Source organism: Paenibacillus sp. P5_B5 (assembly GCF_056400365.1).
This window is the reverse complement of sequence record NZ_JBFULK010000001.1, coordinates 57,168-114,838: the sequence shown is the minus strand read 5'-3', so window position 1 is coordinate 114,838 and position 57,671 is coordinate 57,168. Positions and strand designations below refer to the sequence as shown.

General features: G+C 39.8%; 51 protein-coding genes and 1 riboswitch (2 of these 52 cut by a window edge). Of the genes, 17 read left to right on the top strand and 34 right to left on the bottom strand.

Annotation, left to right across the window (positions count from 1 at the left end; translation table 11 throughout):
* Both AC1DOK_RS00570 and AC1DOK_RS00565 read left to right on the top strand, forming a co-directional pair.
* Positions 1 to 1,266: the 3' portion of an LTA synthase family protein gene (locus AC1DOK_RS00570; RefSeq protein ID WP_477552273.1), read on the top strand. 843 nt of this gene lie to the left of the window's left edge; 1,266 of the gene's 2,109 nt are visible here — the last part of the coding sequence; the start codon falls outside the window, past its left edge; the stop codon is at positions 1,264 to 1,266.
* Between the two features lie 157 nt (positions 1,267 to 1,423).
* On the top strand, positions 1,424 to 1,840 hold the full coding sequence (locus AC1DOK_RS00565) for a MarR family winged helix-turn-helix transcriptional regulator (RefSeq protein ID WP_477552272.1): 417 nt from the start codon (positions 1,424 to 1,426) through the stop codon (positions 1,838 to 1,840).
* Positions 1,841 to 1,904: 64 nt separating this feature from the next.
* Here the strand turns inward: AC1DOK_RS00565 and AC1DOK_RS00560 are convergent, their stop codons facing one another.
* Complete coding sequence (locus AC1DOK_RS00560) at positions 1,905 to 2,873, bottom strand: DMT family transporter (protein WP_477552271.1); 969 nt, start codon at positions 2,871 to 2,873, stop codon at positions 1,905 to 1,907.
* A gap of 161 nt (positions 2,874 to 3,034) precedes the next feature.
* On the opposite strand from AC1DOK_RS00560, the gene AC1DOK_RS00555 reads away from it, so the two are divergent.
* The 3 genes from AC1DOK_RS00555 to AC1DOK_RS00545 are packed head-to-tail and all read left to right on the top strand — an operon-like array spanning position 3,035 to position 5,541.
* Positions 3,035 to 3,301, top strand: coding sequence for a FeoA family protein (locus AC1DOK_RS00555; protein ID WP_477552270.1), 267 nt, complete (start codon positions 3,035 to 3,037; stop codon positions 3,299 to 3,301).
* Positions 3,295 to 5,301, top strand: a complete 2,007-nt coding sequence (feoB, locus tag AC1DOK_RS00550) for a ferrous iron transport protein B (protein WP_477552269.1) — start codon at positions 3,295 to 3,297, stop codon at positions 5,299 to 5,301. The genes AC1DOK_RS00555 and feoB overlap by 7 nt, the downstream gene beginning before the upstream one ends.
* 57 nt (positions 5,302 to 5,358) lie before the next feature.
* On the top strand, positions 5,359 to 5,541 hold the full coding sequence (locus AC1DOK_RS00545; protein ID WP_477552663.1) for a FeoB-associated Cys-rich membrane protein: 183 nt from the start codon (positions 5,359 to 5,361) through the stop codon (positions 5,539 to 5,541).
* A 52-nt stretch (positions 5,542 to 5,593) separates the two neighbouring features.
* Here AC1DOK_RS00545 and AC1DOK_RS00540 read toward each other — a convergent pair whose 3' ends face one another.
* Positions 5,594 to 6,397, bottom strand: a complete 804-nt coding sequence (locus AC1DOK_RS00540) for an AAA family ATPase (RefSeq protein WP_477552268.1) — start codon at positions 6,395 to 6,397, stop codon at positions 5,594 to 5,596.
* A gap of 168 nt (positions 6,398 to 6,565) precedes the next feature.
* Between AC1DOK_RS00540 and AC1DOK_RS00535 the strand changes: the two genes are divergently transcribed.
* Entirely contained in the window at positions 6,566 to 7,291 is a 726-nt protein-coding gene (locus AC1DOK_RS00535) for an ABC transporter ATP-binding protein (protein WP_477552267.1), read from the top strand.
* A complete protein-coding gene (locus AC1DOK_RS00530) occupies positions 7,284 to 8,954 on the top strand; it encodes a putative ABC transporter permease subunit (protein WP_477552266.1) in 1,671 nt (556 codons plus the stop codon). The genes AC1DOK_RS00535 and AC1DOK_RS00530 overlap by 8 nt, the downstream gene beginning before the upstream one ends.
* A 319-nt stretch (positions 8,955 to 9,273) precedes the next feature.
* On the opposite strand, the gene AC1DOK_RS00525 is transcribed toward AC1DOK_RS00530, so the two are convergent.
* From AC1DOK_RS00525 to AC1DOK_RS00500, 6 genes are all read right to left on the bottom strand, one after another.
* Entirely contained in the window at positions 9,274 to 10,155 is an 882-nt protein-coding gene (locus AC1DOK_RS00525; RefSeq protein ID WP_477552265.1) for a hypothetical protein, read from the bottom strand.
* Between the two features lie 58 nt (positions 10,156 to 10,213).
* Positions 10,214 to 12,952, bottom strand: a complete 2,739-nt coding sequence (locus tag AC1DOK_RS00520; RefSeq protein WP_477552264.1) for a GH36-type glycosyl hydrolase domain-containing protein — start codon at positions 12,950 to 12,952, stop codon at positions 10,214 to 10,216.
* A gap of 23 nt (positions 12,953 to 12,975) precedes the next feature.
* Positions 12,976 to 16,194 (bottom strand): cellobiose phosphorylase, encoded by a 3,219-nt coding sequence (locus AC1DOK_RS00515; RefSeq protein ID WP_477552263.1) that lies wholly within the window; start codon positions 16,192 to 16,194, stop codon positions 12,976 to 12,978.
* A gap of 20 nt (positions 16,195 to 16,214) precedes the next feature.
* Positions 16,215 to 17,051: a carbohydrate ABC transporter permease gene (locus tag AC1DOK_RS00510; RefSeq protein ID WP_477552262.1), complete on the bottom strand. Its 837-nt coding sequence runs from the start codon at positions 17,049 to 17,051 to the stop codon at positions 16,215 to 16,217.
* Positions 17,051 to 17,941 (bottom strand): carbohydrate ABC transporter permease, encoded by an 891-nt coding sequence (locus AC1DOK_RS00505; protein WP_477552261.1) that lies wholly within the window; start codon positions 17,939 to 17,941, stop codon positions 17,051 to 17,053. The genes AC1DOK_RS00510 and AC1DOK_RS00505 overlap by 1 nt, the downstream gene beginning before the upstream one ends.
* Before the next feature lie 119 nt (positions 17,942 to 18,060).
* Positions 18,061 to 19,401 (bottom strand): ABC transporter substrate-binding protein, encoded by a 1,341-nt coding sequence (locus tag AC1DOK_RS00500; protein WP_477552260.1) that lies wholly within the window; start codon positions 19,399 to 19,401, stop codon positions 18,061 to 18,063.
* A gap of 386 nt (positions 19,402 to 19,787) precedes the next feature.
* On the opposite strand from AC1DOK_RS00500, the gene AC1DOK_RS00495 reads away from it, so the two are divergent.
* Complete coding sequence (locus AC1DOK_RS00495; protein ID WP_477552259.1) at positions 19,788 to 20,810, top strand: LacI family DNA-binding transcriptional regulator; 1,023 nt, start codon at positions 19,788 to 19,790, stop codon at positions 20,808 to 20,810.
* A 201-nt stretch (positions 20,811 to 21,011) separates the two neighbouring features.
* On the opposite strand, the gene AC1DOK_RS00490 is transcribed toward AC1DOK_RS00495, so the two are convergent.
* The gene (locus AC1DOK_RS00490) at positions 21,012 to 22,619 is read right to left on the bottom strand and encodes a response regulator (protein WP_477552258.1); all 1,608 of its coding nucleotides are present in this window, start codon (positions 22,617 to 22,619) and stop codon (positions 21,012 to 21,014) included.
* Between the two features lie 23 nt (positions 22,620 to 22,642).
* Positions 22,643 to 24,403, bottom strand: coding sequence for a sensor histidine kinase (locus AC1DOK_RS00485; RefSeq protein ID WP_477552257.1), 1,761 nt, complete (start codon positions 24,401 to 24,403; stop codon positions 22,643 to 22,645).
* Positions 24,404 to 24,620: 217 nt separating this feature from the next.
* Between AC1DOK_RS00485 and AC1DOK_RS00480 the strand changes: the two genes are divergently transcribed.
* From AC1DOK_RS00480 to AC1DOK_RS00470, 3 genes are all read left to right on the top strand, one after another.
* Positions 24,621 to 25,496 (top strand): carbohydrate ABC transporter permease, encoded by an 876-nt coding sequence (locus AC1DOK_RS00480; protein WP_477552256.1) that lies wholly within the window; start codon positions 24,621 to 24,623, stop codon positions 25,494 to 25,496.
* 47 nt (positions 25,497 to 25,543) lie between these two features.
* A complete protein-coding gene (locus tag AC1DOK_RS00475) occupies positions 25,544 to 26,332 on the top strand; it encodes a carbohydrate ABC transporter permease (RefSeq protein ID WP_477552662.1) in 789 nt (262 codons plus the stop codon).
* Between the two features lie 98 nt (positions 26,333 to 26,430).
* Positions 26,431 to 27,756, top strand: a complete 1,326-nt coding sequence (locus tag AC1DOK_RS00470; protein WP_477552255.1) for an ABC transporter substrate-binding protein — start codon at positions 26,431 to 26,433, stop codon at positions 27,754 to 27,756.
* A gap of 6 nt (positions 27,757 to 27,762) precedes the next feature.
* Here the strand turns inward: AC1DOK_RS00470 and AC1DOK_RS00465 are convergent, their stop codons facing one another.
* The 12 genes from AC1DOK_RS00465 to AC1DOK_RS00410 form a co-directional block, all read right to left on the bottom strand.
* A complete protein-coding gene (locus AC1DOK_RS00465) occupies positions 27,763 to 28,425 on the bottom strand; it encodes a L,D-transpeptidase family protein (RefSeq protein WP_477552254.1) in 663 nt (220 codons plus the stop codon).
* 143 nt (positions 28,426 to 28,568) lie between these two features.
* Positions 28,569 to 30,923: a M13-type metalloendopeptidase gene (locus AC1DOK_RS00460; protein WP_477552253.1), complete on the bottom strand. Its 2,355-nt coding sequence runs from the start codon at positions 30,921 to 30,923 to the stop codon at positions 28,569 to 28,571.
* 161 nt (positions 30,924 to 31,084) lie between these two features.
* Entirely contained in the window at positions 31,085 to 32,020 is a 936-nt protein-coding gene (locus AC1DOK_RS00455) for an SPFH domain-containing protein (RefSeq protein WP_477552252.1), read from the bottom strand.
* A 4-nt stretch (positions 32,021 to 32,024) separates the two neighbouring features.
* A complete protein-coding gene (locus AC1DOK_RS00450) occupies positions 32,025 to 32,456 on the bottom strand; it encodes an NfeD family protein (protein ID WP_477552251.1) in 432 nt (143 codons plus the stop codon).
* 86 nt (positions 32,457 to 32,542) lie between these two features.
* Positions 32,543 to 33,322 carry an energy-coupling factor transporter transmembrane component T family protein gene (locus tag AC1DOK_RS00445; protein ID WP_477552250.1) on the bottom strand — a complete coding sequence of 260 codons (780 nt, stop codon included), beginning with the start codon at positions 33,320 to 33,322 and terminating at the stop codon, positions 32,543 to 32,545.
* A complete protein-coding gene (locus AC1DOK_RS00440) occupies positions 33,276 to 34,817 on the bottom strand; it encodes an ABC transporter ATP-binding protein (RefSeq protein ID WP_477552249.1) in 1,542 nt (513 codons plus the stop codon). The genes AC1DOK_RS00445 and AC1DOK_RS00440 overlap by 47 nt, the downstream gene beginning before the upstream one ends.
* Positions 34,818 to 34,822: 5 nt before the next feature.
* A complete protein-coding gene (locus tag AC1DOK_RS00435; RefSeq protein ID WP_477552248.1) occupies positions 34,823 to 35,419 on the bottom strand; it encodes an ECF transporter S component in 597 nt (198 codons plus the stop codon).
* Between the two features lie 256 nt (positions 35,420 to 35,675).
* Entirely contained in the window at positions 35,676 to 36,404 is a 729-nt protein-coding gene (locus tag AC1DOK_RS00430) for a sugar isomerase domain-containing protein (protein ID WP_477552247.1), read from the bottom strand.
* 15 nt (positions 36,405 to 36,419) lie between these two features.
* A complete protein-coding gene (locus tag AC1DOK_RS00425; RefSeq protein ID WP_477552246.1) occupies positions 36,420 to 37,157 on the bottom strand; it encodes a sugar isomerase domain-containing protein in 738 nt (245 codons plus the stop codon).
* A 3-nt stretch (positions 37,158 to 37,160) separates the two neighbouring features.
* Positions 37,161 to 38,129, bottom strand: a complete 969-nt coding sequence (locus AC1DOK_RS00420; RefSeq protein WP_477552245.1) for a BadF/BadG/BcrA/BcrD ATPase family protein — start codon at positions 38,127 to 38,129, stop codon at positions 37,161 to 37,163.
* A gap of 165 nt (positions 38,130 to 38,294) precedes the next feature.
* Complete coding sequence (locus tag AC1DOK_RS00415; RefSeq protein WP_477552244.1) at positions 38,295 to 39,011, bottom strand: PIG-L family deacetylase; 717 nt, start codon at positions 39,009 to 39,011, stop codon at positions 38,295 to 38,297.
* A gap of 3 nt (positions 39,012 to 39,014) precedes the next feature.
* Positions 39,015 to 39,338, bottom strand: a complete 324-nt coding sequence (locus AC1DOK_RS00410) for a DUF1806 family protein (protein WP_477552243.1) — start codon at positions 39,336 to 39,338, stop codon at positions 39,015 to 39,017.
* A 133-nt stretch (positions 39,339 to 39,471) separates the two neighbouring features.
* Here AC1DOK_RS00410 and AC1DOK_RS00405 point away from each other — a divergent pair, with 133 nt between their 5' ends.
* Positions 39,472 to 39,930, top strand: coding sequence for a DUF441 domain-containing protein (locus AC1DOK_RS00405; protein ID WP_477552242.1), 459 nt, complete (start codon positions 39,472 to 39,474; stop codon positions 39,928 to 39,930).
* A 554-nt stretch (positions 39,931 to 40,484) separates the two neighbouring features.
* On the opposite strand, the gene AC1DOK_RS00400 is transcribed toward AC1DOK_RS00405, so the two are convergent.
* The 3 genes from AC1DOK_RS00400 to AC1DOK_RS00390 all read right to left on the bottom strand — a co-directional run bounded on the left by AC1DOK_RS00400 (position 40,485) and on the right by AC1DOK_RS00390 (position 43,513).
* A complete protein-coding gene (locus AC1DOK_RS00400; RefSeq protein ID WP_477552241.1) occupies positions 40,485 to 41,288 on the bottom strand; it encodes a hypothetical protein in 804 nt (267 codons plus the stop codon).
* A gap of 210 nt (positions 41,289 to 41,498) precedes the next feature.
* On the bottom strand, positions 41,499 to 42,431 hold the full coding sequence (locus AC1DOK_RS00395; RefSeq protein ID WP_477552240.1) for a manganese-dependent inorganic pyrophosphatase: 933 nt from the start codon (positions 42,429 to 42,431) through the stop codon (positions 41,499 to 41,501).
* A gap of 143 nt (positions 42,432 to 42,574) precedes the next feature.
* A complete protein-coding gene (locus AC1DOK_RS00390) occupies positions 42,575 to 43,513 on the bottom strand; it encodes a DMT family transporter (RefSeq protein WP_477552239.1) in 939 nt (312 codons plus the stop codon).
* 135 nt (positions 43,514 to 43,648) lie between these two features.
* Positions 43,649 to 43,813: riboswitch (FMN riboswitch) on the bottom strand.
* A gap of 138 nt (positions 43,814 to 43,951) precedes the next feature.
* Between AC1DOK_RS00390 and AC1DOK_RS00385 the strand changes: the two genes are divergently transcribed.
* From AC1DOK_RS00385 to AC1DOK_RS00370, 4 genes are all read left to right on the top strand, one after another.
* Complete coding sequence (locus tag AC1DOK_RS00385; protein ID WP_477552238.1) at positions 43,952 to 44,107, top strand: hypothetical protein; 156 nt, start codon at positions 43,952 to 43,954, stop codon at positions 44,105 to 44,107.
* A gap of 156 nt (positions 44,108 to 44,263) precedes the next feature.
* Positions 44,264 to 45,247, top strand: a complete 984-nt coding sequence (locus AC1DOK_RS00380; RefSeq protein ID WP_477552237.1) for an ABC transporter ATP-binding protein — start codon at positions 44,264 to 44,266, stop codon at positions 45,245 to 45,247.
* Positions 45,244 to 46,047: an ABC transporter permease gene (locus AC1DOK_RS00375; RefSeq protein ID WP_477552236.1), complete on the top strand. Its 804-nt coding sequence runs from the start codon at positions 45,244 to 45,246 to the stop codon at positions 46,045 to 46,047. Before AC1DOK_RS00380 ends, AC1DOK_RS00375 begins: the two co-directional genes overlap by 4 nt.
* A gap of 5 nt (positions 46,048 to 46,052) precedes the next feature.
* The gene (locus AC1DOK_RS00370; protein ID WP_477552235.1) at positions 46,053 to 46,835 is read left to right on the top strand and encodes an ABC transporter permease; all 783 of its coding nucleotides are present in this window, start codon (positions 46,053 to 46,055) and stop codon (positions 46,833 to 46,835) included.
* 171 nt (positions 46,836 to 47,006) lie between these two features.
* Here AC1DOK_RS00370 and AC1DOK_RS00365 read toward each other — a convergent pair whose 3' ends face one another.
* The 5 genes from AC1DOK_RS00365 to AC1DOK_RS00345 form a co-directional block, all read right to left on the bottom strand.
* Positions 47,007 to 48,356 carry an MATE family efflux transporter gene (locus AC1DOK_RS00365; RefSeq protein WP_477552234.1) on the bottom strand — a complete coding sequence of 450 codons (1,350 nt, stop codon included), beginning with the start codon at positions 48,354 to 48,356 and terminating at the stop codon, positions 47,007 to 47,009.
* Between the two features lie 89 nt (positions 48,357 to 48,445).
* Complete coding sequence (locus AC1DOK_RS00360; RefSeq protein WP_477552233.1) at positions 48,446 to 49,288, bottom strand: MerR family transcriptional regulator; 843 nt, start codon at positions 49,286 to 49,288, stop codon at positions 48,446 to 48,448.
* Positions 49,289 to 49,320: 32 nt separating this feature from the next.
* Complete coding sequence (locus AC1DOK_RS00355; protein WP_477552232.1) at positions 49,321 to 50,679, bottom strand: glycoside-pentoside-hexuronide (GPH):cation symporter; 1,359 nt, start codon at positions 50,677 to 50,679, stop codon at positions 49,321 to 49,323.
* Positions 50,680 to 50,709: 30 nt separating this feature from the next.
* The gene (locus tag AC1DOK_RS00350; RefSeq protein ID WP_477552231.1) at positions 50,710 to 53,139 is read right to left on the bottom strand and encodes a glycoside hydrolase family 2 protein; all 2,430 of its coding nucleotides are present in this window, start codon (positions 53,137 to 53,139) and stop codon (positions 50,710 to 50,712) included.
* Between the two features lie 23 nt (positions 53,140 to 53,162).
* Complete coding sequence (locus tag AC1DOK_RS00345; RefSeq protein WP_477552230.1) at positions 53,163 to 53,732, bottom strand: TetR/AcrR family transcriptional regulator; 570 nt, start codon at positions 53,730 to 53,732, stop codon at positions 53,163 to 53,165.
* Between the two features lie 366 nt (positions 53,733 to 54,098).
* Here AC1DOK_RS00345 and tnpB point away from each other — a divergent pair, with 366 nt between their 5' ends.
* Complete coding sequence (tnpB, locus tag AC1DOK_RS00340) at positions 54,099 to 55,205, top strand: IS200/IS605 family element RNA-guided endonuclease TnpB (protein WP_477552229.1); 1,107 nt, start codon at positions 54,099 to 54,101, stop codon at positions 55,203 to 55,205.
* Between the two features lie 115 nt (positions 55,206 to 55,320).
* Here the strand turns inward: tnpB and AC1DOK_RS00335 are convergent, their stop codons facing one another.
* The 4 genes from AC1DOK_RS00335 to AC1DOK_RS00320 form a co-directional block, all read right to left on the bottom strand.
* Positions 55,321 to 55,428 carry a DUF6254 family protein gene (locus tag AC1DOK_RS00335; RefSeq protein ID WP_477552228.1) on the bottom strand — a complete coding sequence of 36 codons (108 nt, stop codon included), beginning with the start codon at positions 55,426 to 55,428 and terminating at the stop codon, positions 55,321 to 55,323.
* A gap of 89 nt (positions 55,429 to 55,517) precedes the next feature.
* On the bottom strand, positions 55,518 to 56,873 hold the full coding sequence (locus AC1DOK_RS00330; RefSeq protein ID WP_477552661.1) for a DUF711 family protein: 1,356 nt from the start codon (positions 56,871 to 56,873) through the stop codon (positions 55,518 to 55,520).
* Between the two features lie 96 nt (positions 56,874 to 56,969).
* Complete coding sequence (locus tag AC1DOK_RS00325) at positions 56,970 to 57,239, bottom strand: ACT domain-containing protein (protein WP_477552227.1); 270 nt, start codon at positions 57,237 to 57,239, stop codon at positions 56,970 to 56,972.
* A gap of 211 nt (positions 57,240 to 57,450) precedes the next feature.
* A protein-coding gene (locus AC1DOK_RS00320; protein WP_477552226.1) for an ABC transporter substrate-binding protein crosses the window boundary here: on the bottom strand, positions 57,451 to 57,671 show its 3' end. Its footprint extends 853 nt past the window's final position; 221 of the gene's 1,074 nt are visible here — the last part of the coding sequence; its start codon lies beyond the right edge, outside the window — the gene reads right to left on this strand; it ends in the stop codon at positions 57,451 to 57,453.

Below are 57,671 nucleotides of genomic sequence, written 5' to 3'. Positions count from 1 at the left end.
AAATATACACATGGCGAGATGTTTTCACCACAGTTTGGCGGCGGAACTGCTAACGTAGAGTTTGAAGTTTTATCAGGCAACTCGACACGGTTTCTTCCACAAGGATCACTAGCCTATATTCAGTATGTGAACCATCCTGTGGATTCATTAGCTAGTATTCTATCGAGACAAGGCTATGCAACAACAGCTATTAATCCATTCCATAACTGGTTTTTCAATTCACGGAATGTATACCGTAACTTCGGCTTCGAGAAGTTTATTTCGCAGGAGTTCTTCGAACCCGAGAACACAGGTAATTACTACTCTGATCGTGCGGTTGCAGAGACGATCATTTCAGAGACTGATTTAAGTCCTGGGCCTGACATGGTATTTGCCAATACAATGGAGAATCATTCACCTTATCCCAAAAATAAATTTGGTACACCTACCATTACGGTTAAGGGCAGCGGATTATCTCAGGAATCCATAGATATGCTTGAATCCTATGCTGGCGGTATGCGTAAAGCTGATAATATGCTCAAGTCACTCACTGAGCACTATGAACGTAAAGGTGAACCTACTATTATTCTATTCTTCGGAGATCATTTGCCATCCATGGGCAATAATATGAAAATGTACCGCGAAGCAAAATTCTTGAATGATGGTGACCCTGATTTTACGAAAAAAATGTATTCTACACCATTTGTGATATGGGATAATTATTTACCAGAGCAACGTGAGCAACTGTTCGTATCACCTTCTTTCTTAGGACCTTATGTCCTTAATATGGCACAAAAAGAAGGAACACCATTTACGGATTACTTATATAATTTCATGCAGAAGCATCCTGTAATTCCACCGCAAAGCATGTATGCTCAAATGAATCTCAAAGCGGAGGATTTACTCGACTATCAACTATTACAGTATGACTCTATGTTTGGCGAACAATATAGCTATAATGATTTCAAGAATCAATTTGGGAAAAACAAATTTGTACTTGGTCATGGAGAAATGGTCATTGATTCTGCTAAGCTTGAAAAGCAAAATGGAGAAACGCGAATTGTTGTGCGTGGGCAAAATCTAGCGCCTACTGCTACAATTGAGCTAAATGGCAAGGCGTTAGCAACAAGATGGGATAAAGGGATACTCTCAGCTTCGCTTCCTGATAGTGGGATAGATCAAGATACATTTGATATTCAGCTCAAAGTGATTGATTCCCAAAAAACAGCTATTGTAAAATCCAATATAATGCAAGTAGATGGATCAGTAGCAGTTAGTACACAATAATTATAGTATGATCAACCTACAACGCTTCAAAGCCACCCGAATGATTTGGCTTTGAAGCGTTTATTATTTGACTCATACTTATAGAAACCGTATACTTTAAGATGGACTAATAGCGCATATTTTATATTATGATGTTATGTAAAAGGGAGTTTTGACAGTGCCTATCCGCGAAGATATGCTACAACTAGAAAGTGTATTCAATCGTGTACTGAAATCATTATCAAACGAATGGACAAAGAATTTTGTTGAATACAAAATTTCTAGAACGCAGTATCATGTTCTAGAATTACTCAGCAAAGGTTCTCAAACCGTTTCAGGTATAGCCGATGAAGTTGGGTTAACTTCCGGAGCGATTACAGGTATTTCAGATAAGCTCATACATGCGGGCTATGCTCAAAGACGAAGAGATCTAACAGATCGTAGAATAGTCTATTTAGATATTACAGAGCAAGGGATATCCATACTTAACGAGCTTAGAAATCAGCGCAAAAATATTATCGAGACATTCTTTGGTAAACTATCAGAAGAAGAAATTAAAAGTATGATCAATATGTTTGATAAATTAATCCAATAATAAAGCGTATCTTATCTAATAAATAATGCCTCATGCTTCTGATATCGAAGCATGAGGCATTTGTTTATTTTACAATAGCATTATCTATACTTGTAGTTGCTTGCAGCTTGCTGGCTTTACTCGCCCCTTCTCGGTTCACAATGACAATGCCTGTAGCGACAAGTACAAGTGCCAGAATGACAAGCATACTAATTTGTTCTCCAAGCAGGAGAGAAGATAACAAAACGCCAGAGACAGGAATTAGGAATAAATACATCGATACTTTGCCGACCTTGTTGTACTTCATTACATTATTCCAAAGTACGAATGTAGTAGCTGAAATAAACATTAGGAATAAAAGCATACCTAGCGCTTTTAAATTAATGACGAAAGGCATGAGCCCTTCTTGCGATGCACCAATTGCAAAAAGCCCTATTCCACCGATCAACATCTGATAGGATGTCATATACATAAGCTCCATACGCTGAGATTCATTCTTAGATAACACATTCCCAAAAGCACCGAAGAATGCTGCAGCAAGTAGTAGCCAAACACCAAGATCTAGATTGAAGTCAAATTCGCCTTTACCTAGATTCACAACAATCACAGCTGTAAATCCAAGAACCAAGCCGATAATTTTACGTATACTGAAATGATCATTCTTGTACATAAAATGAGCAACAGCAATCTGGAAGAAAGAAGTCGTTCCAGAGATAATAGCTCCTTGAATACCAGTTGAGTAACTCAAAGCGATATAGAAAACGACATATTGCAAAAAGGTTTGGAACAAAGCAATTTTCGCAATCCCTCGCCATGATCCTTTTTGGTAGCTTATTTTCTTGCGAAAGATTTTCATAAGTACCATGATTAGCAATCCTGCACCCACAAACCGATATCCAGCGAATAGCAGTTGCTTATAGACTTCATCTGATCCAATAGATAACTCTGCATATGAGATTTTAATTAGAGGAATTGCGCTTCCCCATAGGAAGGTCGCAACTACCGCAGAGATTAGAATACCTAGTGGATGGGTAAAAAATTTTTTAGTTGTCATGTGTCTAGATCTCCTGTTCGTTCAATAAAAAATGCATCCTTCTATTGTACCATGTTTAATAAATATAGGCATCCTCTTTTGATATTTTGCAATTTTTGTATAACTTTAAATGTGAGATTTATCACTTTAAAATTGAGAGTAATTATCATATAATGTAGTTAATGATAACCATTATCACTACACAAAGGGTGAGCTTATTGAAACTAACTGATATAATAATTGGAAAATCATTTCGAATTATCGATACGACAGCTGTTACGGAAATTGTACGCAGACGTTTAATTGATATGGGAATTATGGAAGGCTCGATCGTATCACTTAAGAAAGCCTTACCTTTCGGTGGACCTTGTACGATTGAGGTTGATGGACAGTGGATTGCTATTCGTCGTAAAGAAGCTAACGGGATCAGAGTCGAAGCTTTATGCTAAATTTTGCGATCATCGGTAATCCGAATACTGGCAAAACCTCGCTTTTTAATATGCTAACGGATTCATATGCTTATGTAGGCAATTGGACTGGTGTGACAGTTGAGAAGAAGGTTGGACTTCTTACAAATAAAAAAGGGCAATTAACTGACCTACCCGGCGTATACTCATTAAATCCCTTATCCAAGGATGAAGCTGTTACTTCCAATTACTTTATGGAAGAGGACTTCACATCAATTATCAATGTAGTGGATGCGTCTCAACTAGAGCGTAACTTACACTTGACAATCCAATTACTTGAATTTGGGAAACCACTTCGCCTTGCACTCAATATGGTTGACGTTGCCGAGCAACGCGGGATTAAGTTTGACACTACACAGCTTAGCTCTCTCCTGCGTTCCCCTGTTATACCGGTAATTGCTCGTACAGGCAAGGGCTGCGATAGGCTCCTTGAATCTTTAACAGAAGAATCTACTACGGAGAACATGCCGCTTCAGATTCCATATGGTGAAGTGTTAGAAGACTATATTTCTAAGTTAATCGAGCTTTTACCCTCAACCAGCCATTCTCCAAGATGGATGGCTTTGCAGTTCTTTGAAGGTAATAGTGCAATTGCAACCAAATTAGCTTCATATATAGATGAACAGAAACTTGTCTCACTTCGTGAGGAAGCGGAACAAGCTGTAGCTATTCAACATAATGTACGATTGTTACCGCAGTTTATCAGACAACAGCGCGGGATATTTATTGCTTCTATTTTGAGGCAATGCGTGACTCATACGCATTCCAATACAATTGGTTTATCTGAGAAAATTGATCGAATTGTTACGAATCGTTACCTTGGACTTCCTATTTTCGTCTTATTCATGTATTTGACCTTCAAGCTGACGTTTGAATGGATTGGTTCTCCACTCTCTGACCTTCTCGATGGTTTCATTTCTGGCATCCTGAAAGACTGGTTAAGTACTGGTTTAGACGCACTAGGAGTAGCAGAGTTTATTAAATCCGTTCTGCTTGATGGTGCACTTGCTGGGGTTGGCGGCGTGCTTGTATTCATTCCACAAATATTTATGCTATTCCTGATTATTTCTTTCATTGAAGACTCAGGTTATATGGCCAGAATTGCTACAGTTATGGATAAATTGATGGAAGCTATCGGACTCAATGGTAAAGCTTTCATACCCATGATTATCGGCTTTGGCTGCAATGTGCCTGGAATTATGGCAGCTCGTTCAATTGAACAACCTAAGGAACGAATGCTAACCATCCTCCTATCTCCATTAATGTCTTGTTCAGCAAGACTATCGGTATATAGCTTATTTATTGGAACGTTCTTCGACGACAATCAAGCGCTTGTTGCTCTATCTCTATATTTCCTAGGAATAGTTGTTGCTTTATTACTGGCAAAGCTATTCAGCTCTACTATACTTAAACAAAAAGAATCCATGTTCGTTGTAGAGCTACCTCCCTACCGTATCCCACAGTGGAGAACCTTATCTCGAAGCACATGGGAGAAGGGCAAAGGCTTTATTCGTAAAGCTGGAACCTTTATATTTGGTGGCTCTGTGGTGATCTGGTTACTTGGTTATTCAGGACCAGGCGGCTGGAATGTCAACATGAATGATAGCTTTCTAGCAATGATTGGTGGTGTGATTGCTCCCCTGCTCGATCCCCTTGGGTTCGGAAACTGGCAGGCTGGTGCCGCTCTTATCACGGGCTTCTTAGCCAAAGAAGTTGTGGTATCGACGATGAACATCATTTATATTGCTCCTGATATGGATACCTTACAAGGCATGATTGCTAATTACTTCACACCGCTTCAAGCTTATAGCTTTATGGCTTTCATTCTCTTATATGTTCCTTGCTTAGCAACGGTCGGCGTTATACGTAAAGAAACGAACTCTTGGCGCTGGACACTATTCTCTATCGTATATGCGCTCATAGTTGCTTATCTGATTTCGCTTATTATTATTACCGTTGGGCACTTACTTGGGTTTAATTAGGTTTAATTAGGTTTAATTAGGTTTAATTAATCCATTAGGGGAAAGGTAGTGCGGATCATGGGACTCGCAATCAACATTCTGATCGGTGTTCTGGTATTTGGTTATGCTACTTGGACTTTGACCAGCTTTATTCGCAAAAGTAAAAAGGGTAAGTGTGCAAGCTGTGAATTAAACAAAAACTGTCAATCTAGTTGTGATAGTAACCATGTACCTATGAAAGAAAAACGAATTCACAAATAATAAGGGATGTTCCATTGAGCTGGAACATCCCTTTTATTTATGTCGTAAACTCTCACAAATGTCGTAAATATTGTTCAGGCCTATTTAGAAATGCCTTCATAAACGTGATATGCTCAAGTTCTTCATAGTCTACTTGTGCGATCGGTATTTCATCAAAGCTAAGAATAGATGCACCTGGATAAGCAAGTAAAACAGGTGAATGGGTTGCTATAATGAACTGAGCGTCTTGCTCAACCATTTCTTTCATTAGAGATATGAGTGAGAGCTGACGCATTGGCGACAGTGCAGCCTCTGGCTCATCAAGTAAATACAAGCCGCCTGGGACAATACGTGCAGAGAACACTTTAAGGAAGCTTTCACCATGAGAGTAGGCATCTAAATTTTCTCCATATCTGGCATCCATTGCACTGATTGAGCCTGTGAAGGGAGACATGGCACGAGCACGTGTGTAAGCAGAACGATTCTTGTAAATTTCCGCAGCTTCAGCTGCACTCTGCACCATCTCGGCTCTCAAATCAGCCATTCGCTTGACGAAGTTAAAAAAGTCCTCAGATCGCAAGAAAAATCCACGTTGCTTCTTGAGCTTCCAGCCAAGACGCAGGTGCTGAGCAAGCTCTCTCGCAGCAGACAAGCTAGGATCTGTCGCGATGGAATCAGCCCCGATTGTAGTCGCATTAGCGGCTGCTGCAATGGCTTCTAGAACCGTTGATTTACCTGTTCCATTCTCACCTACGAAGAAAGTTACAGGATTTGTAAAGCTAATCGTATCCAAAGATTGAATTAATGATAACCGAAACGGATAATAGTCTGATAGCTCTTTATCTGCTAATTGATATTGAACTGATTTAAGATGCATGGAATGATAAGACCTCCCTTTACAAAAATAGCAAAAACTGAGGTGTTTATTCTAAATGTATCGTTTATTTTATTTAGTTGTCAAATTAGATGTATCTAAAGCAATTTCGAATTTTGGAATTGGCGAAACTGATATGTCTGTTATAATAACATACAGGAGGGGATATATATGATTAATTTGTCAAGCATATCCAAGAGCTATGGAGGTACCGTACAGGCTGTTTCAAACCTTAACCTAAACATTCCAAAAGGTGAAATATTCGGATTCCTTGGTCCGAACGGAGCTGGTAAAACAACAACAATCAAGATGATTACGGGTATAATCACTCCAGATCAGGGATCTATAACAGTCAATGGAGTTGATATGCTACAAAATCCGTTAGAAGCTAAGAAGCAATTCGGATACGTACCTGATAGTCCCGATCTATTCTTGAGACTCAAGGGGCTTGAATATTTGAATTTCATGGCAGACATGTACGATGTGAATAAAACAGATCGCAAAGAGCGGATCGAATCACTTGCGAAGCGATTTGAAATGCAGCATGCATTGTCTGATCCAATCCAGAGCTACTCACATGGAATGCGCCAAAAAATTGTCATAATGGGCGTTCTTGTACATAATCCCGCTGTTTGGATTTTGGATGAACCCTTAACTGGTCTTGATCCCAAATCGTCTTATACACTCAAAGAAATGATGCGCGAGCATGTGAGTCAAGGCAAAAGTGTCTTCTTCTCTACACATGTTCTAGAAGTAGCTGAGAAATTATGTGACCGCATAGCCATTATTAATAAAGGGGTCATTCAATTCTGTGGAACATTCAAAGAAATGCAGGAGCATTTTAAAACGAACGAATCGATGGAAAAAATCTTCCTGGAGATGACGCTCAATGAATAAAACCCTTCTGCTTGCAAAAGCATTATTACGAAATGGCAGCGGTAAATTGTTTCAGAATAAAAAGAATAAGACGAAGATACCCAAAAATGTCCTATACATCATTCTATTAGCTGTAGCATTCATACCCGTGATATCGGCGATTAGTGTATTTATTTCTTTTCTATACGATAGCCTTGCACAGGTTAATCAAGAAGGTGTTATTCTTGGACTCGGTTTAACAGCTACAAGTCTTGTGATATTCATATTCGGGATATTCTATGTCATTAATGTGTTCTATTTCTCGCAAGATATTGACCATCTGCTCCCATTACCACTTAGGCCATCTCAGATTCTATCTGGTAAATTCATCGTTACGATTCTCTATGAGTATTTAACAGAGCTATTCCTTCTGATGCCGATCCTAATTACGTACGGTGTTAAAAGTGGTGCAGGCTTCATGTATTATGTATACGCACTACTCATCTTTATCACTTTACCTATTCTACCACTCGTCATTAGTTCATTAATAGCAATGATCGTTATGCGGTTCACTAATATTGCCAAGAACAAAGATCGTTATCGTATGTTTGGTGGAATTATTGCGATTGTATTCGCACTCAGTATCAATATTTATATACAGAAATTCTCCAAATCAATGAGCCCTGAACAGCTTCAAGACCTCTTATTAAGTGGGAACAATGGATTGCTGGGTACAATTACGAAGATGTTTCCAAGTGCGAAGCTTAGTGCTATTGCCTTGATTGATGCAGCATCACTGCGTGGGTTGATTGGTCTACTCGGTTTTCTTGCCTTATCGGCTCTCGCCTATTTCGTATTCAACTTACTCGGAGAGCGATTATACTTCAAGGGTGTAATGGGAATATCAGAATCATCGTCGAAACGTGAGCGCGTGACGGATCAACAATTAGATAAGCAAACCAACCAAAGCTCTACTTTAAAAGCGTTATTATTCAAGGAACTCAAGCTTTTATTCCGAACACCTGTTTACTTCCTAAACTGCGTTCTTATGTGTTTCTTATGGCCAATTATCATTTGCATTCCCTTCATCACTTCAATGGATAAAATCGGTGATATGAATGAGATTGGTCAGATGTTGAATGATAACAGCACTGCAGGAATTGTGCTTGGATTAGGATTTGCAGTTTTCCTATTTCTATCAGGGTCAAATCCAGCAGCACCCACTTCAGTTTCCCGTGAAGGTACTAATCTATACGTAATTAAATACTTACCAGTCCCTTATGCCAAAGTTCTATTGGCGAAAGCATTATCTGGTTCCTTGCTATCCATGATAAGTATAGTGCTAGTTTTACTTGTCGCGATCTTCCTTGTTCATTTACCCGTGACACTTGCCTTCTTATTACTTATTCTAGGCATACCTGCGGTATTGTTCGGAAGCATCTCCGGTACACTAATCGATGTGCTATCTCCTAAACTAAACTGGGATAATGAACAGAAAGCAGTAAAGCAGAATATGAATTCAATTTTAAGTATGATTCTCAACTTAATTGTTGCAGTTTTAGTTGGTTTTGCTGCTTTCTATTTCAAGTTTGATCTATTTACCATGTTTATAGGCTTACTCGTTTTATTTATTATCATAAATGTGTTACTATATCGATTGCTTACAACCAAAGGTGTATCGTGGCTTAGTCGTATAGAAATATAATTAGAACAGCCGACAGATGACCGCTGCGTAAACGGATTGTCCATACGATCGCTGTTGCCACCAGATTTCTTGATCTTATTCCGCTTAGAGCGGTAGAAATCCGGTGGCAAAGCATACGCTTACGAAGTAGTTTTCCTTCGGAAAACTTGTAGGCGAACGCTTCGCTTCTTCAGGACAATTCCGTTCTCTCCGCTACGATCTGCTAACCATTTGGATTTTAGCAATTACTAACACAAATAAAGCCGAATGTTCTCGCGTATGCGGAGCATTCGGCTTTATTTGATATTCTAGTCGCAAGTAAATTCACTTCAATTTTCCATTACTTTTGGTAAAATTCATATCTCCGTGACCATTTCTGTGTATCCCCAGGTTCAACGTGAATATGAATGAACATCTCAGGTGAAGCAACATGCGAAGCTCCCCAAAGCGCTATTTTTGAGACAGGAAATGCACTGATTTCCCTCATACCGAGGCCACTTGGCTCATGAATCAAATCCCACTGCGTAGCTCCTGCTGCTGAATAACCTGATAATTGACAATAGAACTCTTGCTTTGGCACTTCATTCCAATGAATCTCATTCTCTGATATACGCAGCACACTTGGCGTATATTCACTCTCCATCTGATCAATATGAATCGGAAAGTTGAATTTTAATTTATAATCTGGCCCAATAAGGTTCTGATCAAGTCCAATGAAATTATGGATGTACTCATGTGTAGTGATGGGCTTATTGCCAACATTGTGTAAGGAGTAATCAATTTGAATGGCTGAATCATGTAACCCGATTGATTTCACGAGTTTCACTGCATAGTCTCTGCATGCATTGGGCTGAATGACATACTGTACACTATCCTCCGTCAATGATTGTTCTACATCGAATGGAATGACAGGATATGCTTTGTGAAATTCATACGCTAACTCATCCTGTTTCTGTAATAATCCAACGCCAAGTTTCGGAAAATAATCTCCAATCTTAGCCTCCTCATAGCCGATCGCTTCAAAGATACCAAACTCATTACATAATCCACCACCACCTGTACGTAAGTTAGGTGTACGGTGTTCAGCAATACAAAATGTATGATTACCTTGCTTCATATGAACTTGTGTAATAAACCCCGTTCGATCAAAACGAGTGCCTTGGTAATCACCCACATTAGCAATATCAACTTGTAGATGATTATTGGATAAAGTAATTCCCATATTCGCCAATCCTTTCAAGAGAACCCCTAGTGAATGAACAACTAGGGGGTTATTAATGTTACTTGTATATTACTTCAATTTCATTCACTTTATCTTCCGGTAATCCCAGAATACGTGCTCTGTCAATTACAACTGCTTGATCCAACATCTGAACTGGAATTGATTCACCGTTAATGGAAACGGATTGAACTTCGTATTGTCCATATGGTGTCAAATTCTTATTCACGTAGTTGACTATAAGCTTTCTGTCTGCGAATAAAGCAACGATTGAAGCTTCGTGATTATCTTCGTATTGCTCTTGTACAAGCTTAGGCTCGAGCGTTAAATCTCCAAGGAGCCCTTTCACACCAAACACTTCTGTAACTAATGATAGAAGTAACCAACTAGCTGAGCCCGTTAAGTAGTGATACATGCCTCGGCCCTGTGCATTGATGTATTCGGGAACACCTGGATAAATCCGGCTACGATCAAAATTAGCGCATAGCTTGTAGATCGATGACAATACATCATGACCTTCTTTTACAAATCCACGCTTGTAGAGTGCGTTGCCGTACATAACAGTCATATGACTGAACATAGCACCGTTTTCCTTATGCCCAAAGGCAAAGCCGAACGCACGGCCTAGGTTCTGCTGAATACCACCAAAATTAGAATTCAAACGATATCCAATTTCAGGGTCTTTCAAGTACTTGTCAACAGCAGTAGAAACTTGCTTCACTTGAGAATCAGTCGCCGCTCCACCCATAATCGTGAATACTTGACCTGTTAAAGTCATGCGAACGCCACTCTCATGATCGCCCTCGACAGCCTCACCATCATTATTATAATAGCCATTGAACCATTCATAGCCTTCGCTATTCTTAATCCATTCTTGGCTTCTTAAATGTTCCATGATCCAATTAGCTTTCTTCTCTAGATCCGCAGCAACTTGATCGATATCTAGACTAGCTTTATTGGAAGTAATTGTTCCCGTGCAAGTATTATAGTAACGATCTAGTAAAGCTTGTTTTTCGCTAACAGAATCGTAATTGATCGAATTCGTTAACGAATCAAACAGAATCGTAATGCCTTCAGTCAGTTCTATTCGCTGTAAGTTCATTTTCCGCTTCATTTGAAGGAGCAATTTACTGATCTCAAGCAAATTACTTGCATAGAACGCGGTAAATGCGACACTTTCACCTTTAACTGAGCCTAAGTCTAGACCATCATTCCAATCTGCACCCTCAAGTTTGATGTTATTATGCTCACCAACATGGAAGAATGGTACAAGATTTTGAAGAAGTAAATGTTCAAGAATCGTTCCTTGATATACTTCGCCATCATCTGTTTTTAGCTTGAAGCCATCTTCAGCCGTCCACGATGCATCTTTATCTTTACAACGCTTAATATGGATATCCTTAAAGTAACTTTGCTCTTGCAATAGGAAATCAAGGTCACCACTTTGGTTAAGATAGAATAAAGTCGTTAAGAATGGCCAAGCACCATGATCCATCCATACACGAGGAATATTATTACGATCTGCTAGGAATTCACCAGGCTTATTCCCAATGATCGTTGCGTTACTACCATCGATACGTACACCTGCAAAGTTGTTAAGTAGTAAGCTTCTCACCTCTGCCGGTTCCATCATGAGTAGTCCTAGGCAATCCTGCCACAAGTCTCTCCAGCCACGTCCACCTCTACCGTAATCGTGATGCGGCATGAAGGAACAACCATACATTCTTCTAAGAATCGGTTGTAAAGTAACCCATTTCATCCAGTAGTCAAAATTCTTATCCCCCGAATGTAGGATCACTTTATCTAGTTTGTTCTCCCAGAACGCTTTACTTGTCTCTAGATGTTGATCGAATTTATCAGAGGATACATATTTCGCAACAAGCTGCTCTGTATCAATACGATCTTCGGCAATACTCATCGCAACGATATAAGTTCTCGACTCACCAGGTACTAGCTGAGCATCTTCAAAGCGAATCGCACCGACTGCTTCATAACCTTCTAATGCTTCTCCTGCTACGGTAGAAGGAGCTAGATTCTTCACGATTGATTCAGGCCAGTCCAAGCTTCCACCTTCACCTACGTATGTTTCTGATATAGGGAAGAAGCCAACAGGTTTAGTTCCATTACCTTCAGAACCAAGCACATTATAACTAACCTTATTAATCCGATGACCGCGCTCGTCAAAAGACAAGGAAGGCTGTAATTCAATACCATACGTTGACGTATAGATACGATGTAATAGTGAAGTTACATGACGATGATCTCGAATCTCATCAGCAGCTCGTCCATATAAAGGAATTGCTGCAGTTGGTGTGATACGAATAGGTTCTTCACTAGTATTCGTAATGGTTACTTTCATAAGTTCAACTTGTTCGGAATCCGTTGGCACGAAGCTCACTATTTCAGACTTAAGTCCATAGACCTGACTTTCCCTTGTAACCTTATGCCATAGGAAGCCTGCTGCTAGTTTAACTTGATCCTCATGACCATCAAATTGTTGAGCTGTTTGTTTAGCTGAAACTCCTGATGCTGACCATGCGCCTTTGCCCTCAATATATACCCAGAAATTACGTGATGCCTTGGAATTATGCAGATCCTCTGCAGAAACTGGCGGCATTAAGAATGTATAATTACTGGTTTTCATATCTCCATGTAGATCAGGTGTGATAGCGGACATCATCCCTGCATCGTTAGCAAGTGGAAGATATAAATAACTGGTATGTTGTGGTTGATCTAAGACGAATTCACCTTGATCACCAACAAACTTCCATCCGAGTTGTTTATTTTGATTAGCTTGCATTCATGTATCATTCCTTCCTAAGTCTAGCTCATATATACATCTATAGATTTAACTTGTCTTTTTCGAACAAGTGTAGCGAGTGGTTGCTTAATCGTATTGCCTTCAATCTTTTGGACTTCACCAGAACCTAATGTTAGTTCTAGTTTGTCAACTTGAGATGTTAAATCGTAGGTATTCTTACGATTAGGATTATGATAAGTAACATCACAGCTACCTAGGAACTTCGCTTTCACCTGATCTGCTTGATCGAATAACCAGGCAGGAATAATCGGCTTAAGTTTCAGACAGAGCTCTCCATCCTCCATAACAAAAGGCTGTTTACCCCACATCATGATATTCCACATCGATAAGAATTCAGCAGTTGAACCACTTAATCGAGCAACAAAACCTACGCCATGTGTATTCGGATCTGGATTCGCGCTGCTTGCAATAAATGAACTATTCTCGATCGAACTACGTCCATACGTTTCTGGATCAAGGAATGGCACCATCGCTTCTTTCATCGTTTCAAAGAATTCATCATACAACTCACCCTTAAGCAGTTCGAGTAAATACTTATATTCCATATGCAAGAATACAGATTCATTCTCTAACCATCCAGGAGTGAAAGCTCTAGCTCTTCCGATCTCATGAGGTTCATTTTCTAAAGAAGTGTTCACTTTATACATTTTGAGCTTTTGATCATATAGATCGGACTGTTTAATCTTCGTATACAGTTCATGACGTTTAGCTTTGTCTGCGATCGTTTTCATCGCTTTCGTAGGTCCTTCAAGGAATCTAGGTAAATCTACTCGTTCAAAGGCTGTAACTTTAACAAGTGGCTGACCTTTTGCATTATACTTGGCTACACCTGCATCATCTAAGATTGGTTCATAGCTTGTAGCCTTATAATAGAAGTAAGTTGGGAAGAGTCCATTACCAATATGGAATGCTTTTTGAATACCCTCATTGACTTTGTTTAAACATTTCTGGAGTACCTTCTCGACAGCCTGCTTAGATAATTGCTTCATTTGGCCATCAAATCCAAAGTTTACTAGCATGCGAAAAGTTTCACGAACAGTTGCAAGCTGATCCCATAACCAGAAATCTGGATTGGTTTCTTTAGGCAAGCTTTCAAGCTCATCCATAACCTTGTTAATGTCCATCAACAAATCAGCAATTTCCACAGGCCATTCTATCTCTTCAGGACCAACTGATTTTGCATCTAATAGGAAACCAAGCAATCTTTGCAGCTCACTTAATTCACTAAATCCTGAAGCGAATAAACCTGGCAATCCATTAAGTGAATCGTTCCAGCCTGGTTTACCAGCTTCCATCTCAATGCCGACACCTTCTGGATCAATCGTAGCAAACTTGATTAACGCTAATGAAGCAAGCTTCTCATACAAATTAGTTTTATATATCTCACCATGTCCATTGCCAAGTCTTACCCAGTTCTTAGCATCTTTGCGACCATGAATGAATTTTTCTTTTTCTTCCGTTTCAACTATTGCACCAAATTGTCTTACTTCTCCCTGTGCCAAAACAACCTTCTGATCTCTTGAAAGAACAGTTGCCGGGCTATCAAAATAGAAGTAATCCTTGTTATTAAACAGCAATTGCTCAAACTGATCTGGATAAATGGCTAAATAACTTTCCACTAAATCCATATTGTATGTCCAATGATCAATCCAGTATCCTTCGCCAAAATTTGCTTCAAAGGATTGATCAGATGCTGTTAATGCTTTGGTTAAGAATGCTTCTACCGGTATAGTCAAGGAGATTTGTTGATTCTCAATGAAAGCAAGCAGGTCTCCAGGTGTATATGCTTTACTAAGGAACTTCTCAACTTGTTTCTGATCTGCTTCTGACACACAGCTCATAAGTGCAGATACATCCTTAACTTTAAAGCTACATCCTTTAATCACAAGTGGATTATAGCCATCCGCTTGAACCAAGCTGAGTAACATTTTCACGTTAAAATCCTTCACTTCCGGATGGATGAGAACATCAGAACGACGATTCTGATTCACATCACGGTAGTTACCATTGCCTTGCGAATAATAACTTGGATTTGTAGAGAAGAAATTATAATCTCGCTCTAAATCCCCATGTTTACGTGAAAAGACATGATATACGAATGGTTCACCTTCTGTTTCGAGGAATTCAGGCTGTCCACCACGCAGTACATTATCTAAGTAACATTGTCTCGCATAGGCATCAAAATATTTGGAAGAAGTTTGCGTTTCAACATGATCCGTTAACTGTTCAACAACAGCTTCAGCTTCTCTTTTCTTCGCATCCATATAGATGCTGCTAGTAAGCTCCTCGACTCGCTTATTTATTTGTTCGATATCACTCACATGACCGATTAACGTATAAATATCCGTTTGTTCGCTAGGTGCTAGTGTTCGTTCCACACCCGAGAATCCACATGGTACTTTATTTGTTGTTATTTGTCTCTTCGTCATAATTTCGCTTAATGTATTTTCATAGAATACATCAGGCGAAATTAACGAGCTATTCTGGCCGAAAATAGATTCTACATCTACAATCGGTGAAAGTAACTGCTCTTTACCATCGTTTACAGTAAAGCTTAGATAGAAATGTCCACCTGTAATAGATGAAACTTCAACTGAATCCGTCGTACTCGCACGTAGCTTGTAGTAAGGAATATTAGCTTCTCTGTTATAAACATCCATCCAGCTTTTGAGAGTATGACCGATATCTTTATAATCGATATTCTTTAGCCCATAAGGAAGTACGACAGGCATTCCATCAAGCACCTCTACCTGTTTAGCTTCAGTCGTAAGGTTCTTGATCATAACATGTCTAACTAGACCTGCGAAGGATTCATGAGGTACTGCATAGTAAGAAACTTGGACTGCAATACCCTTCTTCTTATTTATGGACTCAATCTCAAGTAGGTTAGGAGAGATATACATTTTCTCCTCAAAACCTTCGTTCTTTCCGTGATATGCAAATGGTTCAATAACTTCGTTATCTACCTTAATAAATGTTCTGAAACCCTGTGTTGGAACAAGCTGATATGATTTGTTAGCTGGATAGAATTCCATAATCGCGCCATCTTTATCCTGTACACCAAAGCTCGCTATCCCTTGACCTCTGTTGACATATAGTACCCATAATGGTTTTCCATCTACACCGGTGATACCGGGTAAGAAGGACGAGAATGGCTTAGATCGATTGTAATCAGAGATAACAAATCGATTGTTCCCATCGAAATCATATTGTTTCTTCATTATTGAGGGTTCCTCCTAGACTAACCTTTAACTGCGCCTGCAAGGGCACCGTCAACGATATATTTTTGAATGAATAAGTAAAGCACCATAAGTGGAGCTGCTACGATTGTGATACCACATGCTAACAATGGCCAGTTATTGCCATATTGTCCGCGGAATTCTTTAAGACCTGCAGTAATCGGCCAGTTATCAGGAGTTGATAAATACATAATCGGGCCAACAAAGTCATTCCATGTGCCAATCGCTGTTAGAATAACACCTGTTGCAATTACTGGTTTCATAAGTGGTAAGATGATTTGAAGTAGATATCTACCATAACCACAACCATCCATACCTGCAGATTCATCTAGCTCTCTACCAATGGATTTAATGTAACCTACGAACATCATAAACACGACGCCTGTACCTGTTGTTTTCAACAGAATATATCCGGCCTTCGAGTCATAACCAATAAACGGCACATGTTCTCTAAACCACAGCATAAGCTTAAACTGGGATACGAGAGGATTTGGTAAGAATTGAGACATGATGAAGAACAGATAGATAAATCCGCCCCATTTAACATATCCACGCGCTACTGGAAAAGCTGCCGCTACTGAAATTAATACGGTAACTACCGTTGATACACCCGTGTAAAGTAAACTATTCAAGAAATAACTCGAGAAGTTACCCTGTTTCCAGGCTTCCGCATAGTTAGATAAATTAATGTCTTGTACGAACCCTAGTGGAGCACGAAGGTATTCTTCGAACGACTTAAAAGAAACGTTAAATACGATTAGTAATGGTACTGTATAAATAAGAATAAGCAGTAATACAACCACGTACGAGAGAGTTTTGGCCGTCTTCGAACTAGGCATTAGTATTCCACCTCTCTCCTACGTAATAAGTAAATGTTAATCACAACAAAGACTAGAATAAACAAGAACTGAATGACTGATAAAGCGGAAGGAAGACCCATTGCTAGACTACCTCTAAATGTTTCTTTATACACATCATAAGCCATGGTACGTGTGTTAAATTGACCATCTGTCGTTGCAAGAATGATATCAAACGTTTGCATTGCACCAATGATGGACAATAGGATATTCACTGTAAATGAAGGAGCAATTAATGGGAACGTAATGCTTTTAAATGACTGCCATTTGGTTGTTCCATCTATATAACCTGCTTCGTAAAGATCTTTTGGTACGGTTTGCAGACCAGCCAAGAAAATAAGCATGGAATAACCCATATACATCCAGATTTGAACGAAAATAATGTAGTTAAAGGAATGTTTAAAGCTTCCAAAGAACGTGTCTGAGTAACCAAACAACTTATAAAACTGTTGAACAGGACCACTAACTGGATCGAACATAAGTGTCCATACAAGTGCAACAACTGCAACACCTAGTACGACAGGCATGAAGAGAACCGCTCTATAGAACTTATCTCCTCTAAGCTTTTGATTAATTAATACAGCTACAAACAAACCAACACCATTCTGAACAATGGTTACGAATAGTACAAAATACAGGGTTCTACCAATAGAAGCCCAACGTTCTCCCGAGTTACCAGAGAAGAACAAATCTCGATAGTTATCAAGTCCAACAAAATTTACTGAACTGCCAGGAACATTCTTCACATCAGTGAACGAATAGATCACAGTCATGATTGAAGGTCCGAAATAAAACACAACATACAGCGTTAAGGGCACTAATAAGAACAAGTATGGTATGGATCGTGCAGGCCCTTTACCAAATGGATACATGTCACACCTCACTAATCTCAGGCTTAATCAATTCACCTGTTACATATGATCGGGGTCTGAAATAGGTATCTCAGACCCCGACTAATTTGTTATTAAACTTAACTACTTCGATTCCAAAATCACTTCGGTTTAGCGGCATCCCATTCTTTTTGCTGAACGTCAGCTAATTCTTTAGCGGTCTTGAACTCGCCACCCGGTGCTAAATATTCCGTGTGAATACCTTCGGCAGCAAGATGCTCGCCTACATTCTCACGGTTAATCATAAGAATTTCATAAGCAAGTTTGAATTCTTTCATGTACGGAGTAACTTCGTTATCATTGAATTCACTATCTGTTTTGATATTAGGTTGAGTTGGCAAGAAGCCCGCTGCTTTAACAAATTTCGTGTAGTTCTCTGGTTGTGAGAAGAACTCCAGCCATTTAATAGCGCCCTCTTTGTTCCCTTTCTCAGCCACATACCAAGTCATATCATATTTACCAACTAGAGCACTATTCTTTTCTACATTCTCAGTTCCTGGAAGAGGGAAGTATCCGAACTTCAGATTAGGATTTGCAGTAGCAACAGTTGGTGCTTCCCATGTACCATTCGGCATCATAGCAACTTTCTCTGTTGCAAAATAGGAAGGCAATGTACCGTAGTCAATTCCCATAAATCCTTCAATTGTATATTTATCTTGGATCGTTTTCATTTTATCTAGAACTTCAATTGCATCTGGATCATTAAATTTGTTCGTACCCTTCCAAACGCCTTCGATCCACTTATCTTGATCTCCACCAGCAAGGATTTGAGCTTGTAAGCTGAATGCTGGCAATTTAAGCGGCCATACATCTTTACCTGCCATACCAAGTGGAGTTACACCATTCTTCTTCAAAGTTTCACACACATTGATGAATTCATCCCAAGTCTTAGGAACTTCCAGATTATATTTAGCGAAAATTCCTTTGTTATAGAAAATTCCACCTAATCCAACTTTTCCAGCCGGAATTGCATATACTTTATCTTTAAAAGTACCCGCTTGAGCAATATCGTCTGCATTATAATTTTTCACGAATGCTTCGCCAGATAAATCAGCGATCAATCCTGATTCGATCCATTGTTGCCAGTCAGGCACTTTAGCTCCAGGAGTCCAGTCTTTTGGTGAAAGTCTCATACCTGACAAGTCAGGGAAGATATCCACATCATTAGCAGTAATTCTTGATCTTTGAGCTTGTTTATATTCCTCGTTAGGTCCAGTTGTTACATATTCAATCTTATATTCAGGATACTTAGCTTCGAAATCTTTGTTGATTTCTTCAATCACGCCATTTACGTTACCTTGCTTCCAGTGTAAAAGTTTAATTACTTGCTTATTTCCTGGAGCCGGTGAAGCTGCTTGATCCTTGTCTAAGCTACTGCTACATGCTGCAAGTGAAACAACCATTGTTGAAGCAAGTGCTACTGTCGTCAATTTTTTTAACAAATTAGTTACCCCCTAGTACGATTGCAAAATGGTATTTGCGGAACAACCCTTCGTATCCCTAAATCCAGCGTATGTAATAATCGAAATAACGAAAGCGGTTTCGCTAAACATATTATTGCCTAACTTTTTCCTTTTGTAAAGTACTTTTTTTCACTAACCTTTTTTACCTTTTGATAGTTACCCCTCAAGCATTACAACAGTATTGCAACCCTTCTGTTATAGAAATTGTTATAATATCCATTTACCCCCATCTAAAATGCACAGAATTTGTTCGAGTTTCTATATATATTGACGAAATTATTATGTAAAGTTATATTGGTTTTACAGAGTAATTGAAACAAGTTCCGAAATCAGTTTCGTTTCCGCTCTATATATGGAGGAAGTATATGAAAATGACGATTAAATCAATCGCTCAACTTGCGGGCGTATCGGTCTCAACCGTATCCAAAATCATTAATAATTATGAAGATGTGAGCGAGGAAACCAAACAAAAGGTACTCAAAATCATGCAAGAGCATGATTATCGCCCATCGTATTCCGCTAAAACACTTGCAACCAAAAAATCCAATTTAATAGGTGTCGTTTTTGCCGGTAAGCTCAACATTGACTTTAATCATGTGTTCTTTGTCGATGTCATGAACTCATTCAAGAAGAGGATTGGCTTACTTGGATATGACTTGCTATTCTTTTCCAATGAGAAGTTCCATAATTCAGGTGAGGATTATTATGCGCGGTGCAAATATTTTCAAGTGGATGGCTGTATTGTAGTTGCAGGGGATGAAATTGAGCCTTGTATTTACGATTTAGATCGAAGTGATATACCTTGTATCGGTATTGACATCATACTATCAGGCCAAAATTCCGGGTATATAATGACGGATAATACCAAAATCGCTAGTAAAGTAGTCGAACATTTCTACCTACAAGGTTATCGCGAAATTGGTTATGTTGGCAGCTCCCGTGCATCGGAAATTGCAAATTTACGTGAAACTTCTTTTAGACAATCCTTATCTGATTTTGGTTTACCCGTTCATGAGAATTGGTTTGTTTATGGTTCGGACTTTTATGAACATACCGGATATGAATCAATGAAGAAGATGATTGCGCAGAGCGAAACCTTGCCTAGAGCTATTTTTGCGGCCTCTGACTTAATAGCTATTGGGGCGATGAGAGCTTTACGCGAGCATCAATACGAAGTCCCACAAGATGTTGCAATTATTGGTTGCGATGGAATTGATGCATGTAAATATACCTCGCCGCCACTATCAACGATCAGGCAAGATAAAGAGAAAATCGGTAAATTAGCTGCATTGATGTTGTTTGATCTGATGAATAAACAAATGGAATCAACATCTGTGATGATAGAACCAGAGCTTATTATAAGAGAATCATGTACTGTTAAGCCTTAACCGCTCCTGATAATGCACCATCTACGATATACTTTTGGATGAATGTATCTAGAATCATTAATGGTAATGAAACGATCGTATTTCCACAGGCCAGGATCGGCCAATTATTACCATATTATTCTTGACTATACGATTTGACCGTACTCGAGTCACAACTTACGAAACTGATTTCGTAAGTTGATCTCCCATGATATCGATTTGTTATTTCTTATAATTTGAGCGAAAATCCTTAGGTGACATGCCTTCAGCCTGTTTAAATGCTTTGCTAAAATACTTCTCATCCTGATAACCGACTTGACTGGCAATAGCACTAATTTTGAGAGCTGGATTCGTTAATAATAGCTTGGCTTTACCAATCCTCAGTCGTGTAATGTAATCCGTTATATTCTCGCTGAATTGTTGCTTGAATGACCGTGAGAGATGGCTTGGACTGAGGTGGAACATCTCCGCGAGTAGATGCAGTTTAATTTCATTGCAATAATTGATCCGTATGTACTGTTCAATTTCATCCATGAGATTGTTTGGTTTCCCACTGTTCACAAGCTGTCCCGTATCCATCAGTATAGATTCCATCCTTGGAATCCACCTGATGATCTTAACTTCCTCCCATTCATTCAAAGGCATTTCAAATGAAAGATCATTCGGCTTACTTAATTTAGGCATCCCCTTGCTTATACCGGTTTGTTTCAACCATTTGGACTGCATATTAACAAACTCCTGCCACCACATTTCAAGCTGATTCATATTCAATTCCCCTAGAGAATCGACCTTACTTAGCCAATTCATCAATATCTCCCGTATAGAAGAGGGAGACTCCTTCTGCATGGCTAGAAATAACTCATCCTCATAATTAGACAAAGGGTGACTATAGGGGGTATTCAAATGCTCCTGAAGCACATGGATATAGGGTTCGCGTTGGAGTAAATTACGCAGTTTCAAGGCCTCCTGTGCCTCCTCATAGGCCTGACTCATATCTTGAGGAAAGCTATGAATCCCTCCAATTCCCATGTAAAAATGACCTCTAAGCGCTGTGTATAATCCCTTTTGAATTTGATGAACAACCTCAGGCACCTCATCAAGCCGATTAAAGAACAATAGCACCGTATCATGATGATGATGCCAATTCTGAAATGCGATCCCCATCTGTTCCTTCTGTACAAACTCATTACATATGTTGGTCACTGCAAAGCGTAGTAATTCCATCGCATTGATGAATTTATCGCGTAGTCTCATATCAATGATATCCCAGCTGATAACAGCTACTCTACATTCTTTCAGATCAGAACCTAGTTGATATTCGGTTTCTAACATTCTAATAGCACTCGTATACTCCTCTGGATCAACAATCAATTGCGACAGTAGTTTATCCGCAAGGACGGGCTTTAGTTGATTGGCTTTCTTATGAATTTCTTTAGTCTCAGAACGTTGACTCTCTTCTTGATTCCATGAACTGACCGCATTACCAAAAATCTGAATCAGTTCATCTGGATCAATTGGCTTCAAAATATAATCAAAACCACCATATTGGAGTGCACTTCGCATGAATTGATAATCATCATAGCCACTAACGACAATAACCTTGGTCTGAACAGCATGCTGATGAATCCACTGCAATAATTCAATGCCACTCATGCCAGGCATCTTAATATCGGTAAATACAATCTGCGGTTTCTCGTTCATTATCATGTGGATAGCTTCTTTGCCGCCACTTGCTTGCAATACCTGATCAATTCCATACTCTTCCCATGGGATCAGCATACGAATAGTTTCTATCACATGTGGTTCATCATCAGTAATTAATATTTTCACGAAAGACTTCTCCTTTATTCGGATTAAAAAATCGGAATGAATAATACAACTTTAAAGCCTTGTGGTTCTACTCGTTCAACAACCATTGTTGCTCTAGTTCCGTAATATAGCTTCAACCGAGAATATACATTCACAAGTCCAATATGACCAGATGGTTCAGTCATTTCTGCTGGACTATCACTTAATTGACTACGTAAAGTATCTAGCTCTTGCTCATCAATTCCGAAACCGTTATCCGTCACCTCAATGATTAACAGCGATTGCTGTACATCCTCATAACAACGAATCCGAATCACATTCGCTCCTTCTACACCTGTGAATCCATGCTTAAAATAGTTTTCAACGAGAGGCTGGATAATCATCTTCGGAACCAGAACGGATTCCATAGCCTTATCACACGCAATATCCTGATCGAACTGTTCACGAAAGCGCAGCTTCTGGAGTTTTAAATAAGTTGAGACATAATCCATCTCCTCTTTGAGCGGAACAATAGTTTCATTCATGTTCATACCGTAGCGCATCATTTTACCTAAAGATGAAATGAGCGAATACACTTGGGTATTGCCTTGTTGCAGCGCTAACGAACCGATTGATTGCAACGAGTTATTTAGAAAATGGGGATTCACTTGAGCTTGCAGTGCTTTGAGCTCATTCGTTTTATTCGCTAGCTCTAGCTTATATTCACGCATAAACAGCTCATTAATGGTTCGCATCATGGATTTAAACCTTCGGGCTAAGCTGCTTAATTCATCATTACCGACTACTTTAATATCAACTTCCATATTTCCACGTTCAATTTGATTGATATAACTGATTAGTTGACCAATGGGTGATGTCAGCTTAATCGAGATATACACAGCTCCAATAATAGCTACCATGACAAATGCAATGCCAATATAGAGATTAATTTGGGTCACTTGTCTTTCATGCTGGAATAAGAACGAATCAGGGATTCGCTTGACGATTGTCCAATTCGAATAAGGAGTCTCGACTGTATCATAAATAAAAATACCGGAAAAATCAGAATTCTTAAGACGGAATGAACCACTGCTGTTTAGATTTCTTTCTTCTTGTAATTGCACATACCACGGCTCTTCTAACTTCTTCCCCATGTCAGCAGGCTCTGATGAGTATAGGGCCATCTCTTGGTCATCTATCACATAGAACTGTTCTTCATTTTTCGTATATAGCTGCTCACAGATCAATCGAATAGAATCAAGTCTAACATCGATGGATAAGGAACCGAGATGTGTTTTGGATGCAACATCATAGAGTGATTGAACAAAGGTGTATACTTGTGAGTCACTGTACGAGAACATGTTCTTGCCATAATCATTCATCACATGAGGCGGAAGCACCTTGCTCTCACCTGCAGCTAGTGCGGGACGATAAGGTTTAACATCTTTATTCGATCGAAACAGTCGATCATCGGTTGTTAGATAAGAACGATCTACTTGTTCGAGATATAAGTATACTTGTCTCATATCTGCCATTGCGTATCCAATGGAATAAATGTTCCGGATTATTTCTTGTTCCGTTGAGAAGAGCCTCGTATCATCAAAATAATCATGGGGTCTATTTTTCAAAATATCCATTAAATGATCATTGTTGTAAATAATATTGATCGTTTGATGTATTCGCTCGACATAATTTAATATATTTTCTTTCCCCTGATAAATTAAGTTTGAGCTATCCTTAATGGCTTTCTCAGACAGCTTATCCTTCGTAAATAAATGTGAAACTAGCATAAATGTAGTCATCGGTAGAATTGTAGCAATGATCACAAACGCAATTAATTTGTTGCGTAAACTACCTCGTAGAATAACAACCTCCCCCTTCTTACCTAACGCTCCTTGGATCTATTGTAATCACAATTCCGTTAAATAACAGCAAAATTTTACACCTTTATAGCAGATTAGTCGGTGTTCGGCTCTATTGCTACCACTTACAATTAACTCAAACATGAACAGAAAGCCATTTCTTAAGAAAGGGATGTGAGATATGAGAACAAGAAACAAATTCATGCAGCAGTGGGTGTTTGTCGGACCTGCGCTACTATTTTTTATAGCGATCGTGCTCGTTCCTTTTTTCATGAATTTGTATTATGCCTTCACAGAGTGGAACGGAGTTAGTGGGAATGTATCTTTCATCGGACTAGAGAATTTCAAGACGATCCTATTCGAGGATAAGGATTTCCGCAATGCTTTTTGGTTTACGATTCGCTTTTCAGTTGCTGAAATCATTATTACCAATCTAGTCGGATTCGGCCTTGCCCTTCTCTTGATGCAAGCGTTCAAAACCAGAAATGCACTGCGCACCATTTTCTTTATGCCTAACGTTATTGGCGGACTATTACTCGGCTTTATCTGGCAATTTATTTTCGTCAAAGGGTTCGCTTCTATTGGCAATATGACAGACTGGGGCTTCTTCAATCTACCGTGGTTAGGTGATTCGAGCACAGCCTTTTGGGGAATCGTCATTGTGGCTGTATGGCAAGGATCTGGTTATCTGATGATTATCTATATAGCTGCGCTAGGTAATGTTCCACGCGACTTGATCGAAGCTGCAAGAATTGATGGAGCCGGGAAAGTCGCTGTTCTTCGCAAAATTATTATTCCGATGATTATGCCTGCCTTTACGATCTGTCTATTCCTGACCATCTCTTGGGCGTTCAAAATGTTCGATCTCAACCTATCCTTAACCAAAGGTGGGCCTTATAATTCAACAGAATCTGTGGCACTTAACATCTATCAAGAAGCATTCCGTAACAACAGATATGGTCTTGGAACTGCTAAATCACTCATTTTCTTCCTAGTCGTTGCGCTGATCAGCATCATCCAGGTCAGAATTACGAAGAAGAAGGAGGTTGAGCTATAGTGACCGATTCCTACAGCTATTCATGGAGAAAGCTCTTACTAGAAATCATGACAATTCTGATCGCTCTTATTTTTCTAGTCCCATTCTATTTTGTATTAACGAATTCCTTTAAACCGTTCTCCGATCTTATCACGAATACTGCGAACCTGCCTAAAGCACTTTACTTAGATAATTACATCCGTGTATGGGAAATCATTAAATTCCCTAAGGTTTTCTTGAATTCCTTCCTTATCACGATTCTGAGCAACATCGGACTTACACTCATCAGTGCAATGGCCGCCTATCGTTTAGTTCGACATCCGGGTCGATTGAACAATATCTTATTTCTTCTGTTTATTTCTGCAATGATTATTCCTTTTCAGTCCATTATGATTCCTCTTGTTCGTGTAACTGACACACTTGGTCTTATGGACAGCATCCTTGGTCTAGTTGTTTGCTACTTTGGATTTGGCGTGTCACTTAACCTATTTCTATATCATGGATTCATCAAAAGTATTCCCCAGGAAATTGAAGAATCTGCTGTCGTCGACGGTACTGGCTGGTTCGCTTTATTCTGGAAGATCATCTTTCCGCTGCTTAAGCCTATCTCTGTAACGATCGTACTCTTGAATAGTCTATGGATTTGGAACGATTATTTACTTCCTTCACTGATGCTCCATAAGCCAAGTCTTCAAACTATTCCGTTAGCTACTTATTCCTTCTTTGGTCAATATACCAAGCAATGGGACTTAGCTATGGCAGGACTCACGCTTGGGATCGCCCCCATAGTCGTATTCTTCCTCATTCTGCAAAAGCACATCATAGCTGGTATCACAGCAGGTTCAGTCAAAGGATAATGATTATCTCTCTTTCTACGATGGTTATCTCTCTATCTTCGCAGGATAGAGTTTAACAAATATAGAATAATTAAACATACACAATGGGAGGATCTAAAATGAAAAAATTATCATTCCTTGCCTTAATCTCACTCATGATCATGATTGTTGTAGCAGGATGTGCAAGTAAAACAGAAACAAAAGAATCAACTGCACCAGCTAGTACAAATGCAGCTACTGCTACTGCCGAGCCAAAGAAGGAACCTAAGAAGAATGTTACGATTCAAATGTTCCAATTCAAGGTGGAAATTGCAGAGCAATTGGCCAAATTGATCGCGGAGTACGAGAAGGAAACTGGAGTCAAAATTCAGGTTGGAACTGTTGGAGGCGGTGCAGATTACGGCGCAGCTCTTAAAGCAAAATTCAACTCAGGAAGTAAACCAGATATTTTTAACAATGGGGGTTATGCAGATCTAGATCAGTGGATTGACCAGCTTGAGGATTTATCCGATCAGCCTTGGATTAAAGATTTGGCAGGTGGATCTGGTGCACCAATGACTAAAGATGGCAAGGTATATGGTATGCCTCTTGGACTCGAAGGATATGGCTTTATTTACAACAAGGACTTATTTGCACAAGCGGGTATTACCGAGCTTCCCAAAACACTAACTCAGCTTGAAGAAGCCGCAAAGAAGCTACAAGACAAAGGTATTACTCCTTTTGTTAATGGCTATGGCGAGTGGTGGGTACTAGGAAATCATTTAGTAAATACGCCATTCTCTAACCAACCTGATCCAAATAAATTCATTGCGGATCTATATGCAGGTACTGCCAAGATTCCAGGAAATCAAGTCTTTGATAATTGGGTCAAATTATTCGATTTAACAATCAAATATGGTAACAAAAACCCGCTTCAAACGGATTACAATACACAGGTTACTGATTTTGCAACTGGCAAAGCCGCTATGACACAACAAGGTAACTGGACACAGGTTCAAATTTCCAAAACAAATCCGGATATCAAAATTGGATTCTTGCCAATGCCGATCTCCGATGATGCTGCAGCATCTGATAAATTACAGGTCGGTGTACCAAACAACTGGGTAATTAACAAGAATTCTGCAGTTAAAGAAGAAGCTAAGCAATTCTTGAACTGGCTCGTTACATCCGAAGTTGGTAAGAAATACATTACGAACGAATTCAAATTCATCCCTGCCTTCAAAACGATCCCAGTTGATGAGAAAGTTGTAGGCCCATTAGCTGCAGATATTATCAAATATTCTAACAGTGACAAGACACTTTCATGGAACTGGTTCAAATTCCCTGGCGGAGAAGCTACAAGTAAAAAATTCGGTGATGCTATGCAAGCTTATGTAGGTAAACAAATGACCAAGGAACAAATGCTTGATGAATTCCAGAAAACATGGGATAGCTTGAAGAAATAACGTTCGCTATTCTAATAAACCTAACTTAATATAGTCCTGTTGATTCATTACGCCGTCTACAGACAAGTGATATTCTCGTTCGAATTGTTCAATCGCTTGTTTAGTAGACGGTGTAAATTTACCATTACATTCTCCTTTATAATACCCTCCACTTCGCAGCCTACTTTGAATAAGCATAACATCTGATCCAGTATCCCCAACGGCCAAATTCCGTGGTTCTTCATGCATTTCACCTAGAGCATGCCCTAGTATATAAACTGGAGTCCCAAGCTCTACAAGTGTAAATAATTGTTCAACATGCCGATTTAACATCCTTACACATCCATGACTCGCATCTAGACCAATTGAACTAGGTTCGTTCGTTCCATGAATCCCATATATGCCCCAAGGAACATCAAGACCAATCCAGCGCGTACCAAACCCGGATCCCCAGTTTTCAAATTTATTAACAACCTTCCATTCCCCAACAGGAGTTGGTGTTTTCAATTTACCAAGAGCAACAGGATATTGACGTAGTACGGCATCATCTACTACTAAACTAAGCTTATTGCGTTGTGGATCAATCCAAATGGACGTACTGTGGACAGGAAATGGTTCAGTGGCTTGAACCCTACCACTGAGTAGAAGCAAGCTAATAGAAAGGATAACGATAAAACAGTTCTTTTGCACACGCACACTCCTAAATTCGAATAATCCTTAGTATGAAAAAAATTAAACGTACTTATTCAAGTTGAACAGATTCTCATCTCATTCAAACTTGAAAAAAGTACGTTTTGTCTATTACCTATTTCTCATATTACCTGCTTCTCATCCTACCAAATGGATACGCGTTCCTCAGGTGCTACATACATGCCATCCCCATGTTTAATATCATATGTTTTAAAGAATTCTGGGAAGTTCACAACCGTTCTGTTTACTCTGATTTTATTGGCTGAATGAACATCATTCGCACTTAAATAGTTGACAATTTCCTTCGACATGGTGCTTTTCCAAATATTTGCATAGTTCTCAAAGTAAACTTTATAATCTGGATTGCTCATTGTAGATAATACTTGTAAAGAAGTTGCCATACCGCCTAGATCTGCCACATTCTCACTTAGTGTAAGCTCACCACTATTTGTTGCACCTGGAATGATCTCGATTCCATTATAGAAATCAATAACAGCTTGGCATTTTTCTGCAAATTTCTTATGATCTTCCTCTGTCCACCAATTATTCGCATTACCTTTCTCGTCATAAGCAGAACCGTTGTTATCAAATGCATGACTAATCTCATGTGCGATAACCATTCCGATAGCACCAAGATTAGCTTCAGGTTTAGCACTAATGTCATAGAATGGCGCTTGGAGAATACCAGCAGGGAACGTAATCTCATTATTAAGCGGATTGTAGAAAGCATTCACCGTATAAACACTTGTACTCCACTTATCCTTATCAACCGGTTTTCCAAGCTTTGCTTTCGTTTCATTCGTATAAGCGACAGTGATAGCAAATGAATTAGAAAATAGTGATCCACCTTCGTCGTAAGTCTTGATGGCTACTTTATCTAACGTCTTATCCCACTTATCAGGATATCCGATCTTAACTCTCATTGTATCCAGCTTCTTGATTGCCTTTGCCTTAGTTGTTTCAGACATCCAATCAAGTGCTTTAATTCTTTCTTCATACGTAGCAATGAATTGTTCTACCATCTTCTCTACATCTTTCTTTGCTTCAGCCGAAAAATATTTCTCTGCATACATTTGTTCCAGATAACCACTCATTGTGGCCATTGTTGTCATTAATGCAATTTCCTTATCTGTTTTTTCCCCTGTAATACCAAACATTCCTGTAGCAAACTCGTCACTAGCATCTCTGAAATCATCAGACAACAAACCACCTGTGGACATAAGTGTCCAAACCTTAGAGTAAGCTTTAAGCAATTCCAGATTGTTTTCGGTCAAGTATTCTGCACCTTTCTGTGCTAACTTAACATCGAATACTATCACTTTATCGGCATTGGAAATTTTCATTGTCTGCATGACATGTTTCATATCTACTTCTTTAAATAAATCATTGAATTGTTCAATCGTATACGGGTTATAAAACTTCTTAACGTCACCTTGTTCATGAGGATCAAGTGACACAGAAGTCAGGCTTTTCTCCATCTCATAAACCTTCTCCGCATGAGCTTTAGCTGCTGACTCTTCTTCACCTGCCAGCACAAGAAGTTTGGTTATGTATTGTATGTATGATTCTTTCGCTTTCGCATCTTCTGTTACATAACTGTTCTTATCAAGCCCTGCACTTAATCCTGTATAATACAAAGCATTTTCATTGCTGTTCTTTGCATCGCCCATGATCGCAAAATGGAATAGCGTGCTTACACCTATTTCTTTCTCAAGGGTTAGATCTGCTTGTACAAGCTCATCAAGGGTCTTAGCTTGATCGATCGCAGTTAAATATTTCTTGATTGGCTCGATTCCATGATTATTTCTATTTTCTGTGTCAAGTGCCGCGGTATAAAAATCTGCAAGTTTCTGTTCTTTTGTTCCCTCTGCAAACTGTTTGCCTGTTAACTCGTTCAACATTTTTGCTATTTTCTCATCATTCGAATGGGATATATCCGTAAATCCGCCAGCCATCATTTCTCCTGCAGGAATTGTAGATGTATTTAACCATTTCTTATTTACTGTTTCATAGAAATCGTCTTTTAGATTGGACCCTTTAAGCGCCCACACTCTTGCAATAATCGGTTTAAGTTCATTGATCGTGATATTGTCATTTACACCTAATAAACCATCAGGGTTACCCGCTAGTACGCCTGCAGCTGTCAGATTGGCAATATCTTCTTTAGCCCAAGCTGGTACATCCTTAAACTCAACACCGAATGTTCCCATCCGTAGGTCGTTCCCCACAGGCTTTGGCAATTCACCAAATGCTCTGCTTACCATCACTAGAGCTTCAATTCTTTTGACCGGTTCATTCTCTTTCAATTCGCCGTTTACATAACCCTTAATAATAGCTTCTTTGTTAACTACAGTGTTGTAGTCATCAGCTGCTGCTATCAAGGTATTAACAATTTCCCCTCTTGTAGCTAACGGCTGAGTTTCGTTGGCATAGACAGGTATACTGAATGTTATGAACATAACAACTGCCATGAGTAATGCTGATAAACTTCTTTTCATCTAAAATATCCTCCTGTAGTCTTAATATAATGTAGAATATAGATAGTAGACAGCTTCAATCATAATCAATAAAGTCTGAGCTGTATATAAAATGATACATTTTTTCAAGAAAAGGTGTACGATTTCGTACACCTCACAATTATTAGAATTTATTTAAAATACTAATTATTTTCTTTTACTTTAAACATTTCACCAATTGCACCAATACTACCAAGTGTCTCAACCGCACTAGTTGGGATGAACACTTTATTAGCTGGTCCCTTAGCAACCTCCATGAGCGCTTCGAAGGACTTATAGGCAAGCACCTGCTCATCTAATCCAGCAGCCCGCAATTGCTCAATGCGAATTCTTTCGGCTTCCGCAATCGCTTGAATCGCTTTAGAGCGACCTTGCGCTTCCAGCTCTTGCGCTTGCTTCAAACCTTCTGCTTCACGAATACGCGCTTCCTTATCACCTTCAGCTTTAAGGATTTTACTTTGTTTATCCCCTTCAGCACGCAGAATCATATCTTGCTTAGCTGCTTCCGCTTCAAGAACGATTGCACGCTTGCTACGTTCTGCTTTCATTTGTTTATCCATGGAATCTTGAATATCGATCGGTGGTTTAATATCAATAACCTCTACCCGCTCGATCCGAACGCCCCATTTTTCAGTAGCTTCATCCAGAGCAATACGGATTTCGGCCGAAATCTTCTCACGTCCAGACAAGGTTTCATCTAATTCAAGCTTACCAATAATTTGGCGCATAGTTGCAGTCGAAATGTTACGTACCCCATATACATAATCAGAAATTCCATAAGTCGCTTGTTCAGGACCTACAACTTGATAGAAAATAATCGTATCAATCTGCACTTGAACATTATCTTTGGTAATAACCGTCTGTGGAGGTACATTTGCTTGTTGAATCCTTAGATCATGATATTTACGAACCTGATCAATAATAGGAATAACAATGTTAAGTCCTGGGTGTAATAATCGATTGAATTTCCCTAGTCGTTCAACTACACCAACTCTTTGTTGCGGCACAATTTTGACTGTCAGTGCAGCAAACACAACCACAAATACAATAACAATAAGAGCGATAATCCAGACTTCCATAGCTCTACATCCCTTCTATTCTTTTTACTTCAACGATCGTGCTTCTTCGTTTGACAACAATGACCTTTTCTCCTTCGGCAATCGGCCCATCGGACATTGCACTCCAAGCTTCATTCCCGATTTTCACAATACCTAGAGAACCGTTATCAATCTCACGCACCACTTCGCCTTGTTTCCCTTCTAGCTCATCTACTGCATCTTTAAATCCTTTGGAATGCCTTATGTTGCGAGTCAATGGTCTTGTAAATATGGTTAATCCAATAATCACAAGCCCTCCGATTACAACCTGCAGCAAATACGCATCTGGCATAAAAAAGGCTACAGCACCAGCTACAAGAGCACCAATCCCAATCCACAACATGTAAAACGATAAAGTTAACATTTCAGCTACAATAAGTAGAATACCGATGACGAGCCAGACGATCCACATTTCCATATAATCACCGCCTTATCGGATTGTCTTATTAACTTATACGTATCATACACCAAATTGTATTCAGCTTTATATAATATTTTCCATATCTAATAAATTGAATAAGTACTTAAGGTGTATGCAGCTCCTAATAACGATAAAGTTAAGAAAACGAAAATAACATCATATTTAGAATACGACATCTTGTAGTAATACGTTCTGGATCTACTTGAACTCATCTGAAATCGTTTAGCTTCCATAGCAACAGCGACGCGCTGAGCTCTGCGAATACTTTGTGCAAGAAGAGGTATAGCGTACAAACTTAGGCGCTCATACAAGCCCTTTGATCCTTTTGTGTAGCGTGTGCCTCGAATTCGAAGTGCATTAGAACGCGTATGGAACTCATCCACAACGACAGGCAATAAGCGCATCGATGCTATAAAGCTATAGGCGTATTTAGGTGGCAAACGAAATTGCTGCATAAGGGCATAGAAGAATAGAATGGGTCTTGAAGTTAAGGCAAATACCATACCAAGCGCACCAAAGCTACAGGTTTTAAGTCCTAACAGCAGTCCACGATAGAAGCTCTCTTCCGAAATACGTATGAGCCCCCATGTCCACCACATATGCTCTCCCTTACCAAATAAAATCATAGTAGAAGCGGTTGAAATAAAGACAAAAACGAATGGGATTAAAAAGAGCAGGACTTTGTACCAGGAATATCCGCTAAAAAGAACAAGTAAGAGCATATAAGCGATCAGCTGATTTAATGCAAAATCAAAATTTCGATTGATTAATGCAATACATAGCAAGAAGACAAATAGAAAGAATTTAAAAGCAGGATTAACATGATACAACCACGTTTGCTTCTGAGGTGTGAAGAATCCCATTACTCTCCCCCCTCTCAGATGGCCTAATATCCACTAATTGTCCCTCATCAATTGTCCAGATCTTTGTTGCAAAATGCTTCATGATTTCATTGTCATGCGTCACCATAATAATCGTAATCCCCTGTGCTCTTAGATCTTCTATCATTTCGAGCATCACAAATGTATTACGAGCATCTTGTCCGAAGGTAGGTTCATCTAATAAAAGAATTTGCTGCTCTTGAATCATGGCAGATGCAATACTAAGCCGGCGCTTTTGACCCATTGAGAGTTGATAGGGATGCCGTTCCTCCAAATCATTCAAGCCAAACTTAACTAAAAGTTTCCTAACCTCAAGCTCAATTTGTCCAGGCTGCTCCCGGAATTGCCTAGAATAAGCTACCTCTTCATAAACAGAGTTCGTAATAAACTGCATCTCAGGATTTTGGAATACAAAAGAGAGCTGTTTAGGTATGGCTTGCCTCCGTTTGCGCTTCGTTTTTTGTTCTATTAATTCACCCAATAAGCGATAGGTACCTTCCGTACGAAGTAACTGCATCAGAGAAAGTAACAGCGTACTTTTACCTGCTCCATTGCTACCGATGACCGCAATCCATTCACCAGGATAAATATCAGCTTCTCGAATATGAACCTTCTGTACATCTCCATGAAGTCCTGAGAAATGTTGCAAAGAGATGACTGGCATTTGTTCTAGTCCAATTCTCTTTTCCGTTCGTTCCTGAAATAACTTCTCTTGCAGACTGTGGTAAACACTTGATCTTATATAATCATCCCAAACTGAAGGGTACCAGATGCCAAATTCAATTAACTCATGCTTGTATTTATCAAAAACTTCCTTAGGTGTATCATCCGCAATAATCTGACCATCCTTGTTAAACAACACCACTCGATCCACTAAATCAACGATTTGATCGATTTTGTGCTCGACGATAATAATCGTCTTGGATGCTGCAATTGATTTAACAGTGTCCCAAATATCAACCGTTCCCTCAGGGTCTAGCAATGCAGAGGGCTCATCTAAGAACAGGACCTCTGGTTCAAGTAACAAGACAGAAGCTAAGGCAAGCCGCTGCTTCATCCCTTGCGAAAGGGTATCTATAGGCGTATGAAGATCTTCAAGCATTAAACCTACACTCGCAAGTGCATTCTGAATATAGAGCTCCATTCCCGCTCTCGGAATAGATAAGTTCTCAAGAACGAAGGCTAATTCTTCATCAACAAAAGGCATACAGAACTGCGTATCTGGATCTTGGAAAACAAACCCCCATGATTCTGGTAGCTGAATTTCATCATATTTCAAGGGAATCTCTATGGAATGCGGTATAATACCACTCAGTACTTGAAGCAAGGTTGACTTTCCACAACCACTAGGTCCTAGCAATAGAACTTTTTGACCTTGAGGAATAGTTAAGGAGAGGTCCTTGATCATCAAGGACTGCTCTCCTGGGAACTTTAAGCGTAAATTCGATACTTTAACTGCTGCGCTATGATTGTTCATCTGCTTTATCGGTCTAACGAATCATATTCTGATTTGGAAACGGGGCGAATTAACTTCGTCACACCTGTAGCTTCTAATGCACGTACTAAATAATAGGCAAACATACCTGCGATAACGAACGAGCTAATTGCACGCAATCCATATTTAATAACAAGAACCCAAGCTTCATAGTCAACATATCCGTAATAGATATCAACAACGAACGATCCAGCAGCTGACATGACGCCAGCTAAACCAGCAACGATAATGCTCCAATTACGATACAGAAATAGAGCAAATACTAACTCACAACCTAATCCTTGAACCAAACCATAAACAAATGTCTGAATTCCCCATTCGGAGCCAATTAACGCAGATACACTACCTGCTGCTACTTCGGCAAGAAGTGCAACACCAGGTTTACGAATCAATAAGAACGCAATTGGACCCGCAATAAACCACATACCATAGGTTATTTCATCTGCTTGGAAGAATAACGGTGATACGACACCATACACACTTCCCCAGAACTTATAAATAAGACCAAAGACTAAAGCCACCATTACTGTAATAAGAATATCTGAGAATTTTAAAGCTCTAATTCGTTTCGCTTGCTGTATCATTAGAATCTCTCCCTTATCCTGTAATTTCATACAAAAAAACCGTCTGGATGCGTACTCAGACGGTTGAAAAGGGCCCTTTTTCAACAAGTTCTCTACGCTGGCATTATCCAGTTCAGATTAACGGTCAGTAGCGGTCGATAGCTACAATCTCAGCCTGATTCACTCAAGCCCCCGGCGGTTCTTATGCAATTGACTTTACCTTACACCAAATATATTGAGTTGGCAATAGTTATTTCGCAATAATCTGAATTTCATTCTAACAGCCAGTTTCCTCATAAATCTTGTTTTGTTTTCCATTGTATTCCCATCCATCTGTGTTATTGTAGCTTTTGAATACGGATGGTTTAATCCCCTTCGCCATTAAGCGCTCGATCGCTTCAGCTGTAACAGCCCACATAATATAAGCGGCAGATATTCCTGATGCTGGAATGATTCGAGGCTCGAGTCCCTCAACTTCCATCATGGCATCACCAAGTGGAGCACAATTATCAAGTACGATATCCCCTACTTCAAATAAACGTTTACCGGAGGAATGCTGCGACTCTACATGTGTGGAATAATTAAGGGATGTTAACACAATGACGGTTACACCATATGCTTTAGCTGCGATCGCCAGATCAACAACTTCAGCTGTTTTGCCAGATACTGAGCCCATAATTAACACATCACCCGGAAGTACATTAGACGCTCTGAGTACATATTCGCCTATTCCTTCCATCGACTTATTCCTATCCTTCATGTCCCTCGAACGAACAGGGTTCTCTACATTCAAGTTATAGCGAAGTGGCTTAAGCAGCATAAGTCCCCCGCCTCGTGTAATCAGTTCATGATCAACAATATGTCCCGTATCGAATAAATGGACTGCATTTCCTTGTGCTGCAGCCTCAGCGATCGCTGTTCCCGCTTCTACAATAGCTTCTCTTTGCGTCGTTCGGATGGCTTCCTGCAATTCATTTATTCGGTCAAAATAACGATCCATTAGCATAATCCATACCCCACTCTACATGTATTTGATTTGATCCCTATATTTATCTAGCATGATGCGATTATAATCATCTCCACCATCTAGATTCGCACTAACAAAAACCGGAGGTTCAATTCCTCGCTCTATAAATATCTCTACAGCAGAAGCGACGATAGCATTCAAGATCGCTGCGCCAATCACAGTTGACGTTGGGGCAAACTTCTCGGCAAATCCAGGGGCTGTAACGGCTGAATCCCCATAACATCCACAATTATCGATTACGATGTCACATACTTCAAATAATCGTTTACCAGAAGGGTGCCTCGAAGTTACCGAGCTTGAATATTCAACATTCGTCAAAGCAACAACGGTTGCGCCGAGCTGTCTAGCTCTGATAGCTGCTTCTACAGGCACACTATTCCTACCTGAAACCGAATGAATAATGAATAGATCACCCGATTTGATATTAGAACTATCAACTATCATACTTCCGTATCCTTCAAGCCGTTCTACACTCGAGGTCAATGTTACTGGGCGAACATCAAGTGTTAGAGCAGGAGCTAGGATCGGATTAATCGTTACTAGACCGCCTGTCCGGTAGAAAACCTCCTGAGCTAAGATACCCGCATGACTACTGCCGAACACATACACATTATTTTGCTGCGCTGTAGTATTGACGATGATTTCCGCAGTCCGTTGAATAGCCTCAAGCTGTGTTCGCTGGACAGTTTCTAAGATACGATGAATTTCTGCAAAATATTGTTCTGATAACATGCTCTACCTTCTCTCCCAATCCGTTTGGTATAAATATCTGGCATATTGCTGAGATAAATGGGCCCTAAATTCATTGTCGGCCTTCTCTCTTGTATCCAAGAAATTTGCAACAACCCCACCAAGTACAGGTTCAAACAATGGAATACGAACACTAGCCCCTGGATGAAAAGAATAGATTTCTTGCTTAAATGTATTGTACATCTGCTCGCAGCCTCGCCATACGCTACCAGCAAGCATGATATGCACTGAATCGGCCGCAGATAGACGATCAAGGAACACTTTCGCTTGTAACGCCATTTCCCTTCCAGCTTGTTCAAATATATGAATGGCTCTTTCATCACCAAGAGCGGCCTCTTGAGCAACTAGGATAGAAGCGGAGGCAATCGTCGAACGTGGTTTATCGGAATGATAAACATAGTCTAATAACTCTTGTTTATTGTGACAGTTCCATTCCCGCTCCAGTCGATCTCGAATTGCTGTTTTTACTCCTCGAAGCTCGTATTCCTGTAATACAGCACCGATACCTTCCCGCCCAATGTAACAAGCACTTCCTTCATCGCCAAGCAAATTACCCCATCCACCAACATGGCTCCAATCATCGCCATTCACATGAAATAAGCCTGATCCAGTACCTGCAAGTGCAACAATTCCTTGCTTACACTGCAAACCAGCTAGTAAACTCATCAATCCTTCGTTCAAATAAATTATGTTATGAACTGTAACTCTCTCACGCAATAACTCAGTGAAAAGCTCAGCTGATGCTGGCATCGAAATATACACACATGCTAATTCTTTCACATTGTGATTGGCTAGACATTCCCCTATACAGGAGCGTATAGTCCCCACTATATCCTCATGTTTTACGTAATTGATGGCTCGTCCTTGGCCGTAGGCCAAAAGATTATATTGCTCGTCAAACAGGACACATGCAAGCTTCGTTCCTCCTCCGTCGACACTTAAGCAATAAGCCACATATTCACCACCTTCATGAATAAATATGAAATTGATTCAATTCAGATAACAATTAATTCTTTAATGAATATTTCGAATCCTGCTTACAAAACGATGTTCCATACAAAAAGTGAAGAGTGATTGCTCATTAACAATCACTCTTCATTCTAATATATGATTATTCAACTACATGAACAAATCATGCGAGTTATTCCTGACTATGCCATCACCCTGCATAAAATATTCAACATTTCCAAGCTTCCGTACAGCCTCGTCATCAGACAACCATACCCACTTCTCAATCTCCGATTGGGAACGATGTGCACGATATGCCATAAGCTTCTGCTTCAGATAACCACTTATATCAATTGACGTAATCTGATTCGGCTTAAGCCCAAATTTCTCCGCATTGTTCTTCAGCGTATTCCCATACGAAATAAAATATAAGTAAGGCTGCTTACCCGATATATGCGGCAACTTGTTCACACGCTTATACGCTGCCGTACAATACTTGCCAATCGCACAATGATCGGGATGCCCACCATACTTCTCATGGAAGGTTAACACAACATCTGGTCGCAATTCTTTCATGATAACCGCAATTCGTTCGATCATGGATTCCTCGTCTGCAAATTCAACCATTTTGTCGATCAATCCCATATAACGAAGCTCCGATATTACAACAGCACGACAAGCTTCCTCTAGCTCTTGTTCTCTGACCTTATACATCGTTTCCCTTGTCACACTTGGAGGAATGCCTACTCGGCGCCCCATCTCGCCCTTTGTTGCGCATATAAGTGTGATATCAGCACCTTCTGCGGCATACTTCGCGAGTGTCCCCCCACAAATAAATGACTCATCATCGGGATGGGCAAGAACGAGCAATATTTTACGATTTCCCATCATCTATTCCCCTTTCCCAAAAAGAAATGGAGATAAGCTTAGCTCAAGTACTGTCATGATCCGCCCTTGATCATCATGTCCCGCAAGCAGTAGTCTGCCTTGACCATCAATTTCAAAGTCCGTCAGACCTTCCATTCGAATCCAGCCCTCATCTTCCATACGTAGAGCAATCCGGTAAGGACCAACACCCGCTATGTAGGTTTGAATAATGTGAACAGAGATATTCCTCAGAAATCCTCCTGGTATTACCTCTGCATGTATGAACGCCTTCTGATTTTCATAAGTTTGAAGGGCCTGTTTGACTATTGTTCTGTCGATACTTTGCAATTCCTTCGTCTCCTCTTTCGTTATGAGATACATAAATTATAGCATAATAATAACAAATTTCATTTTCAACTATTCAATTCATGTGCATACTTAATATCAAGTAGACCTAACACATACACAAGGAGCAAACCAAATGTTGTCTAATGTTGATGCAAGTGCACTACTTCTATTACTTTTTGCAGGATTAGGTGTTGTCAGTAACAATATGACCGTATCCATTGCAATGATTATCTTATTGTTTATGCGAGTAACCAATTTTCAGCAAGCATTTCCTTGGTTCGAAAAATATGGTGTAACAGTGGGTATCGTAATTCTAACAATTGGTGTCATGACCCCGATTGCAAGCGGTAAAATATCATTACAAAGCGTACTCCAATCATTCGTTCATTGGAAATCACTGCTTGCAATTGGTGTAGGTGTACTCGTGTCTTATTTGGGCGGACGTGGAGTATCACTCATGTCCAGCGAGCCAACTATTATTTCCGGATTATTGATTGGCACCTTGATCGGAGTTGCCTTATTCCGCGGCGTAGCTGTTGGTCCATTAATTGCTGCAGGAATATTATCATTACTACTAGGGATTGGAAAATAATCAATCCCTAGTAATGAAAATTACAAGATACCTCTTTACTTTTCAGTGTTTATCATGTATAATTATTAATTAGGTTTTCAAAATGAATCCACATAACACCCCAGTAAGAGGAAACGGATCTCGCCGTCTCTTGGAAGGCGCGTTTCCCAAAGTGATCATGAATCACTTAGTAAGGCATCTCCCCTTTATTCTTTCCTCTATTGTAAGTTATCCTAATCCGGTGTTAACCCGCGATTCATTTACTCTCTTGGTAATAAAAACGATCAAATCCCAAAGTAGTATCGATTTTATGTTAGCTAAATTCAGAACTGGCACGGTCTAGGAACCGTAAGAACGATTGAGAGGTAGGGCTTTCGTTGTTTTAGCCGTAAAGAGTTGGTCAAGAAACCAAAACTAATAAAACGTTTTCTGTAAATGCTCTGTCTGAGCCGCGTTATAGGGAACGTTTTTTTGTATGCAACAAGAAGAAACTAATACTTTCTTATATAAAAATAAAACAAGCTTACCCCTCAACAATATCTGGGCAAGCTTGTTATTCTGTATATGAACGGAGACTATTTACTTGGCTGTAGCTTCTCAATAAACTCAATCGCGTTTTCTTTGTGCTGAACTTCCTTGGATATACTAACTAACTTATCTTTTGATCCCATCATCGGTATGTCTGTCCACAATGGACTCTTGGATAAATCTTCTTTACCGGTTATTGTACTTGGATCTTCGAACAATTCTTGCTCGATAAGTTGGTCATAATTCATCTTGTCCATAATATAAACATCGCCCTTCTTAGTCATGAGATCAAGCATACTTTTTTGTATATATGCAGGATCAACCTGACCTTCTAGGGGACGATAAATAATATCTACTTTAATTCGTTTCCATTCAGGGAATTGCTTCAATAATATTTCTTCAATCTTCGGTATTTCATTGGAAGCATAGTTACCAACGAATAGTACTTCTAGGTCTGGCTTAGGCAATAATGCTTCCTGAGCTCTAATTTGTTGACGATCAACCGCACCTTTTATCGAGAACCCAATGATTGCTAGAATCACAATGCCGACAATAACATGAACCTTATAGTAATGAAAGAAATGAGCAAACCATTCTTTATTCCAGCCCACCTTAACAGGGGCCATCTCCACTTTCTCAATTCCCTTTATGATACGATAAGCTTCATTAAGCTCGTCAATCGTAACCATTGGTTCATCTGAAACAAATGCAGGGTCTTCTTGAAGCTTCTTCTCCATAGCACGATACTTTTTGAGTAAAAGTGAATATCTACGCTCAATTTCTTCATCTGAAGCATTCTCCGATACACCGAGTATTTCTAGTGATCGTATGCGATCCATCTTTTCATTCATAGTTAACTAGCCTCGCTTATATATGTGATTGTTAACATTGTAGCACATTCAAATCATGAACTAAACATTGTAGTGATGTGATGTATGCCTCTTTGCAGTAATCATTGATGTACAAACATCAAAAAAAGGATGCCCTGCGAAAGGCATCCTTCAATTTAAATGACATTTGAATCAATTTCATAACTGATCTAAATAGATATTTTGATTCATTTACAATGTGTTAAAAATATCCGTTAATACGGGAACGATTTGTGATTTACGTGATACAACACCTTTAAGAACCGCTTTGTTGTCAACGAGTGAAACATTATATGCTTTCTCAACAGCATGATTTACCGGTCCAAGTACTAAAGCAACAGAATCGTTATTCAGAATATCCGTCACAACGAATACGAATAGATCTAGGCCTTTATCCGCAATAATTTGGGCGATAGCTGCTTCTAACTCTGCTTGTTGAGAGAGAACATCATTAATATCAACTGCGTTTACTTGAGCAATTTCAACCTTAGCTGTGCCCATTTGGAATTCCTTCGCGTCAAGAGAGATGAGCTGAGCTATCGTTTTATCACTTAAATCAGCACCTGCTTTAAGCATGTTCAGTCCATACTCATCAGCAGATACGCCAGCGATTTCTGCTAATTCGCGTGCTGCAGCAACATCCTGCTCTGTGCAGGTTGGCGATTTAAATAAAAGCGAGTCTGAGATAATGGCAGATAGCATTAAGCCCGCGATTGTTTTAGGAACCGTTACCCCATTCTCCTTATACAACTTATTAAGAATCGTCGCCGTACAACCAACTGGCTCTGCACGGTAGTACAAAGGTGCACTTGTTTCAAAATTAGCTATTCTGTGATGATCAATTACTTCTAGGATTTGAACCTGATCGATGTCAGAAGCACTTTGTTGGCGCTCATTGTGATCGACCAAAATCACACCTTTAGCTTCATTCGCTACTGTTTCAGTAAGGCGCGGTGCATCTACTCCGAAATAGTTAAGTGCATACTGTGTTTCACCATTAACCGTACCTAAACGGATAGGCTCAACATTGAAACCTAAGCTCGTTTTTAAATTAGCATACGCCATAGCAGAACAGATGGAATCTGTGTCAGGATTTTTATGCCCGAAAATTAGAATTTTATCCATAGTATTACTCCTTAGTCTTCTTTATTTAGCATGAAAAGTATACCTTAGAACGATGTCTTCGATCAAGAAGAAAGCCGTATATATCCTAATCGATTATACACGGCATATGGTTATTTATGAAATTAATGATTCGTGAAAGGTCCTTAGTTCTGCCTTGAGATGAAATACAATGCGACCCAAATCAGAATGAAACCGAATATTTGAGCTACCGTAATAAGCTGACCAAATGCAAACCAGTTCACTATTACCCCCACCATCGGGAACGATAGTTCTGCAAATGTCGCGTAAGATGCTTTGGTCGTCGATAAACCACGATAGTATAGAATGATACTAAGTAACCCTGGAATAAATGCTTGGAGCATAATATTGATTGTGATCGTTCCCCATGCGGATGATGGGACACTCCAGCTTGGTGCTTCCACCAGTATTAAGGTACTGAGAAGTGGAACAGCTAACAAGAAGCGCAGTGACGTTACCGTCCCATACGACATTTTATTTAAGAGTAATCTACCCATCACTGTCGATCCACCCCATAAGAAGGCGGCACCTAAGGCAAGTAAGCTACTCGTACCCAATACGTCATTTACATTTCCTATTGGGATGCTCCAACCGAAGGTAAGCAAATATGTACCTGCAATCGCAAGTAGAATGAACCATAAGAAACCTTTGGGAAGCAATTCTTTGAGGATGAACCTAGCTAATATGATTGCAAACACCGGCTGTAGTTTCTGCAAGAGAAGTACAGCATTCATATTCCCGACTGCGAATGCTTCCGTGAACATAATTGTTGCGATTACAGAACCGCCCCAAGACAAGAACAGCAGCGCTCCAACATCTCGTAAGTTACAACCTTTTAATTCTTTGCGATGCAGCCATAACACTGGAACTGAATACACAAGTAGTAACAAGTGCTCAATAAATACAATTTGAGTTGATGTGATATAATCGAGGGCCATAATCCGGAATAAAGGGCCAAGTCCCCATAAGGCAGCAGCAAACATAACAAACCAAATGCCGCTTTTACTTACACGATTCCCGTTATCCATTTGTAAAGTTGATTGCGTTGTTTTCACCATATCCAATAACCTCCGAGGTTGTTGAATATAGGATCTTATTAAATTGAAGAAGACATACCTAATAATCCATCTTGTGGATTATTTCATGACTATTAGCGCATCTGAGCTGTTTTATGCATAACTCTGTATAAAAAGCTTGTTTGCGATCTTCTTCCATCCGGACTATACCGTCGGCCTTGGAGTTACACCAAGTCAGTCTCTAATGAATAAGCAGCATTACTGCATACGTCCATAAGAGAGTCGCGGGCTTGCACTTTACAGTACTTTACCGCCGATTGGGAATTTCACCCTACCCTGAAGATCCTAATTCAAACCTTTATTTTGTATTCTTATATTCTATCATTATAGCGAGTTTCACATAGAATACAACGCTTTAATTCCGAAATTATTAAAGTATAATAATATTGAATTATCAATTTTATATGAAGGGGTGATCAAGTAAATATGAGTGTGAAACCACTACATCACCTTCTAGAAGAACATAATTTCAACATACAGCAATTATATAAAGTTGTCGTTAAGAATAATTGGATGGAAGCAACGACTGGAGATAACTACTGGAATCAAGAGTATGCTCGAGCACTAACCAACTTTTATTAGATGCTTGCATCTTTGTAATGTGATTAAGATATTGTTATTACCACATGCTGATTTATTGATCATGGGAAATGCACTATCATTTCTTGTTGACATGCCTATCACCCAATGGTAATATTATCCTCCTGTCTATCAAAACTGAATTGGAGGAAACCATTTGTGATTAAGCTCAGTGGTATAAGCAAATCTTTTAAAGTGGCGAAAAGGTCCTCAGGATTTACAAATGCGGTTAAAGCGCTCATTCGCCCAGCGTTTACGCAAGTAGAAGCACTTCGAGATATTTCCTTCTCAATTGAGCCAGGTGAAATCGTCGGCTATATTGGTCCGAACGGTGCTGGTAAATCCACAACCATTAAGGTGATGAGTGGGATCCTCGTGCCAGATCAAGGTGAATGTACCGTTATGGGATACACGCCTTGGAACAACCGAACCGAGTACGTGAAGCATATCGGAGTTGTATTCGGACAACGTTCTCAGCTGTGGTGGGATGTGCCAGTCATTGACTCATTCGAGCTGCTGCGTGATATTTACAATGTCCCTCAGAATGAATATCGCAAAACGCTAAGTTTATTAATCGAAACACTAGATCTCCAAGAAATCATTCACACACCTGTCCGTCAGCTTAGCCTCGGACAACGCATGCGATCAGAAATAGCCGCCTCTCTCTTGCATAGTCCCAAAATTCTGTTTCTCGACGAACCAACCATTGGTCTTGATGCCGTATCCAAAATAGCAGTTCGAGATTTCGTACGGACCATTAATAAGGAGAAGGGCGTAACTGTTATTCTAACGACACACGATATGAATGATATCGAAGCCTTAGCTCAGCGAATCATTATGATCGGTAAGGGCAGCTTACTTTATGACGGTAATCTTCAAACGCTGCGAAATCAATTTGGATCACATAAAACAATTGCAATTGATTACCTTGAGAATCATCATAAACCATTGTACATCCCTGGTGTTTCGATCACCTCATGGTCTTCAGAACGGGCCGTACTGCAGGTTGACACTGGACAAATCAGAATATCCGAAGTACTTACTAGATTGTCAAATCAAGTCGAGCTCCTCGATGTTACGATCGATGCCCAGCCAATCGAAGACATTATCATTCAATTATATAAAGAGTACCAAATATCATGAGAGCTTATCTATCGATATTCAAGCTTCGCATGAGTACAGGTCTACAATATCGTGCTGCTGCTATGGCTGGCGTGGCTACCCAATTCTTCTGGGGCTTTATGATTATCATGATCTACGAGGCTTTCTATACGCAGTCCTTAGATCATGCACCCATCTCTCTATCTCAACTAGTAACCTATATTTGGCTTCAGCAATCCTTCCTTTCCTTCGTCATGTTATGGTTCAGAGATAATGAGTTATTTCAATTAATCACAACGGGTAATATTGCTTACGAGCTGTGCAGACCAAGTGACATCTATGGTTTATGGTACGCCAAGCTGCTTGCTCAGCGTATCGCAAGCGCCTTACTTCGAAGTTTTCCGATTCTTATCGTAGCCTTCTTTTTACCAGAGCCATATCGTTTTGCACTTCCAACTGATATTACGACATTCGTTCTATTTGCTATAACTCTCTTGCTAGGATTATTTATTCTAGTTTCTATTTCCATGCTCCTGTACATCTCAGTGTTCGTTACGATGTCACCTATGGGCTCATTACTCCTATTTGGGGTGTTCGGTGAATTCTGCGCAGGTATGACCATTCCGATTCCTCTCATGCCGATTTGGCTGCAAAATATCCTCAGTATACTACCATTCAGATGGACTGCAGATTTTCCATTTCGCGTCTATACAGGACATATTCCGAGTGAAGAAGCTTTAATGGGAATTACGATTCAACTCATATGGCTCGTTGTGCTTATTGGATTAGGTAAATTCCTAATGACGAAAGCGCTTCGAAGAGTCGTTGTACAGGGAGGTTAATGGTTATGAGACTGTATGGTAAATATCTGCTCATTCAATTCAAATCACAAATGCAGTATCGAACATCCTTTTATCTTCTAATGTTAGGCCAATTTTTCATTCCATTCACTGTATTTGCTGGCCTGTACTTCTTATTTGAACGCTTCGGACAGATTAAGGGTTGGGATTTTTATGAGGTAGCGCTAAGCTTTGCGGTCATTCATATGGCTTTCGCTATTAGTGAGTGCTTCGCACGTGGATTTGATGTATTCTCAAGTCTTGTTGTGAACGGTGATTTTGATCGTTTACTCGTTCGACCTCGGAGTACAGTCGTTCAAGTACTTGGCTGGAAGTTCGAATTCAGCCGTTTTGGTCGCTTACTTACGAGCCTGACCATTCTAACCTGGGCGTTAGTCAGCCTACCAATTGAATGGTCTATCCTTAAGATGATCACTCTACTCTTAATGGTCGGGAGCGGTGTATTCATTTTCACGGGTATCTTCATTCTTGCTGCAAGCCTTAGCTACTGGACCATTCAGGGCCTTGAAGTCGTCAATATTTTCACAGATGGCGGAAGAGAAATGTCCCAATACCCACTTAACATTTATCATAAATGGGTAACCCGCTTCTTTACCTTCGTCATTCCGTTTGGTTGTGTAAACTATCTACCCTTGATGTTTATTCTAGATAAACCTGAAGCGGACAATATCCTATACGCATTTGCTCCACTCGCTGGTTTCCTGTTCATTGTACCTTGCTTACTTGTCTGGCACATTGGTGTCAGGCATTATAGATCTACGGGGTCGTAGGCAGCAAATAAAGAGAATATGCTTTTTAGATTTAATTTGCTCCTTCCTTAATGATAAAAACAAGAACCGCTGAGACACGATTGCTCGGCGGTTCTTGTTTTTATTGATTTTTTATTGATATTTAACTAGCATATAGAAGATGAATTGCATTACAAGAGGAGCAGCTCTTCATCAAGCTTTTTGCAATAATAATCCTGGTTTGACACGACGATTCGTAATTAGAATACCGATAGCTGTAATAGCTTCGGCAACTAGTGGTACGAACCAAATTCCATTGACGCCGAACCAAGACGGTAAGATCCATAATAGTGGGAATACTAATATGAGTCCGCGGCTTAGAATAATAATTGTGGATCTAGTTGTTTGTCTAATAGATTGATAATATTCCGCATACACAATATTAAATCCTAGGAAAATATATTGAATAAAGAAAATCCCGATTCCACTAATCGTAAGCGTTAGTAGCTCCTTCGTAGTTACATCAAATAACATAACGATGTATTCCGCAAACAATATTCCGATCGCTACAGCAGCTATTCCGAAGATGAGTGCTGTTATTACAGCGATTCTCAACGCTTTTTTTAATCTGTCATAGAGCTCCGCCCCATAATTGAAGCTAGCGATTGGCTGCAATGCCGAACCTACTCCGAAGAAGATTAATAACGTCATAGAATGAATACTGTTGATGATCGCAAAAGCAGCTACGCCCGTTTCACCTGCATACTTAATAAATGCAACATTATATCCAATCGTCACAATTGCTACAGACATTTCTGTCACAAAGCTTGGAAAACCAATCACAAGAATATCTTTGATTATCGACCAGTCAAAATGAAGCTTCGTCCATTTAAGCACACTTTTTTTACGCAAAAAATGACATAACAATATAATAAAGCCTATCGCTGCTGACAAAATAGTCGCTAACGCAGATCCTCGCACTCCCCATCCATATATAAAGATGAAAATATAGTTGAACACAATGTTAAGAAGTGCTGTTGATATAAGCCCGATCATGGCTAATCGTGGATTACCATCATTACGGATGAAAATACTCAGCACGTTCTCCAGCACATAAATAATACCGAAGGTAAGCAGAACTTCTAAATATTCTAGTGTATACGGTAAGATTACTTCATTAGCCCCGAATAAATAAGCAAGCTCCTCTAGCTGCCATAAACATAACAACATTAGAATCCCCACGATTATAACGGCTAGGGTCATGGACTGTGAGAAAATAGATCTCGCCAGGTCCAGTTTATTCTCACCTAGTGCAATCGAATATAAGGTTGCGCCGCCCATCCCTATCCATAAGGATATGGAGAAAATAATAGAGAAGGCTGGTAATGCGACATTGACGCCTGCTAGCCCATTGGGTCCAACTCCGCGGCTAACCATAATCCCATCAATAATAATATTGATCGACATTAACACCATGCCTAGTACGGCTGGAATTAAATAGCCTACGAATAGTTTATTGATACTTTTGGTTCGAAGATCTTGATGTACGGTTACTTCACTCATGATGACAATCTCCTTTATCACTTGCTGCTCATCACAGTTTAAACCTTAAAGCAGCTTTAAGGTCAAGCAAATAAAAAAAGGAGATTTCATTACCTTTTTATGACAGGGATTTGTATTTCTGTAATATAATCTTCCGCATTACTCGTCATGGAGTAATCAATTAAACCTAGCTCTATCGAATCACCAGCTACTTCATAACCATGCCGCTTCATTTCTTCTAATAACAATTCATACGTTTCCTTAGTGTGTTCATACGGTCCATAATGGTTCGCACTTGCAAACAATCCTTCTTCTATTACTTCAGCTGTCTCAGCCTGAACCTTATTAGTAGTAGTATCAGTATGAATAAGGATAAAAACACTGTTACACGCTTGAAAATCTCTTCTGAGCAAGGCTTCTCTAGTTATCGTTACCCCAATTGTACCGACGAACAGGCTCACATCATGTAAATGCAAATTGTTCTGTAAGGTATTAATATAATAATCGAACATTTCATCGGTTATCCCGGGGTCAATAGCTGCCGAAGTAATCATTCGCTTCGGAATCTGCTTAAAGACAACTACATCCTTTTTACCTTGCAGCGCTTGATTAATGACACGGATGTTGTTGTCCATTTTCATAATCATATACGAGAGTTCCTTTTGCTTCTGAGCCATTAATTCCTTCTGCCTCTCAAGTAATTCAAGTGCGTTAGTCGGGGTACGCTCCTCCATGTACTGTTTTATTTGCTTCAAAGGAATGTCTAAGTTTCGCAAAAATTTAATCGTATCAAGCATAGAGAACTGATCAATCGTATAGTAACGATATTGCGTCTGTGGATCAACGATCGCTGGATGAAAAATCCCTTTCTCATCATAATAGCGTAAGGTGGATTCTGGAATACGATGCATTCTAGCCATTTCGCCAATCGTAAATCTTTGATTTGTAAGCATGATGTATAACTCCAATTCTGCACAAGCTTCGCTTATTTCTTATTTTCAAGATCGACAACAATTTGATTATAAAATCCATCATTCAGCTTATAGAAAATGGTAAATACAATTAAACAGATGATGACAACAACCATCGGTATAAAAGTCATTAAGGAAACAATTCCGGTCAATGTAAAGCTCGATTGCACCATATTTGGTGCAAAACCAATAAAAGTAAGCACAATTCCAATAATGAGTTCCTTCGTTGCATCACTAAACTTACCTATAAGTCCAGCTATAGAAACAATCGTGCTATTGCTCCGCTCTCCTGTCTTCCATTCGCCATAATCAATAATATCCGCGTAGAAAATTGGCATTAACGTTGTTGTAATCCCAAGTGCCAAATATAATAAGATTCCACCGAAATAAACAATTGGAACGAATGTACTTACAATATCTCTTGATAAAAATAAAATCAAATACCCAATAATTAACGTTGCTGCAGCTAGCTGAAAAGCGGTTTTCTTCGAAAGTCTTCGCATAATTCTAGGAAACATAGTCATCATGAAGACTTGTGAAAGACCTACTGTTATACCAAAGGTAGCAAATAAATCTTCATTTCCTAAATTGTATTTAAAGAAGTATAATGCCGTACCCATTGTAATAAAAATCCCGACATTTAAGAAGAAATTTACGATAAGAATGACAAGCAGTTGATCATTTTTTCCGATTGCCCTGGCAATATCTTTGAATTTGAGCTTCTCTGTGGATTGAATCGTAGCTTGCTCTTTATAATTACGAAGAAAGAATGTATTAGCAATCAGGAATATCGCGGCAAAAATCATAGCTAGTCTTGCAAAGCCTTCTGCTTGTGTTGCAGCAACAATTGCAATCAGCGGAAATACCGCACCTACGGTGGTAAAGTCACCAAGTGCAGTACCGATAGCTGGGATGATGACAAGTTTTTTTCTTTCATCCGCATTTCTGGTAAGTGTCGGGAAAACAGAGCCCGTTGCCGTATAGAATATAGCTCCACTTGTCCCCCACATCACATAAAAAACGGATACATAGATAAGTTGACTTGTTCCTGTTAAGCCTGGATTTTGAAAAAGGAATATCGCACTTATTGCCATAAAAATCGCGCCAATTGCAATCCAAGGCTTGATTTTTCCAAAACGGGTTTGAGTACGATCAATCATAATGCCTATCAGTGGAGTTGTGAAGGTATCTAATAGCTTAGCAAAAAAGAATAAAGCACCAATGAATGCAATAGGAACTAACACATGATCGCTTAAAAAAAACATAATGTAAGAGGAAATAATACCCCCTATCAAACCATTACCGTAAGCGCTAATTCCATAAAACCATTTAAACCGTAAACTTATCGTTCCTTTATCAGCTTTCCCATTCATAACTATCACCTCTCCATTTACTAAACTCTTCTACACAATTACCTTATCAACCTTGAGAGCTACAACTTGCTCAGTAAAGCGATTTGAGCGAATGATCACTTTGATGTCCCCTGCTTTGCCAATCGATTTAACCCAGAAGGCTATTGAGCCTCCTATTAATGCGACTTGCTTCGGACCAATAATTGCCCCTGCACCTTCTACCTCTAGCATGATTACCTCATTCGAAAAAGGCAGTACATGATCATATTCATCTACATGCCTAATGACAATCCGGCATACATCATAGGTCTCGGCTTCAATTAGCTTCAAACTGTCTGGTAGTACGACCAAGCCCTTGGAGCTTGCTGGACCCTTCATAGTTGTGGCAACAAGTTGATCATCTTTATAGCCTTCAAACTCATAGCTCAAAGACTTGGCTCCCCAATTCGCGACATAGGTTGTATACAGCGAAACTGCTTTTTCATAGGACATTTTATATTTGAACATGAGCCAGCCCATTTGGAGCTTATAGATCAAGGGCAATTGTTTATCACCATACTTGATAATTGCGAATAAGATTCTTTTCACCATAAGGGTGTCTTGTGGAGTAAAGGCTTCATTCTTCGCGATTAAATCACCAATAAAATCAGTGATAATAATGGGTGGATTAGGAACACTTTGATAAGTCTCTTTGCTTGGTGAATAGGCTCCAAGAAACTCTCCATTCTTATATAGCTTCAAATAATCACAGTTCGTAAATACATAGACTTCTTCAAGCTCAGCAGCTTCTCGCTCACCAATGTTCATGCCTGATAGCACTTCTAATACAGGTGTCTTTACGCCACCTTGTGAAGCATATACAGCAGCTGCATACTTCGGAATACGGAACATATCCATCACACCGTGATAACAAATCCGGTCACCACTGCCAAAATCCCGATGCGTATTGTAATCTGTCATGCACCAGCCGATGGCTCCAGCTATTCCAGGATCTTGATACATACTGTCAACTACACGCAAATGTCTCAGCGCATGTTCTACCCGCTTCGCTTCATGATCGAACTTCTTAGTAGGAAACATATGACCATTATGCTCAGTGACCATGTAAGGCACAGCTTTCTTCGTAATTTCTTTAGGTGTATATAAGGCTCGATTGTGTCCACGATGAATAAAGTCATTATAGGTATACACATCCTCAAATAGATGGCTACCATCAAAATTACGAACACCACCTGTTGGTCTGGTATCATCGAGAGCTTTGGCTACCCGGTTCGTTTCTTGATAGAAGGCGTCATTGTCCTGCGACTCATTAATGCGGACCCCCCAAATAATTACACTAGGATGATTCCATTCTTTCTTGATCATCTCTTCTACAAATTGCACAGCAACCTGCTGCCAGCCTTCATCGCCAATATGCTGCCAACCTGGGATTTCGCTGAAAACAAATAAGCCAAGCTCGTCACACCGATCCAAGAAATGCTTAGACTGCGGATAGTGCGATAGCCTGACCATGTTGACACCTAATTCATTCTTCAAAATCTCTGCATCCTTAATTTGTGCGCTAGCGGGCATTGCATAGCCGACATATGGAAACGCCTGATGACGATTAAGTCCAAGTAATTTGATTCGATTACCATTCAGATAGAACCCATCTGGTCGAAAGCTGACTTCACGAAACCCAAATCGAACTTTGTACTCATCAAGCCTCAGTTCTCCTTGCTTAACCACAACTAATAAGTGATAGAGATGAGGGTTACTGCTATCCCACAATAAGATATCCTTAACTGACTTTTGGATATTCACAAGCTGTTCCTGCACACCATCCATCGTTACAAGTTGAGAGAATGTTTCGACAATTCGTTGTCCCATTGATAATTGGAATTCAAGTGTGATCTCTCTGTTAGCACCCGTTTGATTGAAGCAATAGAGATCAATATCTAGTTGAGTATGGTCCGTAAGAACATTTCTTGTTTTGACAAACATATGCTTAACATGGAGATCATGCACAAATTCTAAGCGTACCTCACGATAAATACCACCATAAGTTAAATAATCGATTACATGTCCGAATGGCGGAATGTCTTCACGCTCTGTGGAATCGACCTTTACGACGAGCACATTATCCGTACCGATTTTTACATAAGAAGTGATATCACAATGGAATGGCGTATACCCTCCCCTATGCTCGCATACGAATGTACCATTGATAAACACCTCCGCGGATGTCATCACCCCATCAAAATGTAGAATCGCTCGCTTATCCTGATCTTTAGCCTGAATTTGAAATGTTCTACGATAACAGCTAACGAACTGAAATAGCTTTTCATCAAAGTTGTTATAGGGTAGTTCGATATTGGTATGGGGGATCATCACCTCTTCAAATCTCGAATCATCCAAATTTATTTCAATATATTCATCGGCAAAATTAGCTATGTACTTCCATCCAAAGTTAAAATGCTCTATCGAGCGCACTGAGTTCACCCTTTCTTTTGTATTTCGTGCTTCTATGCAATTTCCTTACACAAGATTCCATCGAAGAGTATCGCCATCGCTTCCTGCAAAGCCTCATCATACGTTAGATTATGCTCTAGCAAGAACTGATTTCTAAGCAACCGATCCATTGTAGCGAATATCATTTCTTTAAAAACGAACAGGTTAATAGACTTAATCCGTCCTTGTTCGATCCCTTCTTCAAGTAGTGATAGCGTTACTTGCCAATCCTCGTGTAAATGCTCTTCAATAAGCTGATATAGCTTCGGATAATACTTCTGGATTTCATAAATACGCCGATAGTCGAGAATACCTGATAAAGCTGGCATAATCGTAATGACTCGCTTCAATTTCTCAACCACATCTAAGTTATCATCAGAGACAATCTTCTTTTCTTGTTGCTTAATACTAGAGAAAGCTTCTTCAATGACCAATTGAATAATAGCCTCTTTATTACCGATCTGTTCATAAATTGTTCTTTTGCTAACACCCAGAATGCCGGATAAATCATCCATCGTAAAATGAATCCCTTTGATATCAAATTGTTCAATCGCTGCCTTAATAACACGTAAGTTTAAATCCAAACCAGTTGCCTCCTTCTAATAAAGATCCAAAAATATGATAGCACTTAATTATGAAGCGCTTTCATGATAGATTTTGAAAACTGGAAGAGTTCCAAGAGTTTTCTAATCTAAAAGTACCATACAGGTCTCTTTGGTGTCAATATAAGGAATATGTGGAATTATATGAATTCGTTTTAATTGGATCCAATTGATTTAATTAGATCCAATAAACAAAAAGCCGATGAATTCATCGGCTCCTGTGATTTATTTATGAACAGCCGAGAACACTCGTTACTTTAGTGATGAGATGAATCGGCGGTTTTGTGTATCGAAAGAGAACATATGTGCTATAATAATGATAGATTTCATTTGAAAGGAGGCTTCATCTTGCCTACTCATAAAGCCTATCGTTATCGGATTTACCCGACACTAGAGCAAGAAAGCCTCCTTCGAAAAACGTTTGGCTCTTGCCGTTTTGTTTTTAATCATTTTCTTGGAGAATGGAACAACGCGTACACAACCACTGGTAAGGGACTTTCTTATAACACCTGTGTAACAAAGATCCCTTCCTTGAAGGAAAGTTTTGATTGGCTCAAGGATGTAGATAGCATTGCGTTGCAATCGGCTGTTCGAAATCTGGCAGACAGCTTTGATCGCTTATTTAAGAAGCAAAATGATGCACCGCGTTTTAAGAGTCGCAAAAATCCGGTTCAAAGCTACACGACTAAGTATACCAATGGCAATATTGCCGTAGAGGGTAACTTTCTCAAATTGCCGAAACTTGGTCGTGTTCGTTTTGCACATTCAAGATCCCTAGAAGGACGTATTGTTTCGGCTACGATTCGCCTCAATGCGTCAGGTAAATATTTTGTTTCAATTGTCTGTGAAGTGGAAATTGAACCCTTACCGCAAACGGATACGAGCATAGGTATTGACCTTGGCATTAAGACATTTGCCGTATGCAGCGATGGACAAAGCTTCGTTAATCCAAAGTTTCTTCGCAAATATGAGAAGCAGTTGGCGTTCTGGCAAAGACGTTTATCTCGCCGCACAAAAGGCGGTTCAAACTGGCGTAAAGCCAAATGGAAAGTCGCTCGCATTCACGAGAAGATCGAGAACTGTCGCAAAGACTTTCTACAAAAGCTGTCAACGAAGCTGATTCGTGAAAATCAAACGATCTGCCTTGAAGACCTTCAAGTGAGCCACATGCTCAAGAATCACAAGCTGGCAAAATCGATTGCCGAAGCATCATGGGCGAGTTTCCGCACCTATTTAACGTACAAAGCCAACTGGTACGGTCGAACGATTATCGTCGTCGCCAAGAATTTCCCTTCCAGTCAACTCTGCCATGTTTGCGGAAGCCGAAATCACGAGGTGAAACATCTAGCCCTGCGTAAATGGACGTGTAAGCGATGCGACACCCATCATGACCGTGACGAAAATGCCAGTCAAAATATCAAGCAAGAAGGCTTAAACAGGTTAGCGGCAATTTAACAGCCACTAATTCCGCAGGAAATGCGGATCACGCTTGGTTATCTATTTTGCAGAAGCAGAATTAATCCAAGAATCATGCGAATTCATTCGTGTGAGTTTCAAATATAATACAAGCTTACACTTCCTCAGATATCTCTTTAAGTGATCTTATTTTTCCATGAGGATTCTGCGAATCTTTACGCTTCTTAAATTCGCCTTCCCTGCGCTTCTTTGATGTTGACATTCGTTACCCACCCCTTCCTTACACAAGTGTAATTTTGAACTCTTATAGGGTGATACGAACATCAATTGTTTATTCTCAGCATGATAAGATTAATTCTTTAGACTTTGCAGCGGCGCTGGAATCTGACCTCCACGTTTAATAAATTTAGATGGTGAGAATGAATTGACTTTCATTACTGGGCCTGTCCCAAATAGACCCCCGAATTCTAATTCGTCGCCTTCTTTCTTACCGATAGCTGGAATGACACGTACCGCTGTAGTCTTAGAATTCACCATCCCGATTGCAGCTTCATCAGCGATAATCGCCGCAATCACCTCGCTTGGTGTATCTCCAGGGATCACAATCATATCTAGTCCTACCGAGCACACAGCAGTCATGGCTTCAAGCTTCTCAAGGCTAAGTGCACCACAACGTACTGCATTAATCATACCGGCATCCTCAGACACAGGGATGAATGCACCTGACAAACCACCAACACGCGATGAAGCCATCACACCGCCCTTCTTAACCGCATCATTAAGCATGGCTAAAGCCGCTGTTGTACCATAACCGCCGCAGGATTCAAGTCCAATCTCTTCAAGGATATGAGCAACGGAGTCTCCAATCGCAGGCGTTGGTGCAAGTGACAGATCTACAATTCCAAATGGTATGCCTAAACGTTCGCTCGCTAAGGTTCCAACTAATTGGCCCATGCGCGTTATTTTAAATGCTGTTTTCTTGATAATATCTGCGACCTGTGTGAGATTAATATCATCTGGTGCACTCGCAATAGCTGCTCGTACCACACCTGGGCCTGATACACCTACATTCAGTACGCAATCTCCCTCGCCTATACCATGGAACGCACCCGCCATGAACGGATTATCATCCACCGCATTGCAGAACACGACGAGCTTAGCTGGGCCGAAGCAATTCTGATCAACCGTCAATTCAGCAGACTCGCGTACGATCTCTCCCATTAGCGCAACAGCGTCCATATTAATTCCAGCCTTGGTTGAACCTACGTTAACTGAGGAGCAGACGCGCTCTGTTTCTTTCATCGCACGCGGAATCGATTCAATCAATTCACGGTCACCTGCAGCAAAGCCCTTCTGTACCAATGCAGAATAGCCACCGATAAAGTTCACTCCAACTACCTTAGCTGCGTAATCGAGTGCTTTGGCATAAAGTACTGGATCCCCTCCACTAACACCGCATAATACAGCAATTGGTGTAACGGATATCCGTTTGTTGATAATTGGGATGCCATATTCATTGTCAATATCTTCTCCAATTTGAACTAAATCACGTGCAAGTCGGCAAATTTTCTCAACTACCTTCTCACAGCTTCTCTCGATATTACTGTCAGCGCAATCAAGCAAAGAAATCCCCATAGTAATCGTCCGGATATCTAGATTCTGGTCTTGTATCATTTGAATCGTTTCTATAATTTCTCGATTATTTATCATCGGTGTACATTCCTTTCAAACAGGCAGTGATATAAGTTCATCTAAGTTGTTCATCTAGGAACTTCATTTCGTTTGTTCATTATGTAACTTATATTAAATACGATGCATCGAGTTGAAAATATCTTCATGCATTACGTGAATGACAAGACCATGCTTACTACCTTCAGTTCTCATTATGTCCGCAAGTTCAGACAGTCCACATGTCATTTGTTCCGTGTTCACGATCATAATCATCGCGAACATGTCTTGTAAAACGGTTTGACTAACCTCTATCACGTTCGCTTGATAGGTTGCGCATAATGTACTAACGCGTGCAAGAATACCAACAGTATCTTTGCCTGTCACTGTAATAACTGCTCTCATATTATCTATTCCCTTCCGTATGGTTTGATCTAGAAGCTTCGTTCTATTCCTGATTCTCCTATAATGACCTAAATCGAGATATAAATTATCACACAGATATCTCCATTTTCAATCAAATAATTACAAAAAAGCCCGAAAGATGCACGATACTTCAAGTGCTTATCTTTCAGGCTTTTCGCAAGTTTCTTAGTTGTATCTTGTTTAATTGATTTTACTTCTTATGCATTTTAAACTCTAAGAACAGATCATTATAATGCGACAACATCCGTTTACCAAGGTTATTGTACACCTCAAGCTTATTCGTAAGCTCTTCATCCGGATAGAAGCGTTCATCCTCGGAAATTTCCGGAGGCAAGAGTTCCCTCGCCTTATCGTTCGGTGTAGAATACCCGACATACTCCGCATTCTGTGCCGCGTTCTCTGGATCAAGCA

Excerpts from the sequence above, each read along its gene's own strand:
- AC1DOK_RS00560 (WP_477552271.1), bottom strand. The coding sequence starts at position 2,873 with ATGACAACTAAAAAATTTTTTACCCATCCACTAGGTATTCTAATCTCT.
- AC1DOK_RS00555 (WP_477552270.1), top strand. The coding sequence starts at position 3,035 with ATGATAACCATTATCACTACACAAAGGGTGAGCTTATTGAAACTAACT.
- feoB (WP_477552269.1), top strand. The coding sequence starts at position 3,295 with ATGCTAAATTTTGCGATCATCGGTAATCCGAATACTGGCAAAACCTCG.
- AC1DOK_RS00545 (WP_477552663.1), top strand. The coding sequence starts at position 5,359 with ATGGGACTCGCAATCAACATTCTGATCGGTGTTCTGGTATTTGGTTAT.
- AC1DOK_RS00540 (WP_477552268.1), bottom strand. The coding sequence starts at position 6,397 with ATGCATCTTAAATCAGTTCAATATCAATTAGCAGATAAAGAGCTATCA.
- AC1DOK_RS00535 (WP_477552267.1), top strand. The coding sequence starts at position 6,566 with ATGATTAATTTGTCAAGCATATCCAAGAGCTATGGAGGTACCGTACAG.
- AC1DOK_RS00530 (WP_477552266.1), top strand. The coding sequence starts at position 7,284 with ATGAATAAAACCCTTCTGCTTGCAAAAGCATTATTACGAAATGGCAGC.
- AC1DOK_RS00525 (WP_477552265.1), bottom strand. The coding sequence starts at position 10,155 with ATGGGAATTACTTTATCCAATAATCATCTACAAGTTGATATTGCTAAT.
- AC1DOK_RS00520 (WP_477552264.1), bottom strand. The coding sequence starts at position 12,952 with ATGCAAGCTAATCAAAATAAACAACTCGGATGGAAGTTTGTTGGTGAT.
- AC1DOK_RS00515 (WP_477552263.1), bottom strand. The coding sequence starts at position 16,194 with ATGAAGAAACAATATGATTTCGATGGGAACAATCGATTTGTTATCTCT.
- AC1DOK_RS00510 (WP_477552262.1), bottom strand. The coding sequence starts at position 17,051 with ATGCCTAGTTCGAAGACGGCCAAAACTCTCTCGTACGTGGTTGTATTA.
- AC1DOK_RS00505 (WP_477552261.1), bottom strand. The coding sequence starts at position 17,941 with ATGTATCCATTTGGTAAAGGGCCTGCACGATCCATACCATACTTGTTC.
- AC1DOK_RS00495 (WP_477552259.1), top strand. The coding sequence starts at position 19,788 with ATGAAAATGACGATTAAATCAATCGCTCAACTTGCGGGCGTATCGGTC.
- AC1DOK_RS00480 (WP_477552256.1), top strand. The coding sequence starts at position 24,621 with ATGAGAACAAGAAACAAATTCATGCAGCAGTGGGTGTTTGTCGGACCT.
- AC1DOK_RS00475 (WP_477552662.1), top strand. The coding sequence starts at position 25,544 with ATGACAATTCTGATCGCTCTTATTTTTCTAGTCCCATTCTATTTTGTA.
- AC1DOK_RS00470 (WP_477552255.1), top strand. The coding sequence starts at position 26,431 with ATGAAAAAATTATCATTCCTTGCCTTAATCTCACTCATGATCATGATT.
- AC1DOK_RS00460 (WP_477552253.1), bottom strand. The coding sequence starts at position 30,923 with ATGAAAAGAAGTTTATCAGCATTACTCATGGCAGTTGTTATGTTCATA.
- AC1DOK_RS00455 (WP_477552252.1), bottom strand. The coding sequence starts at position 32,020 with ATGGAAGTCTGGATTATCGCTCTTATTGTTATTGTATTTGTGGTTGTG.
- AC1DOK_RS00450 (WP_477552251.1), bottom strand. The coding sequence starts at position 32,456 with ATGGAAATGTGGATCGTCTGGCTCGTCATCGGTATTCTACTTATTGTA.
- AC1DOK_RS00445 (WP_477552250.1), bottom strand. The coding sequence starts at position 33,322 with ATGGGATTCTTCACACCTCAGAAGCAAACGTGGTTGTATCATGTTAAT.
- AC1DOK_RS00440 (WP_477552249.1), bottom strand. The coding sequence starts at position 34,817 with ATGAACAATCATAGCGCAGCAGTTAAAGTATCGAATTTACGCTTAAAG.
- AC1DOK_RS00435 (WP_477552248.1), bottom strand. The coding sequence starts at position 35,419 with ATGATACAGCAAGCGAAACGAATTAGAGCTTTAAAATTCTCAGATATT.
- AC1DOK_RS00430 (WP_477552247.1), bottom strand. The coding sequence starts at position 36,404 with ATGCTAATGGATCGTTATTTTGACCGAATAAATGAATTGCAGGAAGCC.
- AC1DOK_RS00425 (WP_477552246.1), bottom strand. The coding sequence starts at position 37,157 with ATGTTATCAGAACAATATTTTGCAGAAATTCATCGTATCTTAGAAACT.
- AC1DOK_RS00415 (WP_477552244.1), bottom strand. The coding sequence starts at position 39,011 with ATGGGAAATCGTAAAATATTGCTCGTTCTTGCCCATCCCGATGATGAG.
- AC1DOK_RS00405 (WP_477552242.1), top strand. The coding sequence starts at position 39,472 with ATGTTGTCTAATGTTGATGCAAGTGCACTACTTCTATTACTTTTTGCA.
- AC1DOK_RS00400 (WP_477552241.1), bottom strand. The coding sequence starts at position 41,288 with ATGAATGAAAAGATGGATCGCATACGATCACTAGAAATACTCGGTGTA.
- AC1DOK_RS00395 (WP_477552240.1), bottom strand. The coding sequence starts at position 42,431 with ATGGATAAAATTCTAATTTTCGGGCATAAAAATCCTGACACAGATTCC.
- AC1DOK_RS00385 (WP_477552238.1), top strand. The coding sequence starts at position 43,952 with ATGAGTGTGAAACCACTACATCACCTTCTAGAAGAACATAATTTCAAC.
- AC1DOK_RS00375 (WP_477552236.1), top strand. The coding sequence starts at position 45,244 with ATGAGAGCTTATCTATCGATATTCAAGCTTCGCATGAGTACAGGTCTA.
- AC1DOK_RS00370 (WP_477552235.1), top strand. The coding sequence starts at position 46,053 with ATGAGACTGTATGGTAAATATCTGCTCATTCAATTCAAATCACAAATG.
- AC1DOK_RS00365 (WP_477552234.1), bottom strand. The coding sequence starts at position 48,356 with ATGAGTGAAGTAACCGTACATCAAGATCTTCGAACCAAAAGTATCAAT.
- AC1DOK_RS00360 (WP_477552233.1), bottom strand. The coding sequence starts at position 49,288 with ATGCTTACAAATCAAAGATTTACGATTGGCGAAATGGCTAGAATGCAT.
- AC1DOK_RS00355 (WP_477552232.1), bottom strand. The coding sequence starts at position 50,679 with ATGAATGGGAAAGCTGATAAAGGAACGATAAGTTTACGGTTTAAATGG.
- AC1DOK_RS00335 (WP_477552228.1), bottom strand. The coding sequence starts at position 55,428 with ATGTCAACATCAAAGAAGCGCAGGGAAGGCGAATTTAAGAAGCGTAAA.
- AC1DOK_RS00325 (WP_477552227.1), bottom strand. The coding sequence starts at position 57,239 with ATGAGAGCAGTTATTACAGTGACAGGCAAAGATACTGTTGGTATTCTT.